The organism is Streptomyces sp. NPDC000941, from assembly GCF_053599555.1.
The window spans coordinates 1-56,026 of sequence record NZ_JBSFMM010000004.1; the positions used below are offsets into that span (position 1 = coordinate 1).

General features: G+C 71.6%; 54 protein-coding genes (1 of these 54 cut by a window edge). 35 read left to right on the forward strand and 19 right to left on the reverse strand.

The window, feature by feature from the left end; all coding sequences use genetic code 11:
• The 3 genes from ACWDSL_RS02260 to ACWDSL_RS02270 form a co-directional block, all read left to right on the forward strand.
• The coding region (locus ACWDSL_RS02260; protein ID WP_450480833.1) for a flavodoxin-dependent (E)-4-hydroxy-3-methylbut-2-enyl-diphosphate synthase at positions 1-306 on the forward strand (306 nt) is incomplete at its 5' end.
• A gap of 32 nt (positions 307-338) precedes the next feature.
• Positions 339-2,360, forward strand: a complete 2,022-nt coding sequence (dxs, locus tag ACWDSL_RS02265; RefSeq protein WP_450480835.1) for a 1-deoxy-D-xylulose-5-phosphate synthase — start codon at positions 339-341, stop codon at positions 2,358-2,360.
• Complete coding sequence (locus ACWDSL_RS02270) at positions 2,357-3,757, forward strand: aspartate aminotransferase family protein (RefSeq protein WP_450480837.1); 1,401 nt, start codon at positions 2,357-2,359, stop codon at positions 3,755-3,757. Before dxs ends, ACWDSL_RS02270 begins: the two co-directional genes overlap by 4 nt.
• A gap of 67 nt (positions 3,758-3,824) precedes the next feature.
• On the opposite strand, the gene ACWDSL_RS02275 is transcribed toward ACWDSL_RS02270, so the two are convergent.
• Positions 3,825-4,634: a tyrosine-protein phosphatase gene (locus ACWDSL_RS02275; RefSeq protein WP_450480839.1), complete on the reverse strand. Its 810-nt coding sequence runs from the start codon at positions 4,632-4,634 to the stop codon at positions 3,825-3,827.
• A gap of 182 nt (positions 4,635-4,816) precedes the next feature.
• Here ACWDSL_RS02275 and ACWDSL_RS02280 point away from each other — a divergent pair, with 182 nt between their 5' ends.
• Both ACWDSL_RS02280 and ACWDSL_RS02285 read left to right on the forward strand, forming a co-directional pair.
• Positions 4,817-6,922 carry an alpha-galactosidase gene (locus ACWDSL_RS02280; RefSeq protein WP_450480841.1) on the forward strand — a complete coding sequence of 702 codons (2,106 nt, stop codon included), beginning with the start codon at positions 4,817-4,819 and terminating at the stop codon, positions 6,920-6,922.
• A gap of 78 nt (positions 6,923-7,000) precedes the next feature.
• Positions 7,001-7,825 (forward strand): SGNH/GDSL hydrolase family protein, encoded by an 825-nt coding sequence (locus ACWDSL_RS02285; RefSeq protein WP_450480843.1) that lies wholly within the window; start codon positions 7,001-7,003, stop codon positions 7,823-7,825.
• Positions 7,826-7,944: 119 nt separating this feature from the next.
• On the opposite strand, the gene ACWDSL_RS02290 is transcribed toward ACWDSL_RS02285, so the two are convergent.
• Complete coding sequence (locus ACWDSL_RS02290) at positions 7,945-8,325, reverse strand: ATP-binding protein (protein ID WP_305257068.1); 381 nt, start codon at positions 8,323-8,325, stop codon at positions 7,945-7,947.
• A 196-nt stretch (positions 8,326-8,521) separates the two neighbouring features.
• Here ACWDSL_RS02290 and ACWDSL_RS02295 point away from each other — a divergent pair, with 196 nt between their 5' ends.
• The 3 genes from ACWDSL_RS02295 to ACWDSL_RS02305 are packed head-to-tail and all read left to right on the forward strand — an operon-like array spanning position 8,522 to position 10,494.
• Positions 8,522-9,388, forward strand: a complete 867-nt coding sequence (locus ACWDSL_RS02295) for a helix-turn-helix domain-containing protein (protein ID WP_450480845.1) — start codon at positions 8,522-8,524, stop codon at positions 9,386-9,388.
• A gap of 3 nt (positions 9,389-9,391) precedes the next feature.
• The gene (locus tag ACWDSL_RS02300; protein ID WP_014175173.1) at positions 9,392-9,643 is read left to right on the forward strand and encodes a DUF397 domain-containing protein; all 252 of its coding nucleotides are present in this window, start codon (positions 9,392-9,394) and stop codon (positions 9,641-9,643) included.
• Positions 9,644-9,690: 47 nt separating this feature from the next.
• Complete coding sequence (locus ACWDSL_RS02305; protein ID WP_450480848.1) at positions 9,691-10,494, forward strand: SAM-dependent methyltransferase; 804 nt, start codon at positions 9,691-9,693, stop codon at positions 10,492-10,494.
• Here the strand turns inward: ACWDSL_RS02305 and ACWDSL_RS02310 are convergent.
• The 6 genes from ACWDSL_RS02310 to ACWDSL_RS02335 all read right to left on the reverse strand — a co-directional run bounded on the left by ACWDSL_RS02310 (position 10,432) and on the right by ACWDSL_RS02335 (position 16,731).
• Positions 10,432-11,346: an STM4011 family radical SAM protein gene (locus ACWDSL_RS02310; RefSeq protein WP_450480850.1), complete on the reverse strand. Its 915-nt coding sequence runs from the start codon at positions 11,344-11,346 to the stop codon at positions 10,432-10,434. The two genes, ACWDSL_RS02305 and ACWDSL_RS02310, sit on opposite strands and share 63 nt — an antisense overlap.
• 10 nt (positions 11,347-11,356) lie before the next feature.
• Positions 11,357-12,745, reverse strand: a complete 1,389-nt coding sequence (locus tag ACWDSL_RS02315) for an STM4012 family radical SAM protein (RefSeq protein WP_450480852.1) — start codon at positions 12,743-12,745, stop codon at positions 11,357-11,359.
• Positions 12,742-13,545 (reverse strand): STM4013/SEN3800 family hydrolase, encoded by an 804-nt coding sequence (locus ACWDSL_RS02320; protein ID WP_450481060.1) that lies wholly within the window; start codon positions 13,543-13,545, stop codon positions 12,742-12,744. The genes ACWDSL_RS02315 and ACWDSL_RS02320 overlap by 4 nt, the downstream gene beginning before the upstream one ends.
• 7 nt (positions 13,546-13,552) lie before the next feature.
• Positions 13,553-14,734, reverse strand: a complete 1,182-nt coding sequence (locus ACWDSL_RS02325) for an STM4014 family protein (RefSeq protein WP_450480853.1) — start codon at positions 14,732-14,734, stop codon at positions 13,553-13,555.
• Positions 14,715-15,695: an STM4015 family protein gene (locus tag ACWDSL_RS02330; protein ID WP_450480855.1), complete on the reverse strand. Its 981-nt coding sequence runs from the start codon at positions 15,693-15,695 to the stop codon at positions 14,715-14,717. The genes ACWDSL_RS02325 and ACWDSL_RS02330 overlap by 20 nt, the downstream gene beginning before the upstream one ends.
• Before the next feature lie 64 nt (positions 15,696-15,759).
• Positions 15,760-16,731: an STM4015 family protein gene (locus ACWDSL_RS02335; RefSeq protein WP_450480857.1), complete on the reverse strand. Its 972-nt coding sequence runs from the start codon at positions 16,729-16,731 to the stop codon at positions 15,760-15,762.
• 217 nt (positions 16,732-16,948) lie between these two features.
• On the opposite strand from ACWDSL_RS02335, the gene ACWDSL_RS02340 reads away from it, so the two are divergent.
• From ACWDSL_RS02340 to ACWDSL_RS02375, 8 genes are all read left to right on the forward strand, one after another.
• Positions 16,949-17,275 (forward strand): hypothetical protein, encoded by a 327-nt coding sequence (locus ACWDSL_RS02340; RefSeq protein ID WP_450480859.1) that lies wholly within the window; start codon positions 16,949-16,951, stop codon positions 17,273-17,275.
• A gap of 41 nt (positions 17,276-17,316) precedes the next feature.
• Positions 17,317-18,483 (forward strand): DUF6745 domain-containing protein, encoded by a 1,167-nt coding sequence (locus tag ACWDSL_RS02345; protein WP_450480861.1) that lies wholly within the window; start codon positions 17,317-17,319, stop codon positions 18,481-18,483.
• Between the two features lie 167 nt (positions 18,484-18,650).
• Positions 18,651-19,562 carry a glycoside hydrolase family 19 protein gene (locus tag ACWDSL_RS02350; protein WP_450480863.1) on the forward strand — a complete coding sequence of 304 codons (912 nt, stop codon included), beginning with the start codon at positions 18,651-18,653 and terminating at the stop codon, positions 19,560-19,562.
• 125 nt (positions 19,563-19,687) lie between these two features.
• Entirely contained in the window at positions 19,688-20,929 is a 1,242-nt protein-coding gene (locus ACWDSL_RS02355) for an MBL fold metallo-hydrolase (RefSeq protein WP_450480865.1), read from the forward strand.
• Between the two features lie 409 nt (positions 20,930-21,338).
• The gene (locus ACWDSL_RS02360) at positions 21,339-22,226 is read left to right on the forward strand and encodes a chitosanase (RefSeq protein WP_450480866.1); all 888 of its coding nucleotides are present in this window, start codon (positions 21,339-21,341) and stop codon (positions 22,224-22,226) included.
• Between the two features lie 104 nt (positions 22,227-22,330).
• A complete protein-coding gene (locus ACWDSL_RS02365; RefSeq protein ID WP_450480868.1) occupies positions 22,331-22,741 on the forward strand; it encodes a hypothetical protein in 411 nt (136 codons plus the stop codon).
• Between the two features lie 121 nt (positions 22,742-22,862).
• Positions 22,863-23,171, forward strand: a complete 309-nt coding sequence (locus tag ACWDSL_RS02370) for a trypco2 family protein (RefSeq protein ID WP_043489613.1) — start codon at positions 22,863-22,865, stop codon at positions 23,169-23,171.
• 183 nt (positions 23,172-23,354) lie between these two features.
• On the forward strand, positions 23,355-23,753 hold the full coding sequence (locus ACWDSL_RS02375) for a hypothetical protein (protein ID WP_450480870.1): 399 nt from the start codon (positions 23,355-23,357) through the stop codon (positions 23,751-23,753).
• Between the two features lie 93 nt (positions 23,754-23,846).
• Here ACWDSL_RS02375 and ACWDSL_RS02380 read toward each other — a convergent pair whose 3' ends face one another.
• The 3 genes from ACWDSL_RS02380 to ACWDSL_RS02390 all read right to left on the reverse strand — a co-directional run bounded on the left by ACWDSL_RS02380 (position 23,847) and on the right by ACWDSL_RS02390 (position 26,955).
• Positions 23,847-24,557 (reverse strand): gamma-glutamyl-gamma-aminobutyrate hydrolase family protein, encoded by a 711-nt coding sequence (locus ACWDSL_RS02380; RefSeq protein ID WP_450480872.1) that lies wholly within the window; start codon positions 24,555-24,557, stop codon positions 23,847-23,849.
• A 16-nt stretch (positions 24,558-24,573) separates the two neighbouring features.
• On the reverse strand, positions 24,574-26,043 hold the full coding sequence (eat, locus tag ACWDSL_RS02385; RefSeq protein WP_450480874.1) for an ethanolamine permease: 1,470 nt from the start codon (positions 26,041-26,043) through the stop codon (positions 24,574-24,576).
• A 99-nt stretch (positions 26,044-26,142) separates the two neighbouring features.
• The gene (locus ACWDSL_RS02390; protein WP_450480876.1) at positions 26,143-26,955 is read right to left on the reverse strand and encodes a FadR/GntR family transcriptional regulator; all 813 of its coding nucleotides are present in this window, start codon (positions 26,953-26,955) and stop codon (positions 26,143-26,145) included.
• A gap of 101 nt (positions 26,956-27,056) precedes the next feature.
• Here ACWDSL_RS02390 and ACWDSL_RS02395 point away from each other — a divergent pair, with 101 nt between their 5' ends.
• The 4 genes from ACWDSL_RS02395 (at position 27,057) to ACWDSL_RS02410 (ending at position 31,727) form a co-directional block, all read left to right on the forward strand.
• Positions 27,057-28,424 carry a glutamine synthetase family protein gene (locus ACWDSL_RS02395; RefSeq protein WP_450480878.1) on the forward strand — a complete coding sequence of 456 codons (1,368 nt, stop codon included), beginning with the start codon at positions 27,057-27,059 and terminating at the stop codon, positions 28,422-28,424.
• An 11-nt stretch (positions 28,425-28,435) separates the two neighbouring features.
• Entirely contained in the window at positions 28,436-29,839 is a 1,404-nt protein-coding gene (locus tag ACWDSL_RS02400; protein WP_450480880.1) for an aldehyde dehydrogenase family protein, read from the forward strand.
• Between the two features lies 1 nt (position 29,840).
• Positions 29,841-30,650 carry a 3-oxoacyl-ACP reductase gene (locus ACWDSL_RS02405; RefSeq protein WP_450480882.1) on the forward strand — a complete coding sequence of 270 codons (810 nt, stop codon included), beginning with the start codon at positions 29,841-29,843 and terminating at the stop codon, positions 30,648-30,650.
• 66 nt (positions 30,651-30,716) lie between these two features.
• Positions 30,717-31,727, forward strand: coding sequence for a DUF2510 domain-containing protein (locus ACWDSL_RS02410; protein ID WP_450480884.1), 1,011 nt, complete (start codon positions 30,717-30,719; stop codon positions 31,725-31,727).
• 36 nt (positions 31,728-31,763) lie between these two features.
• On the opposite strand, the gene ACWDSL_RS02415 is transcribed toward ACWDSL_RS02410, so the two are convergent.
• Positions 31,764-32,972 carry an amino acid deaminase/aldolase gene (locus ACWDSL_RS02415; protein WP_450480886.1) on the reverse strand — a complete coding sequence of 403 codons (1,209 nt, stop codon included), beginning with the start codon at positions 32,970-32,972 and terminating at the stop codon, positions 31,764-31,766.
• Positions 32,973-33,103: 131 nt separating this feature from the next.
• Here ACWDSL_RS02415 and ACWDSL_RS02420 point away from each other — a divergent pair, with 131 nt between their 5' ends.
• Entirely contained in the window at positions 33,104-34,228 is a 1,125-nt protein-coding gene (locus ACWDSL_RS02420) for a hypothetical protein (protein ID WP_450480888.1), read from the forward strand.
• 30 nt (positions 34,229-34,258) lie between these two features.
• On the forward strand, positions 34,259-35,497 hold the full coding sequence (gene mycP / locus ACWDSL_RS02425; protein WP_450480890.1) for a type VII secretion-associated serine protease mycosin: 1,239 nt from the start codon (positions 34,259-34,261) through the stop codon (positions 35,495-35,497).
• 31 nt (positions 35,498-35,528) lie between these two features.
• On the opposite strand, the gene ACWDSL_RS02430 is transcribed toward mycP, so the two are convergent.
• The gene (locus tag ACWDSL_RS02430) at positions 35,529-36,326 is read right to left on the reverse strand and encodes a serine hydrolase (protein WP_450480892.1); all 798 of its coding nucleotides are present in this window, start codon (positions 36,324-36,326) and stop codon (positions 35,529-35,531) included.
• A gap of 336 nt (positions 36,327-36,662) precedes the next feature.
• Between ACWDSL_RS02430 and ACWDSL_RS02435 the strand changes: the two genes are divergently transcribed.
• Together ACWDSL_RS02435 and ACWDSL_RS02440 are read left to right on the forward strand one after the other, a co-directional pair.
• Positions 36,663-37,397, forward strand: a complete 735-nt coding sequence (locus ACWDSL_RS02435; RefSeq protein WP_450480893.1) for an SseB family protein — start codon at positions 36,663-36,665, stop codon at positions 37,395-37,397.
• Positions 37,398-37,543: 146 nt separating this feature from the next.
• Positions 37,544-38,350, forward strand: a complete 807-nt coding sequence (locus ACWDSL_RS02440; protein WP_450480895.1) for an aquaporin — start codon at positions 37,544-37,546, stop codon at positions 38,348-38,350.
• A 76-nt stretch (positions 38,351-38,426) separates the two neighbouring features.
• Here ACWDSL_RS02440 and ACWDSL_RS02445 read toward each other — a convergent pair whose 3' ends face one another.
• Complete coding sequence (locus ACWDSL_RS02445) at positions 38,427-38,798, reverse strand: DUF1844 domain-containing protein (RefSeq protein WP_385624622.1); 372 nt, start codon at positions 38,796-38,798, stop codon at positions 38,427-38,429.
• Between the two features lie 288 nt (positions 38,799-39,086).
• Between ACWDSL_RS02445 and infC the strand changes: the two genes are divergently transcribed.
• The 10 genes from infC to ACWDSL_RS02495 all read left to right on the forward strand — a co-directional run bounded on the left by infC (position 39,087) and on the right by ACWDSL_RS02495 (position 50,160).
• Positions 39,087-39,839: a translation initiation factor IF-3 gene (infC, locus tag ACWDSL_RS02450; RefSeq protein WP_450480898.1), complete on the forward strand. Its 753-nt coding sequence runs from the start codon at positions 39,087-39,089 to the stop codon at positions 39,837-39,839.
• A gap of 116 nt (positions 39,840-39,955) precedes the next feature.
• Entirely contained in the window at positions 39,956-40,150 is a 195-nt protein-coding gene (rpmI, locus tag ACWDSL_RS02455; protein WP_014175142.1) for a 50S ribosomal protein L35, read from the forward strand.
• Between the two features lie 101 nt (positions 40,151-40,251).
• Positions 40,252-40,635, forward strand: coding sequence for a 50S ribosomal protein L20 (rplT, locus tag ACWDSL_RS02460; protein ID WP_014175141.1), 384 nt, complete (start codon positions 40,252-40,254; stop codon positions 40,633-40,635).
• A 104-nt stretch (positions 40,636-40,739) separates the two neighbouring features.
• Complete coding sequence (locus ACWDSL_RS02465; protein WP_450480900.1) at positions 40,740-41,573, forward strand: TrmH family RNA methyltransferase; 834 nt, start codon at positions 40,740-40,742, stop codon at positions 41,571-41,573.
• Positions 41,574-41,648: 75 nt separating this feature from the next.
• Positions 41,649-42,818, forward strand: a complete 1,170-nt coding sequence (locus ACWDSL_RS02470; protein ID WP_450480902.1) for a sensor histidine kinase — start codon at positions 41,649-41,651, stop codon at positions 42,816-42,818.
• 146 nt (positions 42,819-42,964) lie between these two features.
• Positions 42,965-44,110, forward strand: coding sequence for a phenylalanine--tRNA ligase subunit alpha (gene pheS, locus ACWDSL_RS02475; protein WP_450480904.1), 1,146 nt, complete (start codon positions 42,965-42,967; stop codon positions 44,108-44,110).
• Positions 44,110-46,635: a phenylalanine--tRNA ligase subunit beta gene (gene pheT, locus ACWDSL_RS02480; RefSeq protein WP_450480906.1), complete on the forward strand. Its 2,526-nt coding sequence runs from the start codon at positions 44,110-44,112 to the stop codon at positions 46,633-46,635. Before pheS ends, pheT begins: the two co-directional genes overlap by 1 nt.
• A gap of 269 nt (positions 46,636-46,904) precedes the next feature.
• The gene (locus tag ACWDSL_RS02485; RefSeq protein WP_450480908.1) at positions 46,905-48,128 is read left to right on the forward strand and encodes a PP2C family protein-serine/threonine phosphatase; all 1,224 of its coding nucleotides are present in this window, start codon (positions 46,905-46,907) and stop codon (positions 48,126-48,128) included.
• Positions 48,129-48,233: 105 nt separating this feature from the next.
• The gene (locus ACWDSL_RS02490) at positions 48,234-49,571 is read left to right on the forward strand and encodes a transcriptional regulator (RefSeq protein ID WP_450480910.1); all 1,338 of its coding nucleotides are present in this window, start codon (positions 48,234-48,236) and stop codon (positions 49,569-49,571) included.
• 58 nt (positions 49,572-49,629) lie between these two features.
• Positions 49,630-50,160 (forward strand): NUDIX hydrolase, encoded by a 531-nt coding sequence (locus ACWDSL_RS02495; RefSeq protein WP_014175134.1) that lies wholly within the window; start codon positions 49,630-49,632, stop codon positions 50,158-50,160.
• A gap of 118 nt (positions 50,161-50,278) precedes the next feature.
• Here the strand turns inward: ACWDSL_RS02495 and ACWDSL_RS02500 are convergent, their stop codons facing one another.
• On the reverse strand, positions 50,279-50,536 hold the full coding sequence (locus ACWDSL_RS02500; protein WP_450480912.1) for a hypothetical protein: 258 nt from the start codon (positions 50,534-50,536) through the stop codon (positions 50,279-50,281).
• A 280-nt stretch (positions 50,537-50,816) separates the two neighbouring features.
• On the opposite strand from ACWDSL_RS02500, the gene ACWDSL_RS02505 reads away from it, so the two are divergent.
• Positions 50,817-52,355 carry an FAD-dependent monooxygenase gene (locus ACWDSL_RS02505; protein WP_450480914.1) on the forward strand — a complete coding sequence of 513 codons (1,539 nt, stop codon included), beginning with the start codon at positions 50,817-50,819 and terminating at the stop codon, positions 52,353-52,355.
• Between the two features lie 94 nt (positions 52,356-52,449).
• Here the strand turns inward: ACWDSL_RS02505 and ACWDSL_RS02510 are convergent, their stop codons facing one another.
• The 4 genes from ACWDSL_RS02510 to ACWDSL_RS02525 form a co-directional block, all read right to left on the reverse strand.
• Positions 52,450-52,938, reverse strand: coding sequence for a hypothetical protein (locus tag ACWDSL_RS02510; RefSeq protein WP_450480916.1), 489 nt, complete (start codon positions 52,936-52,938; stop codon positions 52,450-52,452).
• A 416-nt stretch (positions 52,939-53,354) separates the two neighbouring features.
• Complete coding sequence (locus ACWDSL_RS02515; protein WP_450480918.1) at positions 53,355-54,146, reverse strand: hypothetical protein; 792 nt, start codon at positions 54,144-54,146, stop codon at positions 53,355-53,357.
• Between the two features lie 375 nt (positions 54,147-54,521).
• Complete coding sequence (locus ACWDSL_RS02520) at positions 54,522-55,523, reverse strand: thiopeptide-type bacteriocin biosynthesis protein (protein WP_450480920.1); 1,002 nt, start codon at positions 55,521-55,523, stop codon at positions 54,522-54,524.
• On the reverse strand, positions 55,505-56,026 hold the end of the coding sequence (locus tag ACWDSL_RS02525; protein ID WP_450480922.1) for a lanthionine synthetase C family protein. 702 nt of this gene lie beyond the right edge of the window; the window shows 522 of its 1,224 coding nt (coding positions 703-1,224); the start codon falls outside the window, past its right edge — the gene reads right to left on this strand; it ends in the stop codon at positions 55,505-55,507. Before ACWDSL_RS02525 ends, ACWDSL_RS02520 begins: the two co-directional genes overlap by 19 nt.

A 56,026-nucleotide genomic window follows, 5' to 3' on the forward strand; every position in this document is an offset into this window, starting at 1 on the left:
GGCCGGGCGCAGGTGGATGTGTACAAGCTGGCGGATGAGGTCACGGCGGGTCTGGAGGGCATGGAGGTGCCGCTGCGGGTCGCGGTGATGGGGTGTGTGGTCAACGGTCCCGGTGAGGCGCGTGAGGCGGATCTGGGGGTGGCCTCGGGCAACGGCAAGGGGCAGATCTTCGTCAAGGGTGAGGTGATCAAGACGGTGCCCGAGTCGAAGATCGTGGAGACCCTGATCGACGAGGCCATGAAGATCGCCGAGCAGTTGGAGAAGGACGGGGCCCCTTCGGGTGTCCCCGAGGTCACCGTGAGCTGATCTACGCACATACGCAAGGAGGGGATCCGCGCATGCCACTGCTGGAGCGCGTCGGGGGCCCACGTGACCTCAAGACACTGACCGAGAAACAGCTGGCCGAACTGGCGGAGGAGATCCGTCAGTTCCTGATCACCGCGGTGGCCAGAACCGGCGGGCACCTGGGCCCCAACCTGGGTGTCGTCGAGCTGTCCATAGCGCTCCACCGCGTCTTCGACTCGCCCGTGGACCGCATCCTGTGGGACACCGGGCACCAGTCCTACGTCCATAAACTGCTCACCGGCCGCAAGGACTTCTCCAAGCTCCGCGGCAAGGGCGGGCTGTCCGGCTACCCGTCGCGCGCCGAGTCCGAGCACGACGTCATCGAGAACAGCCACGCCTCCACCGTCCTGGGCTGGGCCGACGGCCTGGCCAAGGCCAACGAGGTGCTTGGCCGCACCGACCGGCATGTCGTCGCGGTCATCGGCGACGGCGCGCTGACCGGCGGTATGGCCTGGGAAGCGCTCAACAACATCGCCGCCGCCCGGGACCGCCCGCTGATCATCGTCGTCAACGACAACGAGCGCTCGTACGCGCCGACCATCGGCGGCCTCGCCAACCACCTGGCCACCCTCCGCACCACCGACGGCTATGAGCGCTTTCTGGCCTGGGGCAAGGACGTACTGCAGCGCACGCCCGTGGTCGGCCAGCCGCTCTACGAATCGCTGCACGGCGCCAAGAAGGGCTTCAAGGACGCCTTCGCACCACAGGGCATGTTCGAGGACCTGGGCCTGAAGTACGTCGGCCCCATCGACGGGCACGACATCGCGGCCGTCGAATCCGCCCTGCGCCGCGCCCGGCGGTTCCACGGCCCGGTCCTCGTCCACTGCCTGACCGAGAAGGGCCGCGGCTACCGGCCCGCGCTGGAGGACGAGGCCGACCGCTTCCATACGGTCGGCGCCATGGACCCGCTGACCTGCGCGCCCCTCGCGCCCTCCGGCGGCCGCTCATGGACCTCGGTGTTCGGCGAGGAGATGGTACGGATCGGCGCCGAGCGCCCCGATGTGGTGGCGCTCACCGCCGCGATGCTGGACCCCGTCGGCCTGACCGGGTTCGCCCGGGCGTATCCGCGGCGGGTGTGGGACGTCGGCATCGCCGAGCAGCACGCCGCGGTCTCCGCCGCCGGTCTCGCCACCGGCGGGCTGCACCCGGTCTTCGCCGTCTACGCCACCTTCCTCAACCGCGCCTTCGACCAGCTGCTGATGGACGTCGCGCTGCACAAGTGCGGGGTGACCTTCGTCCTGGACCGCGCGGGCGTCACCGGCACCGACGGGCCCAGTCACAACGGCATGTGGGACATGTCCGTCCTCCAGGTGGTGCCGGGCCTGCGGGTCGCCGCCCCGCGCGACGCGGACCAGCTGCGCGCCCAGTTGCGCGAGGCGCTTGACGTGGCCGACGCGCCGACCGTCATCCGCTTCCCCAAGGAGTCGGTGGGCGAGCCGATCCCGGCGCTCGGCCGCGTCGGCGGCATGGATGTGCTGCGGCACGGCGGGCCCGACCCGGCCGACCAGGGCGGCGGCGGTGATGTGCTGCTGGTCGTGGCCGGGGTGATGGCCCAGGTCGGGCTGGCGGCGGCCGAGCTGCTGGCCGAGCGGGGCATCGGCTGTACGGTCGTCGACCCGCGCTGGGTCAAGCCCGTCGACGCCGCCCTGCCCGGGCTGGCGGCGCGCCACCGCGTCGTGGCCGTCGTCGAGGACAACAGCCGCACCGGCGGGGTGGGGGCGGCGGTGGCGCAGGCGCTGCGCGACGCCGAAGTCGATCTGCCGGTGCGCACCTTCGGCATCCCCGAGGCGTTCCTGGCCCACGCCAAGCGCGGGGAGGTGCTGGCCGACATCGGGCTCACCCCGGCCGAGATCGCGGGCCGGATCGGCGCGGCCCTGGCCCGTATCGACGCATCCGCCGCCGTTCCCGTCACCACGCCCGGCCCAGCGCCCGTCACCACCGCCCCCGGCGCCGGGCGGCGCGCGGCCACCGCCCGGCCGGCCCCGCCCGCGGCCCGCAAGGAGAAGGACGCATGACAGCAGCCGAGCAGGGATCGGGCTTCGACCTGGACAAGCTCCTGGCCGAGCGCGGGTCCGAGCGGTACGACCTGCACGCCAGGCACCTCAACCACCAGCTGCCGCGGATGCTGCACACCATCGGCTTCGACAAGGTCTACGAGCGGGCCGAGGGCGCGTACTTCTGGGACGACGAGGGCCAGGACTACCTCGATATGCTCGCCGGCTTCGGAGTGATGGGCCTGGGCCGCCACCACCCGGTCGTCCGCAAGGCGCTGCACGACGTGCTGGACGCCCAGCTGGCCGATCTGACCCGCTTCGACTGCCAGCCGCTGCCCGGTCTGCTCGCCGAGAAGCTGCTCGGCCACGCTCCGCATCTGGACCGGGTCTTCTTCGGCAACAGCGGTACGGAGGCGGTGGAGACCGCCTTGAAGTTCGCCCGGTACGCGACGGGCAAACCGCGCGTGCTGTACTGCGCGCACGCCTTCCACGGCCTGACGACCGGTTCGCTGTCGGTCAACGGAGAGGACTCCTTCCGCAAGGGGTTCGCGCCGTTGCTGCCGGACACGGCCATTCCGCTCGGCGATCTGGCCGCGCTGGAGCGGGAGCTCAAGCGCGGCGATGTGGCCGGGTTCGTGGTCGAGCCGATCCAGGGCAAGGGCGTCCATGAGACCCCGCCCGGCTTTCTGCGCGCCGCCCAGGAGCTGCTGCACAAGCACAAGGCGCTGCTGATCGCCGACGAGGTGCAGACGGGGCTCGGCCGGACCGGCACCTTCTTCGCGTACGAGCATGAGTCGGGCGTGGAGCCGGACCTGGTGTGCGTGGCCAAGGCCCTGTCGGGCGGATATGTGCCCGTCGGCGCGACGCTCGGCAAGGACTGGATCTTCAAGCGCGTCTATTCGTCGATGGACCGGGTGCTGGTCCACTCGGCGAGCTTCGGCGCCAACGCGCAGGCGATGGCCGCGGGTCTGGCAGTCCTCGCGGTCATGGAGGACGAGAAGGTCGTGGAGAACGCCCGGCACACCGGCGATCTGCTGCGCACCCGCCTCGCCGCGCTGGTGGACCGCTATGAGCTGCTGTACGAGGTGCGCGGGCGCGGGCTGATGATCGGCATCGAGTTCGGGAAGCCGACCTCGCTGGGACTGCGCAGCCGCTGGGCGATGCTCCAGGCGGCCCGCAAGGGGCTGTTCGCGCAGATGGTGGTCGTACCGCTGCTGCAGCGGCACCGCATCCTCACCCAGGTCTCCGGCGACCATCTGGAGGTCATCAAGCTGATTCCGCCGCTGATCATCGGGGAGCGGGAAGTGGACCGCTTCGTCGAGGCGTTCACTGCCGTCATGGACGACGCGCACGGGGGCGGCGGGCTGATGTGGGACTTCGGGCGGACGCTCGTCAAACAGGCCATGGCCCACCGCTGACCGCCACTTGCCCGAGCCGGCGGCGGCGGCCCCGCCGGCTCGGGCGCCGCAGCCGCTCCAGGGCGCCTCAGTCCGCGAGCAGCCGCTCCCGCAGCCGGTCCCGCTTGGCCGCGTCGAGTCCGAGCCCCTGGGCGAGGTACTTCTCGGTGTCGCCCCAGGCCTCCTCGATGGCCGCGAAGGCGGTCGCCAGATACTCGGCGCGGGCGTCGAAGAGCGGTGCGAGCAGCGCCATGACCTCGGGGGACTTGCCGTCCTCGGCATGTGAGGCGCGCCACACCTTATAGCGGCGGTGGGCGGCGGCCGACTCCAGGTAGTCGGCCTCGATGGCGTCCCGCTCCACGCCGAGGGCCAGCAGGGCCACGGCGATCGACAGACCCGCGCGGTCCTTGCCGGCCGAACAGTGCATCAGCGCGGGCGAAGCGCCGTCCGCGAGCTCGTCGAGCACCCGGCGGTGCTCGGCGGTCCGGGTGGTGATGATCAACCGATACGAGTCGATCATCCGCTGCGCCGCCCGCCCCTCGCCCAGCATCTCGCGCAGCGTGGCCAGATCGCCCTCGCGGACCATGGTCCAGAACCCGGCGCCGTCGGCCGGGTCGGACAGCGGGAGGTTGACGGTCCGCACGCCCGGGAGCGCCACATCCGGGCCCTCGAGTTTGATGTCGGCGGCGTTGCGGAAGTCGAAGACGGTGTGCAGGCCGAGGGAGTCGAGGAACGCGGCGTCGGTGTCGGTGGCATGCGCCAGATGGCCGCTGCGGAACAGTACGCCACGTCCCACCCGCCGTCCGTCGACGGTCGGCAGACCGCCGACGTCCCGGAAGTTGCGCACCCCGGTGAGCTCGGGCTCGGTCGACGGAACCTGCGGCGTCTGCTGCGTCACGGGCGCTCCTTCGGCTCGGCCGCCGGCGCCGCTCGTCGGCGAGGCGGACTGTCCTGACCATACGACATGGGTGTATGAGGGCGGCCAGGTCGCCATGGGACCGGTGGAGGGGCGCCCCGGGCATTGCGCACCGGGTGCGCTGCCCCGATGATGTTCCAGTCTGTGCGGAATTGGGGAGAGTGATGATCGAAATCGGTGGTAGCGGTCGGGTCTGGCTGCTGTCGGGACGGGGCAGCAGCTATGCGCTGCACCTCACGGAGAACGACGAGTTGCTTCACCTCCACTGGGGCCCGCGCATCGCGCTCCCCGACGCGGAGGCCCTTGCGCTGAGGTCCGTCCCCCCGCCATGGGGGTTCGAATCACCCCTGGACGGGCGCGAGGAATTCCCGGTGGAAGGCGGGCCCCGCTTTGTACGCCCCGCCCTGTCGGTGCGGTCGCCGGGCGTCAGGGGCACCGAGTGGCGCTTCGAGCGGGGCGAGGTGACCGACTCCGGGGCGGAGCTGCGGCTCCACTTCCACGACTCGCTGCACCACCTCGTCCTCACCCTCCACTACCGGATGCGCGACGACCACGACGTGGTCGAGCGCTGGACCACCGCGGCCCACGCGGGCGGCCCGGACGACGCCCCCCTGGAGCTGCTGCGCATCGACTCCGCCGCCTGGTCACTCCCGGCGCGCGACCGCTGGCGGCTGTCGCATCTGTACGGGCGCTGGGCCGCCGAGAGTCAGCTGGTGCGCGCCGACCTCACGCCCGGCGAGAAGGTTCTCGGCAGCCGCCGCGGCCACACCAGCCATCAGCATCTGCCCTGGATCGCCCTGGACGGCGGCGAGGCCACCGAAGAACACGGTGAGGTGCACAGCTGCGCCCTCGCCTGGTCCGGGTCCTGGCGGATCGCCGTCCAGCAGCTGCCCATCGGCGCCGTACAGGCGGTCGGCGGCGTCGGCCACGACGACTCGGGCCAGCTGAGCCTGGCGCCCGGCGAGTCCTTCACCACGCCCGTCTTCGCGGGCCTGTGGACCGACGGCGGGTTCGGCGGCGCCAGCCGCGCCTGGCACGCCTGGCAGCTGGCCCAGGTGATCCCCGGCGCGGACCGGCACCGTCCGGTGCTCTACAACTCCTGGGAAGCCACCTTCTTCGACGTCAGCGAGGAGCAGCAGCGCACACTCGCCCGCCGCGCCGCCGACATGGGCGTGGAGCTGTTCGTCGTCGACGACGGCTGGTTCGGAGCGCGCACCAACGACCGCGCCGGGCTCGGCGACTGGACCCCCAACCCCGACCGCTTCCCCGGCGGACTGAAGCCCCTCGCGGACGAGGTGCACGCGATGGGCATGCAGTTCGGCATCTGGGTCGAGCCGGAGATGGTCAACGCCGACAGCGACCTCTACCGGGCTCACCCCGACTGGGTGCAGCACCACCCCGGCCGCACCCGCACCGAGTTCCGCAACCAGCTGGTGCTCAACCTCGCCAGGCCCGACGTACGCGAGCACCTGTGGGAGCGGCTTGACACCCTGCTCTCCAGCGCGCCCATCGACTATGTGAAATGGGACTTCAACCGGTCCTTCTCCGACGCGGGGTGGCCCGGCGACCCGTACCCCCAGCGGCTGTGGATCGAGCATGTGCGGGGGCTGTACGAGCTCCTGGGGCGGCTGCGGGCCGCGCACCCGGGTGTCGCCTTCGAATCCTGCTCGGGCGGCGGCGGCCGGATCGACCTGGGCGTCCTCGCGCTCACCGACCAGGTGTGGACCTCGGACAACACCGACCCGCTGGACCGGCTGCCCATCCAGCACGGCTTCAGCCAGCTGCACCCGGCCCGCGTGATGGCCGCCTGGGTCACCGACACCCCCAACGCCATGGGCAGCAAGCGCGTCACCTCGCTGCGCTTCCGCTTCATCAGCGCGATGGCCGGGGTGCTGGGGGTGGGCGGCGACCTGAGCCGCTGGAGCGAGGAAGAACTCGCCGAGGCGCGCGACTGGGTGGCCCTCTACAAGCGCATCCGGCCCGTCGTCCAGTACGGCGAGCTGTACCGGCTGCGGCCGCCGGGCGACGGCGGGCTGACCGCGGTGCAGTACGTACGCGGCGAGGAGACCGTGGTGCTGGCCTGGCTGCAGGCCCAGACCCTCGGCGAGCGGCAGCCCGCGCTGCGGCTGCGCGGGCTCGACCCCGAGAGCCGGTACGAGGACCTGGAGACCGGAGAGGTGCACCGGGGGGCCGTGCTCAGCCACCACGGCCTCGAGACCGGGCTCCGTCACGACCTGGACGCCGCCGTATTCCGCCTTCGGCGAATCTGACCAGGTGGGATAGATCACCCTCCGTCAACCCCTCCTTACGGTGGCGTAGGTCACTCACCAGGGAGGAGGATGTCGGGAGTGGCAGACGATGCGAAGAGACTCAACAGCGGAGTGATCGGGTCCTACGCCGCCATCGGGGACAGCTTCACCGAGGGCGTCGGCGACCCGGATCCCGAGGGCGTTTACATCGGCTGGGCGGACCGGCTGGCCGCCCAGCTCTCCGACCGACATTCCGGAGCCGGGCCCATCGGCGGCCCGGCTCCCGCCGACTTCCGCTACGCCAACCTCGCCGTACGCGGCCGCCTCCTCGACCAGATCGTCGAGGAGCAGGTCCCGCGCGCGATCGAACTCGGCCCCGATCTGGTGACCTTCTGCGGCGGCGGGAACGACATCCTGCGGCCCGGCAGCGACCCCGACGACGTCGCCGAGCGCTACGAGGCGGCCGTGGACCGGCTCACCTCCCATGTCGGCACGGTGCTGCTGTGCACCGGGTTCGACCCTCGCGGCGTGCCGGTGCTGCGCCATCTGCGCGGCAAGGCCGCCACGTACACGGCCCATGTGCGGGCGATCGCCGACCGGTACCGGTGCCCGGTGCTCGACCTGTGGTCGCTGCGCTCCGTACAGGACCGGCGGGCCTGGAGCGAGGACCGGCTGCATCTGTCGCCCGACGGACACACCCGGGTCGCGCTGCGCGCCGCCAAGGTGCTCGGCCTCGACGTACCGGTCGACCCGGACCAGCCGTGGCCGCCGGAGGGGCCGCGCTCGGCCGCCGAGGTGCGCCGGGCCAACATCCACTGGGCGCGCGAATACGCGGTGCCCTGGATCGGCCGACGGCTGCGCGGGGAGTCGTCGGGGGACCATGTGGAGCCCAAGCGTCCGGACCTGCTGCCGCTGCGGCCCTGAAGGCTCCCGGAGCGAAGTCCCGGACTCCCCGAAGAAGTCCCGAACACCCCGGAGAAACACCGGAGTAGAGAAACAGCGCGGAGAATCGGCGAACACAAAGCGGGTCGTGCCGGAGGGGCCTAAGCTAGATAAGCCCACACGGCGCGGCCCGTGCCATTGGCGTCCGGTCTGACGCCCCAAGCCTCGGACAGGGCCTCGACGAGCATCAGCCCGCGTCCGCCCTCTTGGTCGACGCTCACCGACCGGGCCTGTGGCTCCGTGCGCGCGCACCCTTGGTCGGCCACTTCCAACCGCAAGCGCTTGCCCATGAGCTGCATGCTGCACCGTACCTCTTCGCTGGAGGTGTGGCGCACGGCGTTGGTGAAGAGCTCGGAGACGACCAACTCGGCGTTGTCGCACATCTCCTGCCTGGCGCCCCATGAGCACAGCCGCAGCACGACCAGCCTTCTCGCCTCCGCGACGGAAGTGCTCAGTGCCGGAAGACGAAAAGCGTCTTGCAGGCACGGAGCGGAGAGCGAGCCGCTGCGCCCTAACCGGAGAGCCTCATAGGAAGGAGCCACGCCGACACTATGCTCTGCGCCACTCGCGTATGGCAAGGTTCAATCTGTAAATTGCAGAATCGAAGAGACAGTCTGTTGCGGAGGCTGAGCGCGTGCCAGACTGCTGTGATGTGAAGGTAGTTGGAGGGGGACGGTAGTGGCGGATGCGCGAGCGGGCGGCGCCCCGACCGTCCTGAGAGTCGTGCTCGGCAAGCGGCTGCAGGACCTCAGGGAGAGGGCCGGGCTGTCGTACGAGCGGGCGGGCCGCGCCCTCGACGTCACCCATGCCACGATCCGCCGGATGGAAAAGGCCGAAGTCGGCCTGAAGCTTCCGTACGTCGAGAAGCTGCTGCGCACCTACGGGGTCACTGACCCGGAGGAAGTCGAGGGGTTCCTCTCCCTCGCGCGCGAGGCCAACAAGCCCGGCTGGTGGCACCGCTTCCGGGATGTGCTGCCCGAGTGGTTCAACACGTTTGTCAGCCTGGAGGGCGAGGCCAATCTCATCCGGGCCTATGAGCCGCACTATGTCCCCGGGCTGCTGCAGACCGAGGACTACGCCCGCGCGGTGATGTGCGCCGGAATGCCGCACGCGGCCGATGCGGAGACCGAGCGCAATGTCGCCCTGCGGATGGAGCGGCAGGCCCTCCTCACCCGCCCCAACCCGCCCATGCTGTGGGTGGTGATGGACGAAACGGTGCTCCGCCGTCCCATTGGCGGGCCCGAAGTCATGCGCGAGCAGATCACGCGGCTCATCGAAGCCGCGACGATGCCCAACATCAGGTTGCAGATCATGCCGTTCGACGCCGGGCCGCACCCGGCGATGTACGGCCCCTTCCATATCTTCCGGTTCCCGATTCAGGAGCTGCCGGACATCGCGTATACGGAGACGCTTGTCAGCGGTTCCTACTTCGACCAGCGCGATGACGTATCGGCGTTCCTGGAGGCCTTGGACCGGATGTGTGCGCAGGCCGCGCCTGCACAGACCACTCAGGCGATTCTGAGTGGCATTCGCAAGGAGATCTGATCGATGGATCGCATCTGCACGGACCGCGTCTACAGCGGAATGCCGGCGACCGACCTCGGTACCGAGGGCTGGCACAAGCCGTGGAGCGGTGGCAACGGGGGAAGTTGCGTCGAGGCGATGAGGCTGAAGGACGGGCGGGTCGCGCTGCGCCAGTCCACGGATCCCGACGGACCTGCCCTCATCTACACGCATCTGGAGATGAAGCGGTTCATCCAGGGTGCGAAGGCCGGCGAAGCGGACTTCCTGCTCGCCTGACGCAGCCACGGGTCACAGGGGAGTGACCGTAATAATTGGAGAACGGTGTGACCGACCAAGGATTCTCCGTGCAGGAGATAGACACCAGCACGCCTCATCCGGCCCGCATGTACGACTACTACCTCGGGGGATGGGACAACTACGAGGTCGACCGCAGGGCGGCCGACCGCATTCTCGAAGCGACACCGACCGTCCGCGGCACCGCCCGCGCCAACCGGGAGTTTCTGCTCCGGGCCGTGCGCACCGTCGTCGGGGACGGGATACGGCAGATCATCGACATCGGAACCGGAATCCCGACGTCGCCGAACACCCATGAGGTTGCCCGGGAGATCGCGCCGCAAACCCGAGTGGTCTATATCGACAACGATCCGATCGTCGCCACGCACGCCGGCGCCAAGCTGACGAACGCGGGCGGTACGAGCTTCGCACTGGGGGACGTGCGCAAGCCCGCCGAGGTGCTCGACCGGCCCGCGGTGCGGGAGTTCATCGACTTCAGCAAGCCGGTGGCGCTGCTGCTGGTCGCGGTGTTGCACTTCGTCAAGGACGAGGAGGACCCGGCCGGGATCCTCGCGACCCTCACCGAACGGCTGGTTCCGGGCAGCTGTCTGGTGATCAGCCACGGCACCCTGGACTTCACCGACCGAGCCGACATCGCCGCGGAGGTGTACCGGAAGTCCGCGGCCAGCCTCAGCCTGCGCGGCCACGCCGAGATCCTGCCGTTCTTCGAAGGGTTTCCGCTGCTGGAGCCGGGGCTGGTCCAGGTGCCGGCATGGCGGCCGGACGGCCCCTTACCGAAGCAGGGGAAGCGGGCTGACGTCGGCGTGTACGGCGGGGTGGGGCGTAAGCCCTGAGCCCGTGCCGACGGCGGCCGGAATCCGCTCCAGCACCCCGCCCGCGAACACGTCGTACAGCGGCAGCGACTCCAGGTGCACATAGCCGATGTGGCAGTCGCAGACGGCGAGCGGGCAGGGGCGGGGCGCGAGGGCCGCGCGGTACGAGCCGTCGTAGAGGTTGCCAAGGTCCGTACGGACGAAATGGCAGCGGCGCACCGCGCCGTCGCCGTCCACCGAGATCACCGAAGCGCCGGTCCGGCATGGCAGACCGGCGCTTTGGTGCGGATGGCGGCTGTAGCCGAACAGCGGGTCGAGCGCGGTCCACTCGGCCGCTTCCTCGTCCGTATAGGTGCGCCCCTCGGCGGCGTTGACCCACAGATAGACCTGTGCGGGCAGATCGGCGCGCAGTTGCCGGGCGGGCTCCAGATGCTCGGGCAGGCCGACGATGCCGACACTGTGGCGCACCCCGAGCGCCGCCAGCTCACGGCTCTTGGCCAGAAACCGGTCGTACGGCGTCTGACCCGGGTGGAAGGTGCACCACAGCGCCAGGGTGTCCAGATCGGCGTCCGCCATCCAGCCCGTACGGCAGCTCAGATTCGTCTGGATCGCCACCCGCGCGATATGCGGCAGCCGGCTGAGCTCGGTCAGCGCCCGGCGGTACCAGGAGCGCACCAGGCCCTCGCCCCACGGGGTGAACAGCACCGACAGCCGGTCGCCCGTGTTCGCCGCGGCCCATGCGGTGAAGCGCTCCAGGGCGGCCCGGTCGGCGCGCAGCTGCTCCGGGGTGTCGCGCCGCTTGGCGAACGGGCAGTACGGGCAGTCGTAGTCGCACGAGGCCAGCGGGCCTCGGTAGAGGATCGTCAGGTCCACGCCGCCCGCCTCACTTCAGGTCGTAGTCGGCCATGGCCGCGCGCACCGCGGGGGAGAACAGCTCGGGCCCCAGCGCGTCGGAGTGCGCAAGACCCTCGGGGGAGAGCCGCAGCAGTTCGGGGGCGGCGTCCGGATCCAGCCAGCCGCGCTCGGCGAACCGCGCCAGCTCGGTGGGGAAGTTCTCGGCCGGGTCGGTGCCGAACCGGGCCCGGTAGCCGGCCAGCGGCATACCCTCCGCCTGGAGCACCGACTGCAGGAGGTGGCGCCGCCTGGCCTCGTCGGCGGTCATCGCGCGGCCCACCTCGGCGCGCGCGAAGTCGGCCGCGGGCCGCGCCGTGTAGTCGTCGATGATGCCGCGGATCTCCCGCATGTCCACCGCGTAGTCGAACGAGTAGTGCAGCGCCGAGGTGTACGAGCGGGCGCCGCAGCCAAGACCGACCATGCCGTCGGTCTGACAGGCGTAGTCGTCCCCGCCGCATGGCTCCCCGCCGGTCCCGGGCGTGTCCCGGCGGCGGAACATGCGCATCGACACCTGCTCATAGCCCTGGGCGAGCAGATGGTCCCGGCCCGCCCGGTAGAGCCGCAGCCGCTGGGCGTCCCACTCCGCGTCCGTGGCCGCCGCGTCGCGCCGCCCCAGGCCCGTCAGCGGGCGCACATACAGCGGATACAGATACAGCTCCTCGGGGCGCCAGGCCAGGGCGGCGTCCAGGGACTGCCGCCAACTCCGCTCGGTCTGCCCGTCGATGCCGTAGATCAGGTCGATGTTGAGCACGGGGATACCGGCCTCGCGGATCCGCCCCAGCGCCGCCTCGACGTCCTCCCGGCGCTGCGGCCGCACCGCCGAGCGCGCCTCGGCGTCCACGAAGCTCTGCACCCCCAGACTCAGCCGGGTGGTGCCGCGCTCGGCCAGCACGGCCAGCCGGTCCGCGGTGGCGGTGGCGGGGGATGCCTCGACCGAGAGCGGAACGGCCGCCAGATCGGCCCCCATACGCCGGCTCGCGATATCGCACAGCCGCTCCAGCTCCGCCGCCTCCAGGAAGGTCGGGGTGCCGCCGCCGAACGCGGCCGTGGCGAACCGGGCCCCGTCCCCGAGCGCATCGCGGACCGTGTCCGCCTGCCGCTCCAGGGCGTCCAGATAGGCGCTCACCAGCCCCTCGGGGGCGCCTACGCGGGTGAAGAGATTGCAGAAGCCGCAGCGCACCTCGCAGAAGGGGATGTGCACATACAGCGACAGCGCGTCCTTGGGCTCGGCCGCCCACAGGTCGCGCAGCGCGGGGCGCGGATGCAGCGGGCGGTAGGCGGTCTTGTGCGGGTACGCGTAGACGTACGACTGGTACGGGCGGACAGCGGGGGTGACGGGGACGGTAGCGGTGGTAGCGGCGGTGGTGCTGGTAGTCATGAGCCCTCGAGGAAGAAGTGGGTGTACGGCACGGTCCAGACGACTTCATGGCCGAGCCGGTGGCCCGTATAGCCGTCGTCTCCGTACGCGGTGCCGTGGTCGGAGCAGACGATCGCGAAGCCGGGGCCGCGGTCGCCCAGCGCGGAGAACAGCCGGCCGATGTGCCGGTCGACGTACTCCAGCGCGGCGGCGTGCGTGGCGCGCGAGTCGCCCGCCTCGCGGGTCGCGCCGGGCAGATGGAACCAGTTGGGCTGGTGCAGTGCCGAGACGTTGACGAAGAGGAACAGCCGCCGGTCCGGCGGCAGCCCGGCGATGACCTTCTCGGCGCAGGCGACCTGCGCCTCGAAGGAGGTGGGGGACGGAACGCCGAACTCCGGCTCCCAGTGGCTCTCCTGGAAGAGGCCGGGGAGCACCGAGCCCAGCGCGCCCCGCTTGTTGAAGAACCCCACCCCGCCCACGCACACCGTGTGGTACCCGGCGGCCGCGAGCCCGGACACCAGGTCCGGGGTGTCGAAGACAAAGGTCCCCTCGGCGGTGGTCTCGCTGCCCGCGAAGCGGGCGGCGAACAGCCGCCGGTGCGGGCCCGGTGTGGCCGGGGTGGGCAGGAAACCGGCGAACATCGCCTGGTGCGAGGCGTAGGTGAAGCTGCCGGGCGCATGCCGCTTGTCCCACACGCCGCCGGGGAGCCGGCTCGCCAGATGGGGGATCCGGCCCTCGGCGGCCAGCTCGGCCGCAACGTCGTAGCGCAGCGTGTCCAAGGTGACCAGCAGCAGATCGTGGCTGCCCACGACCTCGTTCATATCCGGCTCAGCCAAGGGCATCGGCGCCGCCCCCTTCCGCCGCCCCTCTTGCCGTGGGCCTTTGCCGCCGCAGCACGGCCGCGACCTGCGCGCCGTAGGTGTCCAGGCCCTCCGTGCCGCTGCCGGGCAGCCCGGTCAGCCGGGGCAGCAGATCGCCGAACGCGTTGACCTCGCCGACCGAGAAGCGCCGCCAGCCGGTGCCGGGCAGCAGATCGACGCCGACGCACAGGGTGCCCGGGAAACAGGCCGCCGCCCGCTCCGCCAGGCCCAGCACCTCGCCCCAGGGCACCCCCGCCGCCTCCGCCGCGGCGCGCGCGGCGGCCAGATCGCCGCGGATACCGCCGAGGTGGAGGTTGGTCATGGGGGAGCGGCTGGTGCGCACCACGGCGTGGCTCGCCCGCCCGTCGACCACCACGACGCGCAGGTCGGCGGCGCGGCCGTGCTGCGCCGCCTTGGGCACCCAGCGCTCGATGTGCAGCCCGTCGGGGGCCAGCGTGTCGACGATCGCGGCGATCTCCGCCTCCGTCTCGTACCGGCGCACCCGCAGGGAGTTGAACAGCTGCCCGTCGGCGGTGCGCTCGACCGAGGTCGCGGCGCGCACCCGGCCGTGAGCGCCCCATTCGACGGCGAGCACCCCGGACGCGGACGAGCCGTGCGCGAGCTTCACAAAGGCGCGGCGCAGCCCGCCGGAGCCCGCCAGCAGCGCCCGTACGTCCTCCCAGCCGCGGACGGGCGGCGCGTGGGGCCCCGAGGTCGGCGACGGCGGCACCGGGACCCCGGCCTCGCTCAACACGCCGTGGCACAGCCGCTTGTCGAACATGACGGCCAGCTCGTCCGGGTCGTCAAGTACTGCCGCGTCCGCCGCGCGGGCCGCCTCGGTGACCTGGCGCGCCGCGCCGGTGAACCGGGCGTACCAGTGGGCGGTGCCCTCGACGCGGGTCGGGTCGTCGGCGCCGCGCAGCAGCAGCTCGACGTCCTCCTCCTCACCGGGAGAGTCCAGCCGCACCGTCTCGCCCGGCTCGAACCGGGGCCTGCCGTCGTACAGCACCTCGCGCCAGGGCAGCACCCGGGGCGCGGGCAGGCCCGCCGCCAGCACGGCGTCCGCGAACATCTCCACCCGGCGGCCACCGGGGTTGCCGACTACGGCGAAGCGCACGTCATGGCGCACCTCATTCGGAGACGGCGACATAGCGGTGCTCCTCGTTGCTCTCGTCCCAGTCCCACCTCTGCGCCTGCTGCTGCTCCGAGAGGTTCACCTCGACCCCGCGCGGCTCCAGCGCGTCACGCATCCGCTGCGCCAGCTTCTCGTCCAGGTAGTGGTGGTGGAGGTCGAGCAGCATGAGATGGGTCAGCGGCTGACCGGCGAGCAGGGCCTCGGCCCCCGCGTCGGTCAGCGTGCCCATGGACAGGTCGAGGGAGGCGAGCTGCGCGACGACGGGGGCGGCGGCGACGGCGGCGGCTATCTCGTCCTGGATCTCGCTGTTCTGCAGGCCCAGATGGCGCAGCTCGGGGAAGCGGCCGCCGGCCAGCAGCGGGGCGAGGTCGGCGATGGTCGCGTCGCCGCCGTACTGGTCGACCCCCAGCCACAGCGCGAGGTGTTCCAGGCGGGGGAGTTCGCTGTCGCAGACGGCCCGGACGATCGAGGCGGGGAGACCGCCGGATTCGAACCGCAGCGTCCGCAGCCGCTCATGGCGCACGGGGCGGAAGGCCAGCTCCTCCTCCTCTCCCCCGTAGCCGCAGCCGCGCACCACGAACTCCTCGAGCAGCGGATACGCCTCGACCACGGGCGCGACATCGGCCATCTGCATCCAGGACAGCTCGCACTGCTCGGCCGTCACATCGCCGATGAAGAGCGACCGCAGCGCCGGCAGGCGCCCGGCCGACGCGATCAGCAGGTCGAGCGCGGGCCGCACGGATTCGTAGTCCCCCTCGCCCCACCAGGCGCCGATGACGATCGCACGGATCCGGTCCGCCGGGACGGTCGCCAGGAAGTCCCGCCACAGCTGCTCGAAGTCTCGCTCGTCGTCGTAGTCGCTGGCCAGCCGCCAGGCGACGGCATCGGCGGGCGGCAGGTCGGTCGCGTCGGTCCCGCATTCGGCGAAGTCGGTGACGGGGAGACCCGCGAAGGACTCCAGGAGTTCGCTGATCATGAGGCGGTGCGGTCCTTTCGGTCGTCGTGGTGCGCAGCTGTCGAGGGCTTGGGTAAGGGGGTCGTCATTCGGCGACCGCGGTGTAACGCCACACCTCGACCTCTCCGTCGTCCTCGTCCTCGTCCTCGTCGCCCTTCTCGGAGAGGTCGAGCTCCACGCCGGAGGGCTCCAGGGCCTCGCGCAGCCGCTGCTCCATCGCCTCGGAGAAGAAGTTGTAGTGCAGGTCGAGGGCCTTGAGGTGGGTGAGCGGCTGGCCGCCGAGCAGGGCCTCGGCGCCCGCGTCGGTCAGTACGCCCATGGACAGGTCGAGGGAGGTGAGCTGGGCGACGACGGGGGCGGCGGCGACGGCGGTGGCTATCTCGTCCTGGATCTCGCTGTTCTGGAGGCCCAAGTGGCGCAGCTCGGGGAAGCGGCCCTCCGAGAGGAGCCCGCCGAGGTCCGCGACGGTCGCGTCGCCCCCGTACTGGCTCACCCCCAGCCACATCTCCAGCCGCTCCAGCGCGGGCAGTTCGCTGTCGCAGACGCCGCGCACCGCCGCGCTGGGCAGCCCGCCGCTCTCGAAGCGGAGCGTGTGCAGGTGCTCGTGGGTGACGGCCGGGAACACCAGCCCCGAGCCACCGCGGATCTTCAGCTCCCGCAGCCGGGGGAAGGCGTCGAGGACCCGGGTGACGTCGGACTGCTGGATCCAGGAGATCTCGGCCTGCTCCGCGTCGATGTCGCCGATGAAGACCGCCTCGATGGAGGGCAGCCGGTCCTTGGCGGCGACGAGCGGCTCGATGACCGTGCTGGAGTCGTCCTCGTACGCCTCGCCCCATACGCCGAAGATCAGCGCGCGCACCCGGGAGGTGTCCACCGTGTCCAGGAACCGCTGGAGGCCGTCGGCGAAGTTGAGGTCCGGACGTGAGTCGTCGTACGGGTCGGAGGAAAGCCGCCATGCCACGGTCTCCGGCTCGGGCAGCTCCGGCACCTCGTCGGGCGCCGGGAAGTCGAAGGCCGGGAGGCCGTGCAGCGCGTCGTGGTTTTCGGCGTAGTCCATGCCGGGAGATCTCCTGATGCTTCGTGTGGGCGTGCCCGTTTCCGAAGGGCGTGCGAAGAGTTCTACCAAGCCCCACCGACAGCGGGGGCGGCGGGCGTTGTCAATGCGTTGTCGGCCCCCCGCGTTGTCAGACCCCGCGCCTAACGTCGTGGACATCGACCGGCCCCCGTACGAGCGGTGGGCCCGGACGCCGCTGTGTGGTGAAAAGGAGAAGCGCATGTACCGACAGGGAGACGTGCTGATCGTGCCGGTGGCCGAGGAGGCCCTGCCGCCGAACACCCAAGCGCTGCCGCGGCAGCCGCGGGACCCGCGGGGGCGGCTGGTGCTGGCGCTGGGCGAGGTGACCGGACACGCCCATGCGGTGGTCGGGCCGGGCACGCTGGTGCGCGAGTCGGGGCCGTTCGGCGTGTCGTATCTGCATCTGCCGGACGGCGGGCGGGTGGTGCACGAGGAACACGCGGCGATACCGCTGCCCAAGGGGTGGTACCGCGTGGTGCGGCAGCGGGAGTACGCGCCGGGCGCCGTGCGCGTCGTGGCGGACTGAGGACCAGGACTGGGAAACGGGAGATAAAAACCATGAGCTCCATGACGACGGCATCGGACATCGCGGGTCCGGGCAGTGCGGATGCGGACACCGTGGCGCTGAGCCTGGTCGAACGGTGGCGGGCGGTGGCCGCGGCCACGGGCCCGGCCGACCGCCGGACCGCTGAGGAGGGCGTGCGGCTGGCCTATGAGGCGGCCGGGGTGGCGCGCCCGGAGCGGATCGTATGGGTCGACTCCCCGCTGGTGGGCACGGCGGCGGCGATGCTGCTGACCGGCCAGGGCGGCGCGCTGCCGCGGGAGATCGCCGACCGGGCGGCCGGCGCGCTGCGCGCCGCGGGGGTCGAGCCGGAGGCGGGCGCGGCGGGTGCCAGTGTCCGGGAGGCGGTGCGCACCCTTCCGTGGGCTGCCGCGCGACAGCGGCTGCACGACATGCTCGGCGGCTCCGGCTGGGCCGAGCGATGGGCCCTGACGGGCGCGCCGCTGTGGGAGGTCACCCGCTCCCTCACCGAGCGCATCCGCACCGGAGTCGTCGAGGCCTTGGCGGCGCAGTCGGACCGGGACCAGGAATCCGCCGTCCGGCTGGCCATGCTGGATGCGGTGCTCGGCCAGCACGACGCGCCGTGGCTGGCGGCGGTGACCGGACAGGGCGAAGACGGCGCGGACGCCGGTGAGCTCGCCGGTCCGGCCGCGGTGGCGCGGTCCGCGGGGTGGTGGTGGCCGTACGAGAAGGCCGTGGTCATCGCCGAGCGCCCGGTCACGCTGCACCGCGACGAGGCGGGCCGCCTCGACAGCGGCACCGGGCCCGCGCTGGACTACCCCGACGGGTTCGCGCTGTACGCGTGGCGGGGCATGCCGGTGCCCGCGGAATTCCTCGGGCAGCTGTCCGAGCTGACCGCCGAGCGCATCCGCACCGAGGAGAACGCGGAGCTGCGCCGCGTCATGCTGGAGCACTACGGCTACGACCGCTATCTCTCGGAGTCCGGGGCGAAGCCGGTGCACCGCGACGAGACCGGCGTGCTGTGGCGCATCGAGATGGCCGGGGACGAGCCGGTGGCGATGGTCGAGGTGGTCAACTCCACGCCGGAGCCGGACGGGACGCATCGCACGTACTGGCTGCGCGTGCCGCCGCGCACCACCACCGCCCGTGAGGGCGTCGCCTGGACCTTCGGTCTGGATGCCGACGGGTACGCCCCGGAGCGCCAGACCTGACGGGGGCCTCCGCCGGGAGGGAGACGGGAGGGAGAGGGGAGGGGCGGCCGGGCCCGGGACCGGCCGCCCGTATACCCGGCTTGGTCTAGACCTTGACTGGTATAGACCAAGTCCGCTTGAGTGGTATCAGGTCCCCCCACTCTCAAGTCCCCCCTGAAGGAGGAGTCTTGATAGCGAAACGCCTCCGGGCCGCCCTTGCCGCCGCCGCGGCGACATGCGCCCTGCTGTTTGTCATGCCCATGGCCTCGGCTTCGGCGACCGCCACCACGGCGACCACCCCCCGCGCGGCCTGCACCTACTCGGACTGGACCGCCGGTAAGTGGTACGTCACGGGCGACATCGTGAAGTACACCGACGGCAAGTACTACCGCGCCGAACACGACAACCCGGGCTATGACCCCATCATCAGCACCTGGTACTGGGAGCCGTACGACTGCGGCTCCGGAGGCCAGAACCCGGCGGGCTTCGTGGTGAGCGAGGCGCAGTTCAACCAGATGTTCCCGGGCCGCAACTCGTTCTACACGTACCAGGGTCTGACCGCCGCCCTGAGCGCCTACCCCGGCTTCGCGAACACCGGCAGCGACACCGTGAAGAAGCAGGAAGCCGCCGCCTTCCTGGCGAACGTCAGCCATGAGACCGGCGGCCTCGTCTACATCGTGGAGCAGAACCAGTCCAACTATCCGCACTACTGCGACACGAGCCGGCCCTACGGCTGCCCGGCCGGCCAGGCCGCGTACTACGGGCGCGGGCCGATCCAGCTCAGCTGGAACTTCAACTACAAGGCGGCCGGTGACGCGCTCGGCATCGACCTGCTGAACAATCCGTATCTGGTCGAGCGGGACGCGGCGGTCTCCTGGAAGACCGCCCTGTGGTACTGGAACACCCAGACCGGACCCGGCACCATGACCCCGCACAACGCGATGGTCAACCAGCGGGGCTTCGGCGAGACGATCCGCAGCATCAACGGCAGCATCGAGTGCAACGGCGGAAACCCCGGCCAGGTGCAGAGCCGGATCGACGCCTATCAGAGGTTCGTCCAGATCCTGGGCACCACCCCCGGATCCAACCTCAGCTGCTGATCGGCGGCGCTCGGCGGAACAACATCGGCGGTCTCGCGAGTTGTCCTTGAGCAGCGCGGCGGTTCCCGCCGCGCTGCCACACCGCAGACCGTACGGGGGCATCCGCCCCTCACCCAGGAGGTGCCGTGACCGGCCCCAGCCAGAAACGTGCCCGGCTCGCCGCCGCCCTGCGCCCCGCCGCCTTCGGGGCGGACCCGGCCGGAGAGCGCATGGAGCGCATCCGCCGGTCGCCGAACTTCGCGAACGGCGTTTTCGTGAACCCCGTGGCCGCCCGCACCGCGCCGTCCGGCTCCATGCTGAAGTTCCTGCCCACGTACTTCCGCAAGGAGGAGCGCGTCCGCCGGGCCCCGGCCGGACCCGTGCCGGTGCACCCCACCACCCTCGCCGACCTGGCCACGCCGCCCGCCTCCGGGCTGCGGCTGACCTGGATGGGCCACTCCACCGTGCTGGCGGAGATCGACGGGCGGCGGGTGCTGTTCGACCCGGTGTGGGGCGATCGCTGCTCGCCCTTCTCCTTCGCCGGGCCGAAGCGGATCCACCCGGTGCCGGTGCCGCTGCGCGAGCTGGGGCCGGTCGATGTGGTGGTGATCTCCCACGATCACTACGACCACCTGGACATGCCGACCATCCGCGCCCTGGTGCGCTCCGAGGCGCATTTCGTGGTGCCCCTGGGCGTCGGTGCCCACTTGGAGCGCTGGGGCGTGCCCGAGCGGCGGATGACCGAGCTGGACTGGCGCGAGTCGACGGAGGCCGCCGGCCTGCGGTTCACCGCCACCCCGGCCCGCCACTTCTGCGGTCGCGCGCTGCGCAACACCCAGCACACCCTGTGGGCCTCCTGGGTGGTGGCCGGGCCGGAGCACCGCGTCTACCACAGCGGGGACACCGGATACTTCCCCGGCTTCGCGGAGATCGGAGCGGAGTACGGCCCGTTCGACGCGACCATGATCCAGATCGGCGCGTACAGCGACTTCTGGCCCGACATCCATATGACCCCCGAGGAGGGCATGCAGGCGCATGTCGATCTCCAGGGCGGCGAGCCGGACCGGGGGATCATGCTCCCGATCCACTGGGGCACCTTCAACCTCGCCCCGCATCCCTGGGAGGAGCCGGCCGAGGGCACGCTGACCGCCGCGCGGGCGGCTGATGCGCGGGTGGCCATCCCCCGGCCGGGGGAGCCCTTCGAGCCGGAGGCGGGCCTGCCGCTGGATCCGTGGTGGCGGGCGATCGCGGCCCGGCCGGCGGCGGGCGCGGTGGAGGCGGCGGCGGTCTCGCCCCAGGTACCGGGCCGTGGCGCCGCGGCGGCCGGCGGCGGCCCTGGAGACCAGGCCGACGGCCCGGGCGCCGCGGTTCCCCTTCCCCAGGCGTAGCGGGCCGCCTGGCCGTCTTGTCGAGCGTGCTGGGGCTCAGCCCCGCCTGGTCGGCGATCTGCCCGCGTTTCTCCAGGCCCAGGGACAGGGCCTGGCACAGTCGCGGCTGGGTCCGCGTGCCGCACACCGTGTCCAGCTCCAGAGCCTTGGGGCGCCGCCTGTCGCCGCCCCTTCACGGCACCGCGTGCGCGGCACCGCGTTGACGGGATCGCGTTCGCGGGATCGCCGGGAACGGGCGGCCGGCTGCGATGGGCCGTGCTTTCGGGGTCTTCTTCGTTCCTAGCTCTTGTCGCGGGCATGGCATGCTCGGTTGAATGGTTAGGAAAGGTTCCTAACGGATCGTCGGGAGCGTCTTCCCGCGACGATCCGTGCGCGCTTCCCCCACAGACGACAAGGAACGGAGATCCAGATGCCCAAGAGGATCGGCCTCGTGGCCGCCGCCGTAGCCGTCCCGGCGGCGCTCGTCCTCACCAGCGTCGGAATCGGCCAGGCCGCCGAGCACACGCCCTCGTCGGCGTCCACGCCGGTCGGAAAGGCGGCGCAGGCCGCGCAGGCCGTAACGGCGGACCACCGGACGGCCGCGGTGAAGAACCTGGACGATCCTGCCAAGAAGGAGATCGCCATGAAGCTGGTCTCCAGCGCGGAGAACTCCTCGCTGGACTGGCGCGCCCAGTTCAAGTACATCGAGGACATAGACGACGGCCGCGGTTACACCGCCGGGATCATAGGCTTCTGCTCGGGCACCGGCGACATGCTCGAACTCGTCGAGTACTACACCCAGGTCAAGCCCGGCAACGTACTGGCCAAGTACCTGCCCGCGCTGCGCGAGGTCGACGGCAGCGACTCCCACGACGGCCTCGACCCCAACTTCACCAAGGACTGGAAGAAGGCCGCCGAGGACAAGGCCTTCCAGGACGCGCAGGAACACGAGCGCGACCGCGTCTACTTCAACCCGTCCGTCAACCAGGGCAAGACCGACGGAATAGGTACGCTGGGCCAGTTCATCTACTACGACGCGATCGTCATGCACGGCCCCGGCGACAGCAAGTACAGCTTCGGCGGCATCCGCAAGACCGCCATGTCCAAGGCCAAGACCCCGGCGCAGGGCGGCGACGAGAAGACCTACCTCAACGCCTTCCTGGACGCGCGCAAGAAGGCCATGCAGAGCGAGGAGGCGCACAGCAACACCAGCCGGGTGGACACCGAGCAGCGGAAGTTCCTCAACGAGGGCAACCTCGGGCTCGAGCCCCCGCTCAAGTGGAAGGTGTACGGCGACCCGTTCGAGATCAACTCCTGACCGTCCTTCCCTGCCGCAGGGGAGCCCGGGCTCCTGCCGGTCAACGGCCCGTTCATAATGGACCGTTGTTGATCAAGCCTCTTATGCTGTTCTTGGGAAGTGACATGAAGTACCGCAAGACCCTCGCCGCGTTCGCGGTGGCCATCGCCGCGGTAGGGGCGCCCCTGCTCACCGCACCCACCGCCAGCGCCGCCGCCACCGCCGACTGGTGGGACGAGCAGATGCACACCGACGACAGCGACCCGGGCGGCCGTGTCCGCTTCAAGGCGGACGGCGACAAGGTGGAGCTGTGCGACATCGAGGCTGACGGCTGGAAGGTCAACCTGACGATCGTCCACGGCTACACCGGCAACGTGGTCGACCGCATGTCCGTCGGCGGCAACGGAAGCTGTGTCACCCACACCGCCGCGAACGGCCATGACCTGACGGAGAACCAGCACTACTACTTCCAGATCTACCTCAGCAAGTCCGGCACCCCCCTGGACTACGACGACTCGTCGGACTGGGTCGCCTAGCCGCAGCGTTGTCTCTCCCGATCGGCCCGCCGGATCTTCTTCCGGCGGGCCGATCGCCCATGTGTCCTCTTGTAAAGTTTCGTGTTCCGGGACGAGTGACGAGGGGGACCCCGTGGCGGAGATGGTCGAACTGTCGGAGATGATCCGCGAGTTGCGTGCGCAGCTGACCGCCGCGGCGGCCGCAGGCGCGGACGAGGCGCTGAAGTTCGACGTCGGCCCGATCGAGCTTGAGGTCACCGTGGCCGTCACCAAAGAGGGTGGCGCGAATGGCAAGGTCCGCTTCTGGGTCGTCGAGGCGGGCGGCAACGGCAAGTACTCGACCAGCGAGACCCAGCGCATCTCCCTCACCCTCCAGCCGACGATGACCGGTCCGGGCGGTACGGCCACGACCGCCCGGATCTCCGGCGCCGAGGTGGACGGGGAGCGCTGAGGCCGACCGTGCTCGCAACCATCGCATACGGGAGTTGACCATGGTTGTTCCAACCTCTTATATTCCTCGCGGCAACCACTCAGCAGGCAGATGTGCCGCACTCAACCCTGGCGTATGGCAAGGGTGTTGAAAGTGCGCATCCCCGGGCACACTGCTTCGCTTTGTTTCCTCTTGGGGAGTGACATGAAGTTCCGCAGGACCCTCAGCGCGTTTGCCGTGGCCGTTGCCGCGGCGGCTGTGCCCTTGCTCGGCGCACCCACCGCCGGGGCGGCCACCACCGCTACCTGGGACAATCAGCTGCACACCAACGACGGCGACCCGGGCGGTCGGGTTCGCTTCAGGGCGAACGGCGACGTCATGGAGCTGTGCGACATCGAGGCCGACGGTTGGAAGGTCAACCTGGAGGTCAGTGGCTACCACTATTACGACGAGTTTTCCGTGGGCGGAAACGGAAACTGCGTCACTCACAGTGCCTCGAATGGCCACGACTTGACGGAGGGCGCGGGCTACTCCATCAAGATCTACCTCAGCAAGTCCGGCCACCCCTACGAGTACGAAGACTCGGCCGTGTTCTGGGCGTAGTCGGCGTCCTCTCTTCTCTTCTGATCGGGCCCGCCGGAGCTGCTCCGGCGGGCCCGATCGCCCATGGCCGGGGATCGGCGAGGCGCTGGACGTTCAGCCCCTTGCCGCGGCCGCCGCGTCGACCAGCGCCCGCATGACCCGCACATCGTCACCCGCCTCCGGATGCCACTGCACTCCGAGCACAAAGCCCGCGCCCCCCGGCACCTCCACCGCCTCCACCGTCCCGTCCTCCGTCGCGCGTGCCGAGACCACCAGCCCCTCGCCCAGCCGGTCCACCGCCTGATGGTGGTACGTCGGTACGGACACCGCCTCCGGCACGATCCGGGCCAGCAGCGTGTCCGGCACCGGCTTGACCTCGTGTCGCTCGAAGACGCCCGGCGGCCCCACATGGCCCTCCAGGTGCTGGACGAGCGTGCCGCCGAACGCGACGTTCAGCAGTTGCATGCCGCGGCAGATGCCCAGCAGCGGCACACCGTCCGCCAACGCCGCGTCGATCAGGGCCAGTTCCCACGCGTCCCGCTCCCGCGCGGGCGGGCCGGTGCGTTCGTGGGGCTCGGCGCCGTAGCGTACGGGTTCGACGTCGGGGCCGCCCGAGATGACCAGGGCGTCCAGGCGGGACACGACCGCCGCGGCCGACGCCGGGGCGTCGTCCGGCGGCAGCATGACGGCCAGGCCACCCGCGCGCTGGACGAGGCGGTGGTATCCGGCCGGGAGCAGGGCCGCGGGCTGGTGCCAGACGCCCCAGCCGACCGCCGACTCCAGGTAGGTGCTGATGCCGATGAGGGGACGTGGGGGCTTTGACAACGCAGGGTCCAATCTCTCAGTCGCGGGACAGTTCCGCCTCCGCCTCCGCCAGCGCCGCGAACTCCTCCTCGGGAGCCGCCGCGACCAGACGGTGCCGGCTGTAGAAGGCGAAGTAGGCGAGGGCCACGGCGTAGACGCCCAGCGCGATGAAGGCGGCGTCCTTGTCCACCAGGAAGGTGGCCACGAGCGCCGAGCAGGCCAGGACGAAGGCGACGGAGGAGGTCAGCACGCCGCCCGGGGTCCGGTACGGGCGGTGCAGCCCCGGTTCGCGGCGGCGCAGCACGATGTGGGAGAGGGACATCAGCGCGTACGAGATGGTGGCGCCGAAGACCGCGACGTTGAGCATCCGGGCGCCGTCGCCGGTCGCCGCCGCGAGTGCGAAGCCGAGGGCGCCGGGGACCAGCAGGCCCAGGTAGGGGGCCTTGCGGCGGCTGGTGAGGGAGAGGAAGCGGGGGAGGTAGCCGGCGCGGGAGAGGGCGAACAGCTGTCGTGAGCCGGCGTAGATGAGGGAGAAGAAGGAGGCGACGAGGCCGGCCAGGCCCGCGTAGTTGACGATACGGGACAGGGTGGTCGCCTTGCCGTCCGGCTGTAGCGCCTCGACGAGGGGGTTGCCGGCGTCCTGGACCGCGTTCGCGCCGCGCGCGCCGGTCGCGGCGAGGAAGGTGAGCAGGGCCAGCACCAGCAGGATGCCCACCGACCAGGCCATGGCCCTGGGCAGGGTGCGGGCGGGGTCGCGGGTCTCCTCGGCCGCGAGCGGTACGCCCTCCACGCCCAGGAAGAACCACATGCCGAAGGGGAACGCCGACCAGATGCCGAGCAGGCCGAACGGCAGCCAGGAGCTGGCGCCGAGGGCCGAGTGGTCGACCGGGATGTCGTCGAGGGAGGCGGAGTCGAAGTCGGTGAAGGCACCGAACGCGAAGATCAGCAGCGCGGCGACGGCGATGGCGGTGACGATCAGGCTGAAGCGCAGGGCCTCGCCCACGCCCCACAGGTGGATGCCGATGAAGATGACGAAGCAGGCGAGGTAGACCGGCCAGCCGGATTCGAGGCCGAACAGCCCGAGCGATTCGACGTAGTCGCCGATGAAGATGGCGATCGCGGCGGGTGCGAGGACGTACTCGATGAGGATCGCCGTGCCGGTCAGAAAGCCGCCCCAGGTGCCGAGGGCGCGCCGCGCGAAGCCGTAGCCGCCGCCCGCCGTGGGCAGGATCGCCGCCAGTTCGGCGAGGGCGAAGACCATGCAGGTGTACATCAGGCCCATCAGCACGGCGGCGATGGCCAGACCGCCGAAGCCGCCCTCCGCCAGGCCGAAGTTCCAGCCGGAGAAGTCGCCGGAGACGACGTACGCGACGCCGAGGCCGGTCAGCAGCAGCGGGCCCGCGCTGCCGCGGCGCAGCGTACGGCGCTCCAGGTAGGCGTCCTCGGCGGGCGCGGCGCCGCCGGGCGGGCTGAGAGAGGTGCGCGGGGACTCGGTTCCGTCGGCCATGGATGCTCCTGGTCCACACGAGAGGCGAGGGCAATGGTTTGGAGGCATACCTTTGCCCTGTCCGGCGGGCATGCGCAAGACCTCTGCGTAAAACGCCCGTTAACGCTGACCGTGATCCATACCCGTACCCGTACCCGTGGCGTCAGCCGCGTCGTCGGACAGAAAGCCGCGCAGCAGCGCCGCCGTGCCCTCGCAGTGCTCCCGCATCACCTCGCGCGCCCCGTCGGCGTCCCGGTCCAGCACCGCCTCGACCAGCGCGGTGTGCTGCGCCTGCGAGTGCTCCAGATTGCGCACCAGCAGCGGGATGCAGTCCAGCAGGTCGTTGACGGTGGCCCGGACGGCCGCGTACTGGGCGGCGAGCGAGGGTGAGCCCGCCAGCTCCGCGAGCGTCAGATGGAGCATCGTGTCCAGCCGGCGGTAGTCGGCGAGCGGTGCGTCGCGCGTCGCGTCGAGGGCGGCCCGCAGCCGGGCGGCGCGCTCCTCGGACAGCCCGTGCGCGGCGCACAGCCCGGCCGCGCCCACCTCCAGGACCTCCCGGAACCGCAGCGTGTCCTCGACGTCCACCTCCCGGATCCGGCGCCGCAGTTCGTCCTCGCCGCCCCCGGCCGGCTCCGGCCGGGCCCGTACGAAGGTGCCGCCGTAACGGCCGCGCCGGCTCTCCACAAGACCCTGGTCGGCCAGCACCTTCAGCACCTCGCGCAGCGTCACCCGGCTGATCCGCAGCCGCTCGGCCAGCTCCCGCTCGGACGGCAACCGCTCGCCCTCGGGGACCAGGCCGAGCCGAAGGATCCGGAGTATCCGCTCCAGCGCCTCCTCGAAGCCGTTGCCGGCCCGCACCGGCCGCAGCACCGGCGCCAGCCGGTCGCCCACAGTGCCGCCCGTGGCCCCCGTGCCGCTTCCGCCGCCGTTCATGGAACTTTCCGCACCTACTTCCCAATCAATGGTCTACCCGAATACCTTATGGCTCCGGGCGCACCGAGACGTACCCAGTCGTACCGACAGGAGGCTTCACCGTGGCTGACCGCACGCCCCCGCTCTCCGTCGACGAGTTGACCACGCTCGTCGACGCGGGAGAGATCGACACCGTCGTCCTCGCCTTCACCGATATGCAGGGCAGGCTCCAGGGCAAGCGGTTCGCCGCCCGGTTCTTCCTCGACGAGGTCCTGGAGCACGGCACCGAAGGGTGCAACTACCTCCTCGCCGTAGACGCCGATATGAACACCGTCGACGGCTACGCCATGTCCTCCTGGGAGCGCGGCTACGGCGACTTCGCCATGCATGGTGACACCGCCACCCTGCGCCGCACCCCCTGGAACCCCGGCACCGCGCTCATCACCGCCGACCTGGCCTGGCACGACGGCTCGCCCGTGCTCGCCTCCCCGCGCCAGATCCTGCGCCGCCAGCTGGACCGGCTCGCCGAGCGCGGCTGGACCGCGTACGCGGGCACCGAGCTGGAGTTCATGGTCTTCAAGGACACCTACGAGCAGGCCTGGGGCGCCGGCTACCGCGGGCTGACCCCCGCCAACCAGTACAACGTCGACTACTCCGTCCTCGGCACCGGCCGCGTCGAGCCCCTGCTGCGCCGCATCCGCAACGAGATGGGCGCGGCCGGGATGACCGTCGAGTCGGCCAAGGGCGAGTGCAACTTCGGCCAGCACGAGATCGCCTTCCGCTACGACGACGCCCTGACCACCTGCGACCAGCACGCCATCTACAAGACCGGCGCCAAGGAGATCGCCGCCCAGGAGGGCGTGGCGCTGACCTTCATGGCCAAGTACGACGAGCGCGAGGGCAACTCCTGCCATATCCACCTCTCGCTGCGCGACGAGTCGGGGGCGCCCGTGCTCGCCGACGGCGACGGTCCGTACGGCATGTCCAAGACGATGCGCCACTTCCTCGCCGGGCAGCTGGCCGCGATGCGCGATTTCACCCTCCTCTACGCGCCGAACATCAACTCCTACAAGCGCTTCCGCCCCGGCTCCTTCGCGCCCACCGCCGTCGCCTGGGGCCCGGACAACCGCACCTGCGCGCTGCGCATCATCGGCCACGGCCCCTCCCACCGCCTGGAGAACCGCCTCCCGGGCGGCGACGTCAACCCCTACCTCGCCGTCGCGGGCATGGTCGCGGCCGGTCTTTACGGGATCGAGGAGGAGCTGGAGCTCCCCGAGGTGTGCACCGGCAACGCCTACAACGGCGACGCCGAACACGTCCCGGCCACCCTGCGCGACGCCGCCGAGCTGTGGCGGACCAGCCCCATAGCGCGGGCCGCCTTCGGCGAGGAGGTCGTCGAGCACTACCTCAACATGGCGCGTGTCGAGCAGGAGGCATACGACACCGCCGTCACGGACTGGGAGCGCTTCCGGTCCTTCGAGCGCATGTGAGGAACCACCACGTGAGCAACGAGCACCCGCACGTGAGCAACGAGCACCCGCACGAACACCAGGTACTCAACCCGGCGACCGAAGAAGTCATCGCCACCGTCCCCGCCGCCACGCCCGCCGACATCGACGCCGCCGTCACCCGGGCCGCCCGCGCCCAGACCGGCTGGGCCGCCCTGGCGCCCGGCGACCGCGCGCGGCTGCTGCGCCGCTTCGCCGCCGCCGTGGACGACCACCTCGAGGAGCTGGCCCAGCTGGAGGTCCGCGAGGCCGGACACCCCCTCGGCAACGCCCGCTGGGAGGCGGGCAACGTCCGCGATCTGCTGGAGTACGCGGCCGGGGGAGTGGAACGGCTCGCCGGGAGCCAGATCCCCGTACCGGGCGGCCTGAACATCACCTTCCAGGAGCCGCTCGGCGTCGTCGCCGTCATCGCGCCGTGGAACTTCCCCATGCCGATCGCCGCCTGGGGCACCGCCCCCGCCCTCGCGGCCGGCAACGCCGTCCTCCTCAAGCCCGCCGAGACCACCCCGCTGACCGCGCTCAGGCTGGCCGACATCGCCACCGAGGCGGGGCTCCCCGACGGGCTCTTCCAGGTGCTGCCCGGCGCCGGGCCGGTCGCGGGCGAGGCGCTGGTCGAGCACCCGCGCGTCGCCAAGGTGGTCTTCACCGGGTCGACGGCCGTCGGCAAGCGGATCATGGCCAAATGCGCTGCGAACGTGAAGCGCGTGACCCTTGAACTCGGCGGCAAGAGCCCCAACATCGTCTTCGCCGACGCCGATATCGAGCTGGCCGCGCGCTCGGCCCCCGGCTCCTTCCTGGACAACACCGGCCAGGACTGCTGCGCCCGCAGCCGCATCCTGGTCCAGCGCGCCGTCTACGACCGGTTCATGGAGCTGCTGGAGCCCGCCGTGCGCTCCGTCGTGGTGGGCGACCCGGCCGAACCCGGCACCGCCATGGGCCCGCTGATCTCCGCCGCGCAGCGCGAGCGCGTACGGTCCTACGTCGCCGAGGACGCGCGCGTCGCGATCCGCGGCGAGGCCCCGGCGGGCAAGGGCTTCTGGTACCCGGCCACCGTTCTGGAGGGCGTCGGGCCCACCCACCGCGCCGCCGTCGAGGAGATCTTCGGACCGGTCGCCGTGGTCCTGCCCTTCGAGGACGAGGCCGACGCCGTACGGCTGGCCAACGCGACCGACTACGGCCTGTCCGGCTCCATCTGGACCCGCGACGTGGGCCGCGCCGTACGCGTCTCGCGGGCCGTCGCCGCCGGGAACCTGTCCGTCAACTCGCACAGCAGCGTGCGTTACTGGACCCCGTTCGGGGGCTACAAGCAGTCCGGCCTCGGGCGGGAGCTGGGGCCCGGCGCGCTGGCGGCCTTCACCGAGACCAAGAACGTCTTCATCAGCACCGAGGAGCAGTGACGTGACCGACAGCCCGAACACCTCCGAGCCCCCCGAGGCCCCGGTCTGCCGCCGCCTGGTGGGCCGTACCGTCGTCGTCACCGGGGCGGGCAGCGGTATCGGCCTGGCCACCGCGCGCCGTCTGGCCTCCGAGGGCGCGCGGGTCGTCTGCGCCGACATCGACGAGAGCGCGGGCAAGGCCGCGGCCGACGAGGTCGGCGGGCTGTACGTCCGGGTGGACGTCACCGACCCCGAGCAGGTCGAGGCGCTGTTCAAGACCGCGTACGACACCTACGGCTCGGTCGACGTGGCCTTCAACAACGCGGGCATCTCGCCGCCCGACGACGACTCGATCCTCACCACCGGCCTGGACGCCTGGAAGCGGGTCCAGGAGGTCAACCTCACCTCCGTCTATCTGTGCTGCAAGGCCGCGCTGCCCTATATGCAGCGGCAGGGCAAGGGGTCGATCATCAACACGGCCTCCTTCGTGGCCGTCATGGGCGCCGCGACCTCGCAGATCAGCTACACGGCGTCGAAGGGCGGGGTGCTGGCGATGTCGCGCGAGCTGGGCGTGCAGTTCGCCCGCGAGGGCATCCGGGTCAACGCGCTGTGCCCCGGCCCGGTCAACACCCCGCTGCTGAAGGAGCTGTTCGCCAAGGACCCCGAGCGCGCCGCGCGCCGCCTGGTGCACATCCCGGTGGGGCGCTTCGCCGAACCGGAGGAGATCGCCGCCGCGGTCGCGTTCCTCGCCAGCGACGACTCCTCGTTCGTCAACGCCGCGGAGTTCCTGGTCGACGGTGGCATCGCGGGGGCGTATGTCACCCCGGTGTGAGCGCGCAGGGGTTGGGACGGTCCGGTGTACGGAGTGGACGCGTGGCCATAGGGTGACGGCGTGAGCATGACGACACCCCCGGGCTGGTACCCGGACCCCGGCTACACCGGCCTCGGCCCCGCCCCCGAACGCTGGTGGGACGGGTTCGGCTGGACCGAGCACACCCGGGAGGCCCCGGGACCGACGAGCCAGACGTTCGGCCCGCCCGTGCCCGTCTATACGCCGGGAGAGACCGGCACCTCCGCGCGGGGCCGCGGCCCGAAGATCGCGGCGGCCGTCGTGGTGGCGGCCGTCGTGGCCGCCGCCATCGTGGGCGGCATCGCGCTGCTGGGCGACGACGACGGAGGGTCCGACGACCGCGGTGGGGCCAAGCCCGGGCCGACCGCCACCACATCCGCGCCCGCCCCGGACGGCAGCAGCGGCGGGGACAACGGCTGGAACAGCAACGGGGGCGCCTCCGGCGGCGACGACGGAGGGGGCCCGGGCGGCCCCACCGACACCCCCACCGCCCCCGCGCCCTCCGACGATCCGAGCATCGCCGAGGACGCCCTGAACGGCATCAGCCTGCCGGTCCTGGACGGCTGGAAGGAAGGCCGCAGCAGCGCGGGCGGTGCGGGCGTCACCACAGAGGACACCTATCCCTGCCCGAACGACGCGAAGAGCAACTGCCTGCGCGGCGGAGTCTTCTCCATGCCGGCCACGGGGTTCAAGGCCAAGTCCGCGGAGGGCATCGCCAAGGAGGACATCAAGCAGGCCGCGGAGAGCTCCTACGGCAAGAACCCGCAGAACGGCAAGGAGTCGTACGGCGGGATCACCTCGCACAAGCAGCTCAAGTCCGAGGCGGTCACGGTCGCCGGGCAGAAGGGCTACCTGGTGCGCTGGAAGGTGATCACGAAGAAGGGCGAGGACGGCTACGTCCAGACCGTCGCCTTCCCCTCACCTCTCCTGCCCGACACCATGGTCCTGGTGCGCTTCGGATTCGACGTCAGCGACAAGGCACCGCCGCTGTCCGACATGGACAAGATCGTCAAGGGCATCAGGGCGCTGGGCGACAGCGGCAACGGCGAGTCCGTCTGACCCCGGTCCCCGTCCGGGGCATCCGGGCATCCACCGTCACAGGTAGGTGCGGCCCTCGCCCCGGTACGTGGGCACCGTGTCCACCACCCGGTCCCCGTCGACCAGGTGCAGCATCTCGAAGCGCTCGCACAGCTCCCCGGCCTTGGCGTGCCGGAACCACACCTTGTCGCCGATCAGCAGATCGTCGGCGGGCGTCCCCAGCAGTGGGGTCTGCACCTCGCCCGGCCCCTCCATCGGGTCGTAGGCCAGCCCCTCCGGCAGATACGGCACCGGCAGCCGGTCCCGGCCCGCCGCGCCCGAGGCCGGGTAGCCGCCGCCGAGCACCGTCACCACGCCCACGCCCGGCCGGCGCACCACCGGCTGGGCGAAGAGGGCCGCGGGGCGGCCGCGGAAGGAGGTGTAGTTGTCGAACAGCCGGGGCTGGTAGAGCCCGGATCCGGCGGCGATCTCCGTCACCGCGCCCTCGGCGGCGGTGTGCTGCACGCTGCCCGTGCCGCCTCCGTTCACGAACTCCAGATCCGCCACCGCCCGAACGGCGCGCACCACGGCCGCGCGCCGCTCGGCCAGCTCACGGCGCGCGGCGGACTGCATCAGCCGGATGGCGCGGGACCGCAGCGGGCGCCCGGCCAGCGCGTCGCCCACGCCCGCCACATGCCCCTCGTACCCCATCAGCCCGACGACGCGGAACCCCGGGCGGCGCTGGATCGCCTCCGCCAGTTCGGCCAGCCGGGCCGGGTCGCGCAGCGGCGAGCGCAGCGCGCCGATCCGTACCCGGCCGCCCAGCAGCCGCAGCGAGGTGTCCAACTCCAGGCAGACCCGGACCTCTTCGGTCCCGGAGCGCACGCTCTCGATCAGGTCGAGGTGGCTCATATCGTCCACCATCACCGTCACGGCGGCGGCGAGTTTGGGATCGCCGGTCAGCGCGGCGAACCCGTCCCGGTCGGTTGACGGATAGGCGAGCAGGACATCCTCGTACCCCTCGCGCGCCAGCCACAGCGACTCCGCGAGCGTGAAGCTCATGATGCCCGCGAAGCCGTCCTTGGCCAGCGCCCGGTCGAGCAGCGCGCGGCACCGCACCGACTTGCTCGCCACCCGGATCGGCTTGCCGTGCGCCCGCCGCACCAGATCCCGGGCGTTGGCGTCGAAGGCCCGCAGATCGACGATCGCCAGCGGTGCCTCGAGATGAGCGGTGGCCCGGTCGTAACGGGCACGCTCGGCAGGGAGATCAGCGGGGAGTGCGGACATGGCCGAAGCTTGCCAGACGGCCGTTACCACCGGGTAGAGGGCGACCGGTGCGAATGGCGCCCGGCGCACCGTAGAGTGTCGCGCACACAACACGTCTTTCGAAGTCTTTCGAGGGTGCGAGAGGGGTGCAGGTGAGCACCGAAGCGGAACAGGCACGCAGCCCACACCGCATCCCACCACCCCGCCCCGCCCACCCTCCGCACCCCGCGCCCCCGCCGGGCGCCACCCCCGGAGCCGGGCCGCTGGGCGACCCGGACACCCCGATCCTGGGCGTACCGCTGCGCACCCCGCGCCCGAACCGGGGCGGAAACGCAGGCGCGAGTACGAGCGGGAACACGGGCGGGAACACAGCCGCGGGCAGCGGCACGGGCATACCGCGGGCGCGGTCGGCCGACAGCCCGCCGCGCCCCACCGGCCTCCCCCCACGCCCCACCTCCGCACCCGCGCCCGCCGCGCCCCCCTTCGCCCCCCGGCCGGCCGCCTTCGGCCCATGGCGCCGCCCCGGCCGCCGCACTCGCGGCAGGGTCGCGGCCGCCGCCGCCAGTCTCGTCCTCGGCCTCGGGCTGCTCGGCGGCGCGGCGGCCGGATCCTGGCTGACCGGCGACTCCGGGTCCCGGCAGGCCGACGGCGACAGCTACGCACGGGCCCGCAGCGCCTGGCACAGCGTCCCCGTCGACGAGCTCTTCCCCCGCACCCTGCGCGGGGCCGGTCCCGGCGGCGCCGACCGCGACTGGACGCGGATCGCGGTCGCGCCGGACAGCAGTTGCGGCGGTGCCTTCGACCCGCTGCTCGAGAAGGCCCTGGCCCCGGTCGGCTGCAAGCGGCTGCTGCGCGCCACCTATACGGACGCCACCAGCACCGGTGTGACCACCGTCGGCCTGCTGGTGACGAAGTCCGGGTCGGGGACCATGCGCAAGCTCAGCGAGCGGTTCCAGGCCGAGGGGCTGGGCGAGCGCGCCGACCTCATGCCCCGCCCGTACGCGGCGAAGGGCACCGCCGCCGCCGGTTTCGGCGATGCCCAGCGCGGCAGCTGGCGGATCCGGATCCTGCCCGACGCCCCGGCCGTCGTGTACACCGTGTCCGGCTTCGCCGACGGCCGTAAGGTCACCGACCCGCAGCCGGCCGGCGAGGCCACCCGCGGCGGCGCGACGACGGCCCCGGCCCAGTCGGGCCTCGGCCACGACGCGCGCGGCATCGCCGACGAGATCGAGCGCGCCTTCCGCCGCGCCCTGTCCAAGACGGAGGACCCGCGATGACGGAGGTCCTGCGATGACGGAGGTCCCCCGATGACCCGCCGGCGGCGGCTGGGCCGGGCCGTGGGCGCGGGGCTGGCCGCGGCCGGGCTGGCGCTGCTGCCCGCCGTGTCCGCCCGGGCGGACGCGATACAGGCGCGGGAGTGGGCGCTGGACGCCATTCACGTGCCGACCGCCTGGCAGACGACCAAGGGCGCGGGCGTGACGGTCGCGGTGCTCGACACCGGCGTGGACGACCAGCACCCGGACCTCGCGGGCCAGGTCCTCACGGGCAAGGACATGGTCGGCTTCGGAGCCGGGCGCGGCGACCGCGCCTGGGCCCGGCACGGGACCGCCATGGCCGGGATCATCGCGGGGCATGGACACGGCGCCTCCGGCAGCGACGGCGTGAAGGGCGTGGCCCCCGAGGCCAAGATCCTGCCGGTACGCGTGATCCTGGAGGAGGACGACCCGGCCCGTAAGAAGGCCCGTACGCAGCGCGGCGGCGCGCTGGCGAACGGGATCCGCTGGGCGGTCGACCACGGCGCCGACGTGATCAACCTGTCGCTGGGCGACGACAGCAAGTCCGCGCACCCCGAGCCCGCCGAGGACGCCGCCGTGCAGTACGCGCTGCGCAAGGGTGTGGTCGTGGTGGCCTCGGCGGGCAACGGCGGCGAGGACGGCGACCGGGCCTCCTATCCGGCCGCGTACCCCGGGGTGATCGCGGTGACCGCCGTGGACCGTTACGGCTTGCGCGCCGTCTTCTCCACCCGCCGCTGGTACGCCGCGGTCTGCGCGCCCGGCGACGACGTGGTCATCGCCGACCCCGACCGGCGCTACTACGAGGGCTGGGGGACCAGCGCCGCCGCCGCGTTCGTCTCGGGCTCGGCCGCACTCGTCCGCGCCGCCCACCCCGAGCTGAGCCCCCGGCAGATCAGACAGCTGCTCATCGACACCGCCCAGGACCGCCCCAAGGGCGGCCGCAACGACGATCTCGGCGCGGGCCTGGTGGACCCCGCGGCGGCGATCAAGGCGGGGGCGAAGCTCAAGCCCCAGGCGCAGCGGCCGGCCGTGGGGGCCTCTCCCCAGCGCTACTTCGGCTCGGGCCCGGACCACGCCCGTACGGAGAGCGACGAGGGCGGCCCGAACCGCCTCGCGCTCACCGCCGGAGTGGCCGGGGCGGGCCTGCTGGCCGCCGCGGTGGCGCTGTGGCGCGGGTCGGGGCCGCTGCGGGGTCCGGGGGCGGGGTTCGCCCGGTGGCGGCGGGGCGTGGGTCGGCGGCCCGGCAACTGAGGTTCCAAGTCCTGCAAATCCCTACAACACTTTAAAAAACGCCCACGGCCGCGCGGGCCGCGGACTCCACGAGCGCGACACCGCTGTCCATGTCCTTGTGCCCGCTGGAGAGCACGGCCACAAGATACGTACGGCCCTGCGCCGTGACCCGGCCGATGCTGTTGACGACCCACAGTCCGGTGGCGCTGCGCGGCAGCCAGCCGTTCTTGAGCCGGGTGCCGGCCGCGTCGTCGGCGGCGGCCGAGACGCCCCAGGCCTGATCCTCGGCTATCTGCCCCATGAGCTGCTGGATATACGCCCGGGACACCTCGCTGAGCACCGCCTTGCCGCCCTCCGCGCCGGTCGCGAAGACCGCCCGCAGCAGCGTGAGCTGATCGGCGGCGGTGGTCTGGGTGAGCCCCCACCGCCCCGACTGGCCGCCGTGTGTCTCGGTCAGCCCGAGCCGCTTGTTGGCGGCGTCGAGGCCCGCCGCGCCGCCGATCTCCTGCCACAGCGCGGTCGCCGCGTCGTTGTCGCTCTTCTGGATCATCACGGTGGCGTACGAGCGCTCCTGGGCCGTGAGCTGCCGCCCCGCGTCCTGGGCCTGGAGCAGCAGCGCGGCGAGGATGTCCACCTTCACGATGCTCGCGGCGTCGTACGCGCCGTCGCCGTACACCGCGCCCGCCGCCGAGCCGGTGTCCAGGACCGCGGCCGAGAACTGTCCGTCGGTGCCGTCCGCCACGGCGTCCAGCGCGTCGGTCAGGGCCGCGGTCAGCGCGGCGGCCGACGGCGGAGGTGACGACGATGCCGGTGCCTGCGTCTGCGTCTTCTGCCTGCCCACTCGCTCCATGCCGCTTCCTCCCCTGGTCCCGCCGCCACTCGCCGTGGCCGACGGCGAGGCGGCGGCCGGGGTGGTCGTGGCGCGCGGGGCGGCATTCCGCGGCCGGTCCTGAGGCCGTACATGCGTCCCGACGGCGACCGCACCGATCAACAGTGCCACCGCCGTGACGGCCGCGTACAGAGCGGGGCGGCGCGTGGCGGAACGGTGTGCGCCGCCGCTGTCTCTTTCCCCTGGAGTCCCGGATTCCATGACGGGCGACGCTAGGCACAGGGTCTGCTTCCCAGATGAGAGGCAGGTTAAGAGCCCGTGAGTAATGATTTCGGCGGCCCCCGATACCCTCATCGGGTGGCGCTCAAGAACATCCCCGACCCCGGCTTTTCCGGCGACGACGGCTCCGCCGACCCTCGCCTGACCGCGGCGCTCGCCGCCTGGGCCGACGACCCCTCCGCCGAGCCCGAAGTGCTCGGCGCGCTCACCGGGGCGCGGCTGCTGGTGCCGGTGGTCGCCCTGCTCGGCGAGGTCGAGGAGGGCCCGGATGGACTGCGCCGGGAGAAGACCAGCGATATGGCGGTGCCCACGCTTCAGGCGCCCGACGGCCGGCGCGCCCTGCCCGCCTTCACCTCCCTGGAGACGCTGGCCCGCTGGCGCGCCGACGCCCGCCCGGTGGCCGTACCGCTGCGCCAGGCGCTGGAGGCCGCCGCGCACGAGAAGGCGGACACCGTGGTGCTCGATCTGGCCGGGCCGGTGCCGTACCAGCTGACCGGGCCCGCCCTGCTCGCCCTCGCCGAGGGCCGGACCAGCGCCGATCCGCTCGCCGACCCGGCGGTCGCGGAGGCGCTGCGTACGGTGCTCGCCGCCGAGCCCGGTGTGCTGCGCGCCCATCTGACGCCCGCCGCGGATTCGGACGGGATCCTCGCGCTCGCCCTGGACCCGGGCGTTCCCGCGCCGGAGGCGGTACGGCGGATCGCGGAGGCCCTGGCTGCGGACGAGACGCTGCGGGCCCGGCTGGTGCGCGGTCTTGACCTGGCGCTGCTGCCGCCGGGGACGCCGGTGCCGGGGGAGCCCCTGTTCAGCCGCTGAGCCCTGCGACTGCCCTGTAGACGCCCCGTACCTCCGCGATCTCCGACAGGCGAAATCTCCTCTTTCGTCCCACAATGCAAGGACGACAACTGGCGATCCGATCGAGGAGCGCGCCAATGGTTACGAGTACGGCGGATACAGCGGAGATGCGAACGACGGACACGAGAACGGTCGTGGCCGAATTCGTCGGAACCGCGCTGCTGGTCTTCTTCGGTGTCGGTTCCCTGGTCCTCGCGGGCGACTACATCAACGCCGTCGGCATCTCGTTCGCCTTCGGCTTCACGTTGATCGCGATCGCTTACGCCTTCGGCCGTATCTCCGGCTGCCATGTCAATCCGGCGGTCACCCTGGGCGTGCTGCTGGCCAAGCGCATCGACATCCGTACGGCCGTCGAGTACTGGGTGGCGCAGCTGGTCGGCGGGATCGTGGGCGCGGCGGTGCTCTTCCTGCTGGCCAAGCAGGTGCCGAGGCTGGTGACCAGCGACGCGTTCGGCAGCAATGGCTACGGGGGCCGGTCGCCCGTGGGCATCGGCGGCGGCGGGGCCTTCCTCGCCGAGGTGCTGCTGACGTTCCTGCTGGTCTTCATCTTCCTCACGGTGACCAGCAAGGTCGCCCTGGTCGGCACGGAGCCGCTGCCGGTGGGCCTGGCCCTCACGGCGGTCAACCTGGTCGGCATCCCGCTGACGTGGACCTCCGTGAACCCGGCGCGCAGCCTCGGCCCGGCGCTGTTCGCGGGTGGCGGGGCGCTCTCGCAGCTGTGGCTGTTCCTGATCGCGCCGATGATCGGCGGGGTGTTGGCGGCGGGTCTGCATATGCTCACCCACCCCGGGCAGCCGGTCGTCGAGGAGGAGCAGGTGACCGGCACCCGGCCGCATACGCTCTGGGGCAGACGGCTCGGCGGCAGGGGCCCCGCGACGGGCGAACCGGAGGCCAAGGGGCCGGAGGCCGCGTAAGCCGCCCGCCGCCGGCAGAGTGGGAGGCGGGAAGCGCGCGGCCCGCTCGGCGTCGCTCGGCCCCGCTCGGCGTCGCTCAGCTCCCGAAGACCGGCCCGGTGAACTTCTCGCCCGGCCCCTGCCCGGGCTCGTCCGGCACCACCGACGCCTCGCGGAAGGCCAGCTGCAGCGACTTCAGGCCATCGCGCAGCGGCGCGGCGTGGAAGGAGCTGATCTCCGTGGCGCCGGCCGTGACCAGCCCGGCCAGCGCGTTGATCAGCTTCCGTGCCTCGTCCAGGTCCTTGTGCTGCGGACCTTCCTCGGCCAGCCCCAGGTTGACCGCCGCCGCGCTCATCAGGTGCACCGCGACCGTCGTGATCACCTCGACCGCGGGTACGTCCGCGATGTCGCGGGTCATCTGATCGAAGTCGGGCGCGGGTGCGGGCTGACCGGCGTTGGCGTCGCTCATGGTGCTCGAGGCTCACTTCCTGGTGGATGGTGAGACCCAGCCTAGGCGGCGCGCCGCGGGCCCGTACCGCGGGGCGGGGCGCGGGCGCGGGCGGCGGGGCGGGCGGTGAGCATCCTCCCTGGTGAACATTCTCGGCCAGTCCTGGTATCGTAGGGAAACGACCGGCCGGTCACTGGTGTGTCCGGCCCGCAAGTGGAGGCTCCGAACTCCCACCTGAACCGACCCCCGGTCGGCAGGTCATCGGTCAGGCTGCGCCCCGCGGTGATGTCGCGGCGGTGCTCCCGGTCTATGAGGAGCCCCGCCTGCGTACCGTCCGGGGCGTTTTTCACGTCTACGGCGCGGTGGTCCGACAAGAACAGACGTTACGCGGCAGTCCGCCAGACGGTCGCGTGGTGCAACCGAGGAGGCCCCATCAGCGCCGAGCCCCGCATCAACGACCGGATTCGCGTCCCCGAGGTGCGACTCGTCGGTCCCAGTGGCGAGCAGGTCGGCATCGTGCCGCTTGCCAAGGCCCTGGAGCTTGCGCAGGAGTACGACCTCGACCTCGTCGAGGTGGCGGCGACCGCACGCCCGCCGGTCTGCAAGCTCATGGACTACGGAAAGTTCAAGTACGAGTCGGCCATGAAGGCCCGTGAGGCGCGCAAGAACCAGGCGCACACGGTCATCAAGGAGATGAAGCTCCGGCCGAAGATCGACCCGCACGACTATGACACCAAGAAGGGTCACGTCGTCCGGTTCCTCAAGCAGGGCGACAAGGTCAAGATCACGATCATGTTCCGCGGCCGTGAGCAGTCCCGGCCCGAACTCGGCTACCGGCTGCTGCAGCGGCTGGCCGAGGACGTTCAGGAGCTGGGCTTCGTGGAGTCCAACCCGAAGCAGGACGGCCGAAACATGATCATGGTTCTCGGTCCGCACAAGAAGAAGACCGAGGCGATGGCCGAAGCCCGCGAGGCGCAGGCCGCCCGCAAGGCGGAGCGTCAGGGCCACAGCCACGCGGAGGAGCCCGCGGAGGAGCCCGCCGAGGAGCCCGCCGAGGCGTGATTCGAGGCGCGAGCCTCACCCCGGGGCCCCGCGCCCCGGACACAACCCGAAACATCCCGACGCTTCACCGTGTCCACAGCGGCCGGACGGCGTCCCGACGAGGAGAGAACGGCGACATGCCGAAGAACAAGACGCACAGTGGTGCCAGCAAGCGTTTCAAGCTCACCGGCTCCGGCAAGGTGATGCGCCAGCGCGCCGGTCGCCGCCACCTTCTCGAGCACAAGCCGTCCACGTTGACGCGCCGCCTGGCCGGCAAGACCGAGATGGCCCCGGCCGACGCCAAGAAGATCAAGAAGCTTCTCGGCAAGTGATGCCACGCCCCGCTACGGCGGGGCGCGCACCGAGCCGACCGGGACCTATTCGTTTCCGGGCCGCGTGAGTCAGCCGCGGCCCCGTACAAGGAGTCAAACAAGTGGCACGCGTCAAGCGGGCAGTCAACGCCCACAAGAAGCGCCGGGCGATCCTCGAGCAGGCCAGCGGTTACCGGGGCCAGCGCTCCCGCCTGTACCGCAAGGCCAAGGAGCAGGTCACCCACTCCCTGGTCTACAACTACAACGACCGCAAGAAGCGCAAGGGCGACTTCCGGCAGCTGTGGATCCAGCGGATCAACGCCGCTGCCCGCGCCAACGGCATCACGTACAACCGCTTCATCCAGGGTCTGAAGGCCGCCAACATCGAGGTGGACCGCAAGATCCTGGCCGACCTGGCGGTCAACGACGCGAACGCCTTCGCCGCGCTGGTCGAGGCCGCGCAGAAGGCGCTGCCGAGCGATGTGAACGCGCCGAAGGCCGCGTAGTCGCTGCGCTGAGCTGTACGGCTACGGACCCGCAGGTGACCTGTCACCTGCGGGTCCGTGCGTGTCGGTAGGCACCGGACAACAGAACTGAGAGCACACTCCCCATGGCGACCCCCGAGCTGACCTCCCTCAAATCGCCGCGCGTCACCGCGGCGAGACGGCTCGCCAAGCGCAGCTTCCGCGGCAAGGAGCGCAGGTTCCTCGTCGAGGGTCCGCAGGCCGTCCGGGAGGCGATGGCGCACCTCGTGGAGGTGTACGTGACCCCGGAGGCCGCCGCGCGCCACGCGGACATCGTCGCCGCCGCCCGTGCCGCGGGCGCCCCCGTGCTCACCGCGACCGACGAGGTCGTCGCCGAGATGTCGGACACCGTCACCCCGCAGGGCATCGTCGGGCTGTGCCGCTTCCTGGACACGCCGTTCGAGGAGATACTGCGCGCCCGCCCCCGGCTGGTCGCGGTGCTGGCGCACGTCCGCGACCCCGGTAACGCCGGCACCGTGCTGCGCTGCGCGGACGCCGCCGGGGCGGACGCCGTGGTGCTCACCGACGCCTCCGTCGACCTGTACAACCCCAAGTCCGTACGGGCCTCCGTGGGCTCCCTGTTCCATCTGCCCGTCGCCGTCGGCGTGCCCGTGGAGCGAGCCGTGAGCGGGCTGCGGGAGGCCGGGGCGCGGGTGGTGGCCGCCGACGGGGCGGGGGAGCGGGACCTGGACACCGAGCTCGACGAGGGGGTCCTCGGCGCGCCCACCGCCTGGATCTTCGGCAACGAGGCGTGGGGGCTGCCGGAGCCGACCCGCGCACTCGCGGACGACGTGGTGCGCGTTCCGATCCACGGCAGGGCCGAGAGCCTCAACCTCGCCACGGCCGCCGCTGTGTGCCTCTACGCCTCCGCTCGTGCGCAGCGCGCTCCCGGAGGGTGCCGCTCCGTCACATCGACCTAGTAGGGTTGCCCCCTCTGGGGGCCCAGGGTCTGTCGTCAAAGGGGGCGTCCGGCCGCGAGCGGAGGGGGTGCGGGGATGGACGTCAGGACCTCCGGCGCCAGGTCGAGTGATACGTGTGCGCCTGGAGCGCGCCTGCCCGCCGAGTATGCGCGGTGGGAGCCGGGCGAGGCCACGGCGGGCCTCGGCGTGCACCCGGACGACCTGCCCGACGGCCTGGTCATCGCCGATGAGACCGGCCGCGTCACCTGCTTCAACGCCGCGGCGGCCCGGATCACCGCGACCCGCCAGGCCGACGCCCTGGGGCGGAAGCTGGAGCGCGCGCTCCCGTTAGAGGACCTGGAGGGGCGCCGCTGGTGGGCGCTGACCGATCCGTACGGGGGCCTGGCCACCCGCGTCGGCCAGCCCGAGCGGAACCTCCTGCTGCCCGGCGGCCGTGAGGTGCTGGTCTCCGCCCGGTATGTGCGCGAGCGGCCGATGGGGCCGGTGCGCCGGGTCGTGGTCTCGCTGCGCGGCACCGAGGCGCGCCGCCGCACCGAGCGCAGCCACGCCGAGCTGATCGCCACCGTCGCCCATGAGCTGCGCTCCCCGCTGACCTCGGTGAAAGGGTTCACGGCGACGCTGCTGGCGAAATGGGAGCGCTTCACCGACGACCAGAAGCGGCTGATGCTGGAGACCGTCGACGCCGACGCCAACCGCGTCACCCGCCTGATCGCCGAGCTTCTCGACATATCGCGGATCGACTCCGGCCGTCTTGAGGTGCGCCGCCAGCCGGTCGACATCGCGGCCGCGGTCCGGCGCCACGTCCAGGCGCTGACCGCCTCGGGTCACTCCTCCGAGCGCTTTCTCATCAAGGTCAGGGAGCCACTGCCGGGCCTGTGGGCCGATCCGGACAAGGTCGACCAGGTGCTGGGGAACCTCCTGGAAAACGCGGTGCGCCACGGCGAGGGAACCGTCACCATTGAGGTGGCCCCCGAGCCGGTCAAGCCGGCCGCGGAAGGCCCCGCTGTCGAAAGGACCGCCGTCACCGTGAGCGATGAGGGCCCCGGTATCCCGGAGGAGTCGATGAGCCGCGTCTTCACCCGCTTCTGGCGGGGCAGCAAGCGCGGCGGCACCGGCCTGGGCCTGTACATCGTCAAGGGCATCGTCGAGGCACACGGCGGGACGATCACCGTCGGCCGGGCCCACGGCGGCGGCGCGGAGTTCCGATTTACCCTGCCCGTGGGTACCCCGGCCTACCTGGCCTGAGGAGCCCACGGGCCCACACTCGACCGGGGCCCGGGGCGTCCCCCGGAACAGCGCGGTCCAGCGCCCTTTAGACTCGGCTTTTGGCACCTTTGGCGCACCAGTGGTCGAGGCGGGCCGCGCCCAGCCAATCGGAAGCACGGGAAGAGATGTCGGCACCGAATAAGTCGTACGACCCTGTCGAGGTCGAGGCATTGAAACCAGAAGAGGTCGCCCGGATGCGGGACGAGGCGCTTGCCGCCGTCGCCGCGGCCGGTGATCTCGAGGCGCTGCGCGAGGTGAAGGTCGCGCACACCGGCGACCGCTCGCCGCTGGCGCTGGCCAACCGCGAGATCGGCGCGCTGCCGCCGCATGCGAAGGCGGACGCGGGCAAGCGCGTCGGCCAGGCGCGCGGGGCGGTGAACAAGGCGCTGGCGGCCCGGCAGACGGAGCTGGAAGCGGAGCGGGACGCCCGGGTGCTGGTCGAGGAGGCGGTGGACGTCACACTGCCGTACGACCGGATCCCGGCCGGCGCCCGCCACCCCATCACCACGCTCTCGGAGCGCATCGAGGACGTCTTCGTGGCCATGGGCTACGAGGTCGCCGAGGGGCCCGAGGTCGAGGCGGAGTGGTTCAACTTCGACGCGCTCAACTTCCCGCCGGACCACCCGGCCCGTGAGATGCAGGACACCTTCTTCGTACAGGCCGCGAAGGGCGCGAAGGGTGCGAAGGGGCAGGAGGGCGGCGAGTCCGGGGTGGTGCTGCGCACCCACACCTCGCCCGTGCAGATCCGGTCGATGCTCGACCGGAAGCCGCCCATCTATGTGATCTGCCCCGGCCGGACGTTCCGTACCGACGAGTTGGACGCCACCCACACCCCGGTCTTCCACCAGGTCGAGCTGCTGGCCGTCGACGAGGGCCTGACCATGGCCGACCTCAAGGGCACCCTGGACCACATGGTCAGGGCGCTGTTCGGGGAGGGCATGTCCACCCGGCTGCGGCCGAACTTCTTCCCGTTCACCGAGCCGTCCGCCGAGATGGACATGCAGTGCTATGTGTGCCGCGGCGCCTCGGTCGGCAACCCCGACCGGCCCTGCCGCACCTGCTCGAGCGAGGGCTGGATCGAGCTCGGCGGCTGCGGCATGGTCAACCCGCGGGTGCTGATCGCCTGTGGCATCGACCCGGAGAAGTACAGCGGGTTCGCCTTCGGGTTCGGCATCGAGCGGATGCTGATGTTCCGGCACAACGTGGAAGACATGCGAGACATGGTCGAGGGTGATGTGCGCTTCACCCGGCCCTTCGGGATGGAGATCTGATGCGGGTCCCGCTTTCTTGGCTGCGGGAGTACGTCGACCTGCCGGCCGGTGAGACCGGCCGCGACGTGCAGGCCAAACTCGTCTCGGCCGGGCTCGAGGTCGAGACCGTCGAGCAGCTCGGCGCCGGGCTCAAGGGCCCCCTGGTGGTCGGCCGGGTGCTGGCGATCGAGACGCTGGAGGGCTTCAAGAAGCCCATCCGCTACTGCCAGGTCGACGTCGGACAGGCGAACGGTACGGGCGAGCCGCAGAACATCATCTGTGGCGCGACCAACTTCGCGGTCGGCGACAAGGTCGTCGTCTCCCTGCCCGGCGCGGTGCTGCCCGGCGGCTTCGCGATCGCGGCGCGCAAGACGTACGGCAGGGTCTCCGAGGGCATGATCTGCTCGGCCGCCGAGCTGGACATGTCCGACGACCACAAGGGCATCATCGTGCTGCCCCCGGAGTACGAGGTGGGCACCGACGCGATCGAGCTGCTTCAGCTCGTCGACGAGGTCCTGGACATCGCCGTCACCCCGGACCGCGGCTACTGCCTGTCGCTGCGCGGTATCGCCCGCGAGGCCGCCACCGCGTACGGGCTGCCGCTGCGCGATCCGGCCCTGCTGGACGTGCCCGCGCCCAACGCGCACGGCTACCCGGTCCAGGTCGCCGACCGGATCGGCTGCGACCGCTTCACCGCGCGTACGGTCACCGGGCTCGACCCCGAGGCGCACTCCCCGATCTGGCTGCGGCGCAGGCTGCAGAAGGCCGGGATGCGGCCGGTCTCGCTCGCCGTCGACATCACCAACTACGTGATGCTCGAGCTCGGGCAGCCGCTGCACGCCTACGACCGGTCGCGCGTCAGCGGGGCGATCGGCGTGCGCCGCGCCGAGCCGGGCGAGAAGTTCACCACCCTCGACGGCACCAAGCGCGTCCTGGACGCCGAGGATCTGGTGATCACCGACGACAACGGCCCGATCGGGCTCGCCGGCGTCATGGGCGGTGCCAACACCGAGATCGCCGACGCCGTGACCGACCCCGAGACCGGCGCCGTCCAGGGCACCACCGACGTGGTCGTCGAGGCCGCGCACTTCGACGCGGTCTCCATCGCCCGTACGGCGCGCCGCCACAAGCTGTCCTCCGAGGCGTCCCGGCGCTTCGAGCGCGGCGTCGACCCCGAGGCCGCCTCGGCGGCCGCCCAGCGCACCGTGGACCTGCTGGTGCTGCTGGCGGGCGGCACTGCCGAGGCGGGCGTCACCGAGATCATCGCGCCCGGCGCGCCCCATACGATCACGGTGGCCGCCGACCACCCGGACAAGGTCGCGGGCCTCGCCTACGGCCGGGAGACCGTGGTGCGCCGGCTCCAGCAGGTCGGCTGCGACGTCTACGGCGCCGACACCCTCACCGTGACCGTCCCCAGCTGGCGGCCCGATCTGCGGGACCCCAACGACCTCGCCGAGGAGGTCATCCGGCTGGAGGGCTATGAGAACCTGCCCTCGACCCTGCCCCAGCCGCCGGCCGGCCGCGGGCTCACCGAGCGCCAGCGGCTGCACCGCCGGGTCGGCCGGGCGCTGGCCGGCGCCGGCTATGTGGAGGCCCTGAACTACCCGTTCATCGGCGAGGAAGTGCTCGACCAGCTGGGCCTGGCCGCGGACGATCCGCGGCGCGACCTGGTCCGCCTGGTCAACCCGCTCTCCGACGCCGAGCCGGCGCTGCGCACCACCATGCTGCCGGGGCTGCTCGCCGCGCTGCGGCGCAACGACGGCCGCGGGACGCACGACCTCGCGCTGTTCGAGACGGGTCTGGTCTTCCGCGCCACCGGCGACGAGCCCCCGGCGATCAGCCTGCCCGTCGACCACCGTCCGTCGGACGAGGAGATCGCCGAGCTGAACGCCGCGCTGCCCAGCCAGCCGCGGCGCGCCGCCGTGGTGCTCGCGGGCGCCCGTGAGCAGTCCGGCTGGTGGGGCACGGACACCGCGGTGAGCTGGGCCGACGCGGTCGAGGCGGGGCGGATCGTGGCCCGTGCGGCGGGCGTTGAGCTGATCGTCCGCCAGGACCAGCAGGACCCCTGGCACCCCGGCCGCTGTGCCGCGCTGCTGGCCGTCGTCGACGGCCAGGAGATCCTTGTGGGCAACGCCGGTGAGCTGCACCCCCGGGTCACCAAGGCCCTCGGCCTGCCCGAGCGCACCTGCGCGATGGAGATCGAGCTCGACCGCCTGGAGCGGGCGGCCCCTGGCCCGGTCCAGGCGCCGCATGTGTCCACCTTCCCGGTGGCCACCCAGGACGTCGCGCTCGTCGTCGACGCGTCGGTCGCCTCGGCCGATGTCGAGGCGGCGCTGCGGACCGGCGCGGGTGAACTCCTCGAATCGCTGCGGCTGTTCGACGTCTTCACCGGCGAGCAGTTGGGCGAGGGCAAGAAGTCCCTGGCCTACGCACTCCGCTTCCGCGCCCCCGACCGCACGCTGACGGCCGAGGAGGCCTCGGCGGCCCGTGACGCGGCCGTCGCGGCGGCGGTCGAGCGCACCGGGGCGGTGCTGCGCGGCGCCTGAGCGTTTCGCCGTTTCGCCTGAGTGCTGGTGGGGGCGTATCCCGTAAACGGGGTGCGCCCCCACGGCGTTGAGGGGACCGTTTGTCGCTGCTTCGGCGTGGCGTTCGGCAACACGGTGAAGAACATCTCACCCGATCAGGTGAGAATCGGAGTCTGACTACTCATTTTGGCAGAAGCTGTCGAAAGAATCGTTCCGGTCGCACGGCCCGCGCAGCACCGACCACCAGGGCCCGGCCAACCGCCTCATTGGCCGGCGTTGGGGGACGACACATGATCGGGACATGGGCAGTCGGCGGTGCGTTCGTACCGGGTGCACGGGGCCGACGGGCCCTCACCACGGTCATCCCCTGCCTCTGGGTGCTCGGCGCCCTCTGCTGGGAGCTGCTGACCCCGCACGACACCGAAGTGGTCCCGCTCCTCGCCGCCGCACCCGCCATCGCCTGCGCCAGCAGCGGCCGCCGCCGATGCATCCTGCTGCTCGGCGGCGCGAGCATGCTGTTCGCCCTCGGCCCGCCGAGCACCCTGGAACCCGACGGCGACGTGGAGGAATCACATGCGAGCCTGGTCAGCTGCGGCGCCATCCTCGCCGTGGTCGTCGCCAGCTATCTCACCAACGGCCGCAGGCTGCGGCTGGTCCGCGAACTGGAGCAGCTGCGGGCGGTGGCCGCCGCCGCGCAGGACGCGGTGCTGCGGCCGCTGCCGGCCCGCCTGGACGGTATCGAGATGGCAGCCGGCTATCTGTCGGCCAGCCGGGGCGCCGCGGTCGGCGGCGATCTGTACGAGGTGCTGGCCACCGCGCACGGCGTCCGGCTGATCATCGGGGATGCGCGCGGCCACGGCGTCGGCGCCATCGGCAGCGTCGCCGCCGTGCTCGGCGTCTTCCGCGAGGCCGCCTACGACGAGCCCGAACTCACCGACGTCATGCGCCGCCTGGACCGCGCGCTTCAGCGCCATCTGCACGAGCGCGCCCTGGGCGATCCCCCGGCCGGGGAGGAGCCGAGGACCCCGGTCGCGGAGGAGTTCGTCACCGTACTCCTGCTCGAAATGGGCCCCGACGGCGAGCTCACCGCCCTCAACTGCGGCCACCCCTGGCCGTATCTGCTCTCCGAGGACGCGACCGGCGAGGCGCGGGCGCCTGGCGGCGAGGTGCGGGGGCCGGGCGGCGAGGTGCGGGCGCGCCGGCTGGACCTGGGCGAAGTGCTGCCCCCGCTCGGCCCCTTCCCGCTGCCCGACGACCTCCCCGCCGCCCGCGGCGCCCCGCTGCAGCCCGGCGAGGCGCTCGTCCTGCACACCGACGGGGCCGAGGACGCCCGCGACGCGCACGGGACCTTCTTCGAGCTCGGACCCGCCCTGGTCAAGGCCGCGGGCACCGGCCCGATCGTCCCCGCGGCGGTCGTCGACGGGGTGCGGTCGGCGGTGCTGCGGCACACCGGCGGCCGACTCGCCGACGACGTCGCCCTGCTGGCGCTGCGCAACGAGATGAAGACCGGCTGAGGCCGGGCCTGTTCACACCCCGGGTCGGTTCACACCCCGTGCGAACCGACCTCCACTACGCTGGCCATGCGGGGCACGCGGCTGCGGGCGCATCAGGAGGGGGTCATGGAGCCCAACACACTGCTCGACTCCGTTCTCGACGAGGCCGGGATCTCCCATGCCGGACTCGCCGCACACATCAACGAGGCGGGCCGGGCCCGCGGCATGAAGCTGCGGTACGAACACACCGCGGTCGCCCGCTGGCTGAAAGGCCAGCGCCCCCGCGGCCAAGTGCCCGACCTCATCTGCGAAGTGCTCGGCGAGCGGCTGCACCGCGCGCTCACCCTCGACGACATCGGCCTCGGCACCCCCGGCTCCCCGCGCGCCCCCGCCACCCCGCTGTCCGGCTTCGTCGAGCGCGCCACCGCGCTGTGGCGCTCCGACGAGCAGCAGCGGCCCCATATCGTGGCCGCCCCCGCGGTCACCGGCACCCCCGCCGTCATCCCGGTGTGGGAGTGGGAGAACCCGCCGGAGGACTCGGATGTCTCCCGCCGCGGCCTCACCCGCGTCAGCATGTCCGACATCGACATGCTCCGCGCCGCCCGCGCCCACTACGAGCAGCTGTATCGCAAGGCCGGAGGCGTGGCGACCAGAGCCCGCGTCGTGGGCTTCCTCAACGCCGAGGCCGCGCCGCTGCTGCGCGGCAGCTACCCCGACGCCACCGGCCGCCAGCTGCACCGGGCGACCGGCGGCCTGGTGGCCATCGCCGGTATCTGCGCCTACGACTCGGACGCCCACGGCCTGGCCCAGCGCTACTTCCACCAGGCGCTGCGGCTGGCCAAGGCCAGCGGGGACCGCGGGCTCGGCGCGTATGTCATCGCGCTGCTGGTCAACCAGTCCCTGTTCATGAAGGAGTACCGACAGGCGGTCGCCTTCGCCGAATCGGCGCTGCGCGCGTCCGGTTCGCATATCACCCCCGCGCTCGCCTCCGATCTGTACGCCATGCAGGCCAAGGCGTACGCGCGGCTGGGCGACGGGGCCGGGGCGCTGGCCTGCATCCGGCGCGCCGAGACCGCCGCCGACCGGATCCGCCCCGGCCAGGAGCCCGACGAGACCGGTTACGTCCAGCCCGGCCTGGTCAACGTCCAGGTCGCGGAGGCGCTGCTGAGCCTGGGCGACCTCGGCGGCGCCCTGGAGAACGCCGCCGCCGCGGTCGGCACCCCCGCGCACGACCGCGGCCGGGTGCACCGGCTCGCGATGCTCACCCATATCGCGCTCAGACAGGGCGACGCGGACCGGGCGGTGGCCACGGCGGTGGAAATGACCGAGCGGGCCCGCGGTATGGAGTCCAGGCGGTTACGCGACCGGCTCCGCGCCGTACGGGAACACCTCGCCGAGAGCGGGAGCGCGGCGACTGCCGAGGCCGCCGAACTCATCGACGGGGCGCTGCGCGTGCCTCTCTGAGTCCGGTCCGCGCCCTCGTCGACAGCCTTGCCAACTGTGCGGCGGAAGGTGGCTGACAGTGCGATGGAAGAACCTCAGGGAGCGGACCGTGTACGAGAACCGGTGGTTCTCGGTGAACCTCGCCGACGTCAGACTCCCCGACGGCCGCCACCTGGACCACTATCTGATCCGGCTGCGCCCCGTGGCCGTGGCCACCGTCGTCAACGCGGCCAACGAGGTACTTCTGCTGTGGCGGCACCGCTTCATCACCGACGCCTGGGGCTGGGAGCTGGCGGCCGGCGTCGTCGAGGACGGCGAGGACATCGAGGTCGCCGCGGCCCGCGAGATGGAGGAGGAGACCGGCTGGCGCCCCGGCCCGCTGCGCCATCTGCTCTCCGTCGAGCCGTCCAACGGGCTCACCGACGCCCGGCACCACATCTACTGGGCGGAGGAAGCCGCGTACGTCGGGCCGCCGGAGGACGACTTCGAATCCGACCGGCGCGCCTGGGTGCCGCTCAAGTCCGTCCCGGACATGGTGGCGCGCGGCGAGGTGCCCGCCGCGAACATGGCGGCCGCGCTGCTGCTGCTCCACCACATCCGCCTGGGCTGACACCTCCGCCTGACATCCGCCTGCGCTGACGTATCCGCTTCGGCTGACCGCCGGCGTCGCCCCCGCCGGCGGCCTGCCGACCGCGTGCCCCCCAACCGTGTGCCCCCCAGGCCGGGCGTCAGCGGACGGCGGCCTGCCACAGCGCCAGCACCAGCGCGCATACCCCCGTGAGCGCGGCGATGGACGGCAGCGGCCAGCGGCCGTGCTCCAAGTGCCGTACGCGTACGGTCAGTTGCTCCACATCCTCCTCGGACTGTTCCCCGCGGTGGTCGAGCAGGGCGAGTTGTCCGTCGAGACGGGCCAGGCTGACATCGACCCTGCGGCGGATTTCCGCGAGCTCCACGGCTAACGCGGCGTGCTCGGGCTCGGTGGTCACGGACTGTTCCCCTTCCGGAATGTGCTTTCGTGCACTTTCGACAGTCCGAGTCAACCGTGTCGCAGGGTAGCGCGGGAGAGTGTGTGCAGGACGGACGCGGGTCACCGGCGCACACCCCGTGTGAAAACCGTGTGACCGAGTTGTGTGGTCGGTCACATCCGGAGCCGAGAGTGATCACGCTGCGTAAGGCATTGGAGTGCTCTGCACGCCGGTGACGTAACCGCGGGACACCTGCGGCGTTCTCATCCCGTCCGACCGATCCGCGGTCCGGGAGGCCGTCATGCCCGCAGCAGACGCCGAGGTGCCGGTACTGATCGTCGGCGGTGGGCCGATCGGGCTCACCGCGCGGGCGCTACTGGAGCGCTGGGGTATCCGGACGTTGCTGGTCGAGAGGCACGGCGAGCTGTCGCCCTTTCCCCGGGCCCGGCTGGTCAATGTGCGCTCGATGGAGATCTACCGCCGGCTCGGGCTCGCGGCCAAGATCGCGGCCGATGCGTTCGCGCCGGAGTACGGCCGTATCCGCTTCCGTGACACCATCCACGACCGCGACTTCGCCACCGCGGCGATGATCGGGGTCAACGCGCCGGTGCCCGAAAGCCCCGCGATCGGCGTGGTCACCTCGCAGGACCGGCTGGAACCCGTCCTGCTCGCCGCGGCGGACGCACCCGTACGGTTCGGGGTCGAGCTCGTCGAGCCGGCCGAAGAACCCGAGAGCGTCGTCGCCCTGCTCGTCGACCACCGAAGCGGTGCGGAGACCCGGGTCCGTGCCCGTTATGTACTCGCCGCCGACGGGGCGAACTCCACCGTCCGGCAACGGCTGGGAATCGACACCACAGGCCCCGGAGGGATGGGGGGCTTCAGCACGGTCGTGTTCGACGCCGACCTCAGCCGCTGGTGCGCCGACCAGCCCGCCGGGGTCTACTTCACCGCGCACGGACTGTTCGCCCCGCTCTACCCCGAAGGAGGGTGGGCCTGGTTCGTTCCCACCCCCGAAGACGCCGCGCACACCGACTGGCCCGAACTCGTCTCGCGCGCCCTCGGCCCCGGCGCCGACGTACGAGCCGACGTGTCGCGGGTTCAGCACTGGGTGATGAACGCGTTCGTCGCCGAACGCCTCCGCCACGGCCGGACCCTACTGGCCGGCGATGCGGCGCACGCGATCCCCATCGTCGGCGGCCTGGGCATGAACACCGGCATCGCCGATGTGCACAACCTCTGCTGGAAACTGGCGGGTGTGCTCCGCGGATGGGCCGAGCCAGGCCTGTTGGACACCTACGAGACGGAACGCCACCCGGTCGCCCACCAGACGCTCCGGCAAGCGGTGGCCAACACCAAGCTCATGCTCGACGTACAGAACCGGCGCCGCGAGCAGCTGCAGGCGGGTGAGTCGGCGCCGACCCACGTCGAACTGCCCTGGTCGGAGCGGTACTTCGCGCAACTCGGTCTCGTACTCGGCGCCACGTACTGCTCCGATGCCGACACCGACACGGGCCCGGACTACGTCCCCACCCCGCACCCGGGCCATCGAATGCCGCATCTCTGGCTCACACCTGACCGCTCCACGCTCGACGCCGTGGGCGAATGGTTCACCCTGCTCACCCCGGACCCGGCCCACTGGGAGCGACACTCCACCGCACCATGGCCGCTGCACATCGAGCCCCTGCCCCGCGAGTACACCGACCTCTGCGAGATCGGCCCTCACGGAGCGCTCCTCATCCGCCCCGACGGCCACATCGGCGCCCGCTGGCATGACCGCCCACCCAACGACTCCACCCTCCACCACGCCCTCACCACCATCACCCGCTCGACACCCTCCTAGCGTTGGTCGGTGTGTCCGATGGGTGTCCGGCTATGGGGGAGGCCAGACCGCCAGCGGCAGCTGGAGACGGCGGTCTTGCCTGTTTGCTGAGGGGTTACAGAGGGGCCAACTCCACCCTGCCTGTGAATCGGCCACCCACTTGATCGGCGAGCCAATGGACGCGGGAGACCTGGTCGTCGTTCCGGTTCCGGACGTGCACGTGGACGGTGTGGTCCTGCGACGGCTCGTCCTGGTAGAGGTCCCGGGAATTCACTGTCAGCGTGAGGTACGCGTACTTCTGCGAGATCGCCTCCAGCCCCGCTTCGGGAACTGCGGGCCAAGTGTCCAGATCCCACCGAACAGACGCGGGATCTGGCCCCAGAGCAGCGATGAAGGGCTCAGCGCGGTCCAGCGGACGACCCCAGTCGAACACTCGGATCGGCAGACAGTCCGCAGGGTTGTCGCCGGCCTCCGACGAACCGTGCTCCTTGTCGGCCGACGCCCACCATTCGAGGTCGGGCAGTACGTGACGCACTTGCGCCAGCACGTCCGGCGACCTGATCACGGCTTCGAAGTCAACCTCTCCCTGGCCGACGTCTGCCATGCCCAGCAAGGTACGCACCGCTCGTATCGCTTCAGACAGGTTGGCAGTTGTGAGGACAGCAGCCGCAGTCGAGTTACTCATCCCGGAACCATAGGACGGCACCCACAGACCGGCGCCCGTTCTACGGTATTGCCCTTCTTATAACGCTCTCGTCGAAACTGGGGGCCGTCCGCCCGCTGCCCCAGCGTGATGATCAAGGACAGCGGGCGACAACGGCTGTCGGCACTCAGGTGGAGTTTGCTGGTGAACCCGCCCCGCGAGCGGCCCAGTTCGCGACCTCCTGAACCAGCGGCCGACCACAGCCGGTGGCGCTCATAAACGGTCTTCCAGGGAAGGAGAGACGCCGAAGATCGCGTGATGGGCGAAGCGCCGCGCGCAGCCCACACGTCACCTGACGGGCGCGGCGGCCCGTTGCGTCAGCTGCTACCCGACCGCCTCAAATGGAGCGTCGCTGCTCCTTCCTCAACGAGGCAGTGAAGGAGGCTCGCCTCCGCGGTGTTGACAGCCTGCAACATCGTGGACAGCACCGACTCCGGCAGGGTCCCTTGCCCCAGGCGGCCGTCGCGGACGATCGCTTCCAGCTCAACCCGTGGCTGCTCGCTGGCCGATAGGACGGGGCGGCGCAGGATCTCGCGTGCAGCGTAGGCGTCGCCTGCCTGCGCGGTGTCGGTGACGATCGCGTTGTGTAGGGGCTGTACTTGGGCTTCGCAGCCTTCTGGTGCCAGGTCGATTGCCGTCAGGACCAGCCTCACCCGGAACATGCGCAGGTGTGGAGGGGTGGGCTCCAGGCCATCCCGCACGGCGCGCGCCACAGTGGTGAATGCTTCTGCCGTGGTGCGGCCTGCAAGGCGGTCGGCGTAGTGGCGCAGGATTTGTGCGACAGCCTTCTCCCACGGTTCGGTGATCGTGGCCTTGTCGATCAGGGAGTTGGCTGCGTCCGTGTCGGCCCTGTGCAGGTGTGCGATGACCTGTGTTTGCGTGCTGTCGTGCAGCCGCTCAGGGGCTTGGTCGTAGGCGGTCGCGTGCTCTGCTGCTTGCGACCATTGGCTGGTGGCGACAAGGAGCCGCGTGCCGTCTTCGAGCAGGAGGGTGCGTAGCCAGGGCTGGATGTGGTCCCGGGTCGTGTCGGTGGTGAAGCCCGTGAGGTCGATGGGATGGCCGTGGACGGTGACGGTGCCGCCGTCGTGTACGGCGCGGAGCACGCTCATCAGCTGCTGATAGGCGGAGTTCGGGTCTCCGGCTCGGGCCGCAAGTCGTACGAGGTTGACGATCGGCTGGAGGCTGTTGATGGCAGCGTCCCCGGTGATGGGCCATGCCGCCTGGAAGACGCGGAGCTGACGGAGGCACAGGGTCGGTCGCCAGGTCGGTCAGGCCGCAGTCGGAGGCGATCAGCGCGGACAGGTTCCAGGTGGCGCACGCGAGGTCGATTCGGTCGAGGAGGGGTCCGTCTTGCGCCGACTTCTCCGCACAGGCGCGTACCTCTTCGATCCGGGTGGCGAAGTTGGGGTAGACGAGGTGGGGTCGGCTCACCAGCGGGAACCGCTTGGCGAGGCGGTGGAACTTTGCTGGCGCGGGCGTCGCGGTCACAGCGTCGGCCTTTCCGCGGAGTCAACGGGGTGCAAGATCGCGTTGCGGGCCGCGTGAGCGAGGATGCTCTGGGTGCGGGAGGGCAGGCCGATGCGGTTCCAGTGGAAGATCACGTGGTAGGAGATGACCTCGCGCAGGCCACGGTCGAGGGTTCCATCCCGGGCGGCTGTGCCGAGGTCTGTTCCCGCGTGCTGAAACGCGTGGACCCAGTCGGCGGCGGGCTTGAGCGTGCGGTTGGACTGGAGCATGGGGCCGGTGGGGCTGGTGTCGGCGAGCAGCAGTTGCCGCAGGCTTCCGGCCATGGCCTGGACTTTGGCGCCCGGTACGTCTGGGGGAAGGGGCCGTTCCTGGGTGACGCGATGCCAGACGTCGCCCTGCTCGTACCACTCCAGTCCGGCGGCGCGCATCAAAGTGGCGCACAGCAGCAGCGACAACTCCCGGCGGCCCAGATCGCCATGGGCTGTGGTGAGGATGGCGCGGCTGTCGGCGTGGAACAGGGTGTGGGCGATGGTCATGCTGGTTTCGCCGCCGAACGCCACGGCTTCGGGTTCGTAGATGCCGGGCCACCAGCGGTTGACTCGTCCGTCGGCGGTGAGTTCGTCCAGCGTGTCGGCCAGCGATGGGGGGAGCTGCGTTCCGGGAGCTGGGAGCAGGCGCAACCGCCAGCACGGATGCTTGCGTATGAACCACCAGCCCGTGATCCGCTTTTCCTGTTGGGCCAGATCCAGGATGGGGGCGATGTGGTCGGCGGCGGTCCGCTCGGCTTTGTCCCAGTCGGTGAACTGTACGTACAGCTGAGCCCACGCCGGCGGCCCTGCCTGTTGGGCGAGCGCCCGCTGTCCGGCCTGCTGGTAGACGGCGACGGCGGCGTCCAGGTCGGCGGGTTCGAGTCCGGCGTGGGCTGCGGCGGTGTCGGTGCTGGCGCCGGCCATGACCTCCAGCACGGCGTGCAGGGTCGCTTCCAGGTGAGTGGGTTGGCTCAGTCGATCAGCAGACATGCGTCCCATCCCGAGGTCGGCGCAGCGTCGTGGGCTGCGGTGGTCAGTGCGAGGGCGGTGCCCGCGTCACCTTGCAGGAGGCCGGGATCGGGCCCGGATTGGGCGTGCCGGGTCAGGGCGGCTGCCAGGTCGAGCAGGGCAGCCCGCAGGGTCGGGGCGGCGGCGTCGTGGGCCGCGCGCCAGGCGGTCTGGTAGATGCCCGCCCAGCCGTGACACAGGCCCGTGTCGACGATCGTCGACAGGTTGGAGTCGGTCAGGCAGCGGGCCATGGCCTCCTCGTACAGGTGCTGTCGTGTGGCGTCGTGGCGGGCGATAGCGGCGAGTTGTCCCGCGCGGGCGATGCCGGGGGTTCCGTAACACCAGCTGGGACGGGCCGGGCCGGTCTGACTGGGTACGCCCGCTTGGAGGTCGCCGAGGTGAAGGTGTTCCGGCCACCAGGGTCCGCTGGGCCCGTCCTGCCGCCACGCATCGAGCCAACCGAGGATGGTGTCGATGGCGTCCTG

Bases quoted from the DNA above. Each gene is read 5' to 3' on its own strand.
- dxs (WP_450480835.1), top strand. From the start codon at position 339: ATGCCACTGCTGGAGCGCGTCGGGGGCCCACGTGACCTCAAGACACTG.
- ACWDSL_RS02270 (WP_450480837.1), top strand. From the start codon at position 2,357: ATGACAGCAGCCGAGCAGGGATCGGGCTTCGACCTGGACAAGCTCCTG.
- ACWDSL_RS02280 (WP_450480841.1), top strand. From the start codon at position 4,817: ATGATCGAAATCGGTGGTAGCGGTCGGGTCTGGCTGCTGTCGGGACGG.
- ACWDSL_RS02300 (WP_014175173.1), top strand. From the start codon at position 9,392: ATGGATCGCATCTGCACGGACCGCGTCTACAGCGGAATGCCGGCGACC.
- ACWDSL_RS02315 (WP_450480852.1), bottom strand. From the start codon at position 12,745: ATGACTACCAGCACCACCGCCGCTACCACCGCTACCGTCCCCGTCACC.
- ACWDSL_RS02320 (WP_450481060.1), bottom strand. From the start codon at position 13,545: ATGAACGAGGTCGTGGGCAGCCACGATCTGCTGCTGGTCACCTTGGAC.
- ACWDSL_RS02325 (WP_450480853.1), bottom strand. From the start codon at position 14,734: ATGTCGCCGTCTCCGAATGAGGTGCGCCATGACGTGCGCTTCGCCGTA.
- ACWDSL_RS02330 (WP_450480855.1), bottom strand. From the start codon at position 15,695: ATGATCAGCGAACTCCTGGAGTCCTTCGCGGGTCTCCCCGTCACCGAC.
- ACWDSL_RS02335 (WP_450480857.1), bottom strand. From the start codon at position 16,731: ATGGACTACGCCGAAAACCACGACGCGCTGCACGGCCTCCCGGCCTTC.
- ACWDSL_RS02340 (WP_450480859.1), top strand. From the start codon at position 16,949: ATGTACCGACAGGGAGACGTGCTGATCGTGCCGGTGGCCGAGGAGGCC.
- ACWDSL_RS02345 (WP_450480861.1), top strand. From the start codon at position 17,317: ATGACGACGGCATCGGACATCGCGGGTCCGGGCAGTGCGGATGCGGAC.
- ACWDSL_RS02360 (WP_450480866.1), top strand. From the start codon at position 21,339: ATGCCCAAGAGGATCGGCCTCGTGGCCGCCGCCGTAGCCGTCCCGGCG.
- ACWDSL_RS02365 (WP_450480868.1), top strand. From the start codon at position 22,331: ATGAAGTACCGCAAGACCCTCGCCGCGTTCGCGGTGGCCATCGCCGCG.
- ACWDSL_RS02370 (WP_043489613.1), top strand. From the start codon at position 22,863: ATGGTCGAACTGTCGGAGATGATCCGCGAGTTGCGTGCGCAGCTGACC.
- ACWDSL_RS02375 (WP_450480870.1), top strand. From the start codon at position 23,355: ATGAAGTTCCGCAGGACCCTCAGCGCGTTTGCCGTGGCCGTTGCCGCG.
- eat (WP_450480874.1), bottom strand. From the start codon at position 26,043: ATGGCCGACGGAACCGAGTCCCCGCGCACCTCTCTCAGCCCGCCCGGC.
- ACWDSL_RS02390 (WP_450480876.1), bottom strand. From the start codon at position 26,955: ATGAACGGCGGCGGAAGCGGCACGGGGGCCACGGGCGGCACTGTGGGC.
- ACWDSL_RS02410 (WP_450480884.1), top strand. From the start codon at position 30,717: ATGACGACACCCCCGGGCTGGTACCCGGACCCCGGCTACACCGGCCTC.
- ACWDSL_RS02415 (WP_450480886.1), bottom strand. From the start codon at position 32,972: ATGTCCGCACTCCCCGCTGATCTCCCTGCCGAGCGTGCCCGTTACGAC.
- mycP (WP_450480890.1), top strand. From the start codon at position 34,259: ATGACCCGCCGGCGGCGGCTGGGCCGGGCCGTGGGCGCGGGGCTGGCC.
- ACWDSL_RS02430 (WP_450480892.1), bottom strand. From the start codon at position 36,326: ATGGAGCGAGTGGGCAGGCAGAAGACGCAGACGCAGGCACCGGCATCG.
- ACWDSL_RS02440 (WP_450480895.1), top strand. From the start codon at position 37,544: ATGCGAACGACGGACACGAGAACGGTCGTGGCCGAATTCGTCGGAACC.
- ACWDSL_RS02445 (WP_385624622.1), bottom strand. From the start codon at position 38,798: ATGAGCGACGCCAACGCCGGTCAGCCCGCACCCGCGCCCGACTTCGAT.
- infC (WP_450480898.1), top strand. From the start codon at position 39,087: ATGAGGAGCCCCGCCTGCGTACCGTCCGGGGCGTTTTTCACGTCTACG.
- rpmI (WP_014175142.1), top strand. From the start codon at position 39,956: ATGCCGAAGAACAAGACGCACAGTGGTGCCAGCAAGCGTTTCAAGCTC.
- ACWDSL_RS02465 (WP_450480900.1), top strand. From the start codon at position 40,740: ATGGCGACCCCCGAGCTGACCTCCCTCAAATCGCCGCGCGTCACCGCG.
- ACWDSL_RS02470 (WP_450480902.1), top strand. From the start codon at position 41,649: ATGGACGTCAGGACCTCCGGCGCCAGGTCGAGTGATACGTGTGCGCCT.
- pheS (WP_450480904.1), top strand. From the start codon at position 42,965: ATGTCGGCACCGAATAAGTCGTACGACCCTGTCGAGGTCGAGGCATTG.
- pheT (WP_450480906.1), top strand. From the start codon at position 44,110: ATGCGGGTCCCGCTTTCTTGGCTGCGGGAGTACGTCGACCTGCCGGCC.
- ACWDSL_RS02485 (WP_450480908.1), top strand. From the start codon at position 46,905: ATGATCGGGACATGGGCAGTCGGCGGTGCGTTCGTACCGGGTGCACGG.
- ACWDSL_RS02490 (WP_450480910.1), top strand. From the start codon at position 48,234: ATGGAGCCCAACACACTGCTCGACTCCGTTCTCGACGAGGCCGGGATC.
- ACWDSL_RS02505 (WP_450480914.1), top strand. From the start codon at position 50,817: ATGCCCGCAGCAGACGCCGAGGTGCCGGTACTGATCGTCGGCGGTGGG.
- ACWDSL_RS02510 (WP_450480916.1), bottom strand. From the start codon at position 52,938: ATGGCAGACGTCGGCCAGGGAGAGGTTGACTTCGAAGCCGTGATCAGG.
- ACWDSL_RS02515 (WP_450480918.1), bottom strand. From the start codon at position 54,146: ATGAGCGTGCTCCGCGCCGTACACGACGGCGGCACCGTCACCGTCCAC.
- ACWDSL_RS02520 (WP_450480920.1), bottom strand. From the start codon at position 55,523: ATGTCTGCTGATCGACTGAGCCAACCCACTCACCTGGAAGCGACCCTG.